The sequence below is a fragment of the Litoribacter ruber genome (assembly GCF_018500185.1).
In the GTDB taxonomy this organism is placed as follows: domain Bacteria; phylum Bacteroidota; class Bacteroidia; order Cytophagales; family Cyclobacteriaceae; genus Litoribacter; species Litoribacter ruber.
The window spans coordinates 230,687-288,357 of sequence record NZ_JAHBGI010000002.1; the positions used below are offsets into that span (position 1 = coordinate 230,687).

The 57,671-nt window shown below is 43.1% G+C and carries 47 protein-coding genes (2 of these 47 running past the window's edge); 26 read left to right on the forward strand and 21 right to left on the reverse strand.

Annotated elements, in window-relative coordinates:
• The 7 genes from KIH41_RS03295 to KIH41_RS03325 form a co-directional block, all read left to right on the forward strand.
• Positions 1-907, forward strand: partial view of a PAS domain S-box protein gene (locus KIH41_RS03295; RefSeq protein WP_214161493.1) — the 3' end only. The gene continues 3,356 nt to the left of window position 1, outside the view; the window shows 907 of its 4,263 coding nt (coding positions 3,357-4,263); its start codon lies beyond the left edge, outside the window; its stop codon occupies positions 905-907.
• Between the two features lie 495 nt (positions 908-1,402).
• Complete coding sequence (locus KIH41_RS03300) at positions 1,403-5,266, forward strand: PAS domain S-box protein (protein ID WP_214161494.1); 3,864 nt, start codon at positions 1,403-1,405, stop codon at positions 5,264-5,266.
• Positions 5,267-5,372: 106 nt separating this feature from the next.
• Positions 5,373-11,111, forward strand: a complete 5,739-nt coding sequence (locus tag KIH41_RS03305) for a PAS domain S-box protein (RefSeq protein WP_214161495.1) — start codon at positions 5,373-5,375, stop codon at positions 11,109-11,111.
• A gap of 70 nt (positions 11,112-11,181) precedes the next feature.
• Positions 11,182-11,613 (forward strand): response regulator, encoded by a 432-nt coding sequence (locus tag KIH41_RS03310; protein ID WP_213945394.1) that lies wholly within the window; start codon positions 11,182-11,184, stop codon positions 11,611-11,613.
• A gap of 3 nt (positions 11,614-11,616) precedes the next feature.
• Positions 11,617-12,618: a PAS domain S-box protein gene (locus KIH41_RS03315; RefSeq protein WP_317194915.1), complete on the forward strand. Its 1,002-nt coding sequence runs from the start codon at positions 11,617-11,619 to the stop codon at positions 12,616-12,618.
• A 248-nt stretch (positions 12,619-12,866) separates the two neighbouring features.
• Positions 12,867-13,073: a hypothetical protein gene (locus tag KIH41_RS03320; RefSeq protein WP_214161496.1), complete on the forward strand. Its 207-nt coding sequence runs from the start codon at positions 12,867-12,869 to the stop codon at positions 13,071-13,073.
• 306 nt (positions 13,074-13,379) lie between these two features.
• A complete protein-coding gene (locus KIH41_RS03325) occupies positions 13,380-13,817 on the forward strand; it encodes a nucleoside deaminase (RefSeq protein WP_214161497.1) in 438 nt (145 codons plus the stop codon).
• Between the two features lie 12 nt (positions 13,818-13,829).
• On the opposite strand, the gene KIH41_RS03330 is transcribed toward KIH41_RS03325, so the two are convergent.
• The 3 genes from KIH41_RS03330 to KIH41_RS03340 form a co-directional block, all read right to left on the reverse strand.
• The gene (locus KIH41_RS03330; RefSeq protein ID WP_214161498.1) at positions 13,830-14,123 is read right to left on the reverse strand and encodes a chaperone modulator CbpM; all 294 of its coding nucleotides are present in this window, start codon (positions 14,121-14,123) and stop codon (positions 13,830-13,832) included.
• Positions 14,113-15,033, reverse strand: coding sequence for a DnaJ C-terminal domain-containing protein (locus tag KIH41_RS03335; RefSeq protein ID WP_214161499.1), 921 nt, complete (start codon positions 15,031-15,033; stop codon positions 14,113-14,115). The genes KIH41_RS03330 and KIH41_RS03335 overlap by 11 nt, the downstream gene beginning before the upstream one ends.
• Before the next feature lie 833 nt (positions 15,034-15,866).
• Positions 15,867-16,616 (reverse strand): LOG family protein, encoded by a 750-nt coding sequence (locus KIH41_RS03340; RefSeq protein WP_246538929.1) that lies wholly within the window; start codon positions 16,614-16,616, stop codon positions 15,867-15,869.
• 77 nt (positions 16,617-16,693) lie between these two features.
• Here KIH41_RS03340 and KIH41_RS03345 point away from each other — a divergent pair, with 77 nt between their 5' ends.
• Entirely contained in the window at positions 16,694-17,464 is a 771-nt protein-coding gene (locus tag KIH41_RS03345) for a DUF3050 domain-containing protein (protein WP_214161501.1), read from the forward strand.
• Positions 17,465-18,367: an AEC family transporter gene (locus tag KIH41_RS03350; protein WP_214161502.1), complete on the forward strand. Its 903-nt coding sequence runs from the start codon at positions 17,465-17,467 to the stop codon at positions 18,365-18,367.
• An 84-nt stretch (positions 18,368-18,451) separates the two neighbouring features.
• Here KIH41_RS03350 and KIH41_RS03355 read toward each other — a convergent pair whose 3' ends face one another.
• The 4 genes from KIH41_RS03355 to KIH41_RS03370 all read right to left on the reverse strand — a co-directional run bounded on the left by KIH41_RS03355 (position 18,452) and on the right by KIH41_RS03370 (position 20,702).
• Positions 18,452-18,913 (reverse strand): hypothetical protein, encoded by a 462-nt coding sequence (locus KIH41_RS03355; RefSeq protein ID WP_214161503.1) that lies wholly within the window; start codon positions 18,911-18,913, stop codon positions 18,452-18,454.
• Between the two features lie 78 nt (positions 18,914-18,991).
• Positions 18,992-19,351, reverse strand: a complete 360-nt coding sequence (locus KIH41_RS03360; protein WP_213945385.1) for a response regulator — start codon at positions 19,349-19,351, stop codon at positions 18,992-18,994.
• Between the two features lie 8 nt (positions 19,352-19,359).
• Complete coding sequence (locus KIH41_RS03365) at positions 19,360-20,124, reverse strand: hypothetical protein (protein ID WP_214161504.1); 765 nt, start codon at positions 20,122-20,124, stop codon at positions 19,360-19,362.
• A complete protein-coding gene (locus tag KIH41_RS03370) occupies positions 20,121-20,702 on the reverse strand; it encodes a carboxymuconolactone decarboxylase family protein (RefSeq protein WP_213945383.1) in 582 nt (193 codons plus the stop codon). The genes KIH41_RS03365 and KIH41_RS03370 overlap by 4 nt, the downstream gene beginning before the upstream one ends.
• A 152-nt stretch (positions 20,703-20,854) precedes the next feature.
• On the opposite strand from KIH41_RS03370, the gene KIH41_RS03375 reads away from it, so the two are divergent.
• From KIH41_RS03375 to KIH41_RS03385, 3 genes are all read left to right on the forward strand, one after another.
• Positions 20,855-21,127, forward strand: a complete 273-nt coding sequence (locus tag KIH41_RS03375) for a hypothetical protein (RefSeq protein ID WP_213945382.1) — start codon at positions 20,855-20,857, stop codon at positions 21,125-21,127.
• Between the two features lie 178 nt (positions 21,128-21,305).
• Positions 21,306-22,946, forward strand: a complete 1,641-nt coding sequence (locus KIH41_RS03380; protein WP_214161505.1) for an acetolactate synthase large subunit — start codon at positions 21,306-21,308, stop codon at positions 22,944-22,946.
• Positions 22,943-24,328: an aldehyde dehydrogenase family protein gene (locus tag KIH41_RS03385; RefSeq protein ID WP_214161506.1), complete on the forward strand. Its 1,386-nt coding sequence runs from the start codon at positions 22,943-22,945 to the stop codon at positions 24,326-24,328. The genes KIH41_RS03380 and KIH41_RS03385 overlap by 4 nt, the downstream gene beginning before the upstream one ends.
• 86 nt (positions 24,329-24,414) lie before the next feature.
• Here the strand turns inward: KIH41_RS03385 and trhA are convergent, their stop codons facing one another.
• Entirely contained in the window at positions 24,415-25,059 is a 645-nt protein-coding gene (trhA, locus tag KIH41_RS03390; RefSeq protein WP_246535369.1) for a PAQR family membrane homeostasis protein TrhA, read from the reverse strand.
• A gap of 74 nt (positions 25,060-25,133) precedes the next feature.
• Here trhA and KIH41_RS03395 point away from each other — a divergent pair, with 74 nt between their 5' ends.
• On the forward strand, positions 25,134-25,838 hold the full coding sequence (locus KIH41_RS03395; protein ID WP_213945379.1) for a TVP38/TMEM64 family protein: 705 nt from the start codon (positions 25,134-25,136) through the stop codon (positions 25,836-25,838).
• 377 nt (positions 25,839-26,215) lie between these two features.
• Here KIH41_RS03395 and KIH41_RS03400 read toward each other — a convergent pair whose 3' ends face one another.
• Positions 26,216-26,569 (reverse strand): hypothetical protein, encoded by a 354-nt coding sequence (locus tag KIH41_RS03400; RefSeq protein ID WP_214161507.1) that lies wholly within the window; start codon positions 26,567-26,569, stop codon positions 26,216-26,218.
• A gap of 657 nt (positions 26,570-27,226) precedes the next feature.
• Here KIH41_RS03400 and KIH41_RS03405 point away from each other — a divergent pair.
• From KIH41_RS03405 to KIH41_RS03440, 8 genes are all read left to right on the forward strand, one after another.
• On the forward strand, positions 27,227-29,032 hold the full coding sequence (locus KIH41_RS03405; RefSeq protein ID WP_246538931.1) for a TrkH family potassium uptake protein: 1,806 nt from the start codon (positions 27,227-27,229) through the stop codon (positions 29,030-29,032).
• Between the two features lie 57 nt (positions 29,033-29,089).
• Positions 29,090-29,779 carry a potassium channel family protein gene (locus KIH41_RS03410; protein ID WP_214161508.1) on the forward strand — a complete coding sequence of 230 codons (690 nt, stop codon included), beginning with the start codon at positions 29,090-29,092 and terminating at the stop codon, positions 29,777-29,779.
• Between the two features lie 107 nt (positions 29,780-29,886).
• Positions 29,887-30,969: an ATP-binding protein gene (locus KIH41_RS03415; RefSeq protein ID WP_246538933.1), complete on the forward strand. Its 1,083-nt coding sequence runs from the start codon at positions 29,887-29,889 to the stop codon at positions 30,967-30,969.
• Entirely contained in the window at positions 30,962-31,639 is a 678-nt protein-coding gene (locus KIH41_RS03420) for a response regulator (protein ID WP_214161509.1), read from the forward strand. The genes KIH41_RS03415 and KIH41_RS03420 overlap by 8 nt, the downstream gene beginning before the upstream one ends.
• An 89-nt stretch (positions 31,640-31,728) precedes the next feature.
• Positions 31,729-31,875: a hypothetical protein gene (locus KIH41_RS03425; protein WP_214161510.1), complete on the forward strand. Its 147-nt coding sequence runs from the start codon at positions 31,729-31,731 to the stop codon at positions 31,873-31,875.
• 214 nt (positions 31,876-32,089) lie between these two features.
• Positions 32,090-33,247 (forward strand): cysteine desulfurase family protein, encoded by a 1,158-nt coding sequence (locus KIH41_RS03430; RefSeq protein WP_246538934.1) that lies wholly within the window; start codon positions 32,090-32,092, stop codon positions 33,245-33,247.
• A gap of 4 nt (positions 33,248-33,251) precedes the next feature.
• Positions 33,252-35,003 carry an XdhC family protein gene (locus tag KIH41_RS03435; protein ID WP_214161511.1) on the forward strand — a complete coding sequence of 584 codons (1,752 nt, stop codon included), beginning with the start codon at positions 33,252-33,254 and terminating at the stop codon, positions 35,001-35,003.
• A 210-nt stretch (positions 35,004-35,213) separates the two neighbouring features.
• Positions 35,214-35,675 (forward strand): hypothetical protein, encoded by a 462-nt coding sequence (locus KIH41_RS03440; RefSeq protein ID WP_213945362.1) that lies wholly within the window; start codon positions 35,214-35,216, stop codon positions 35,673-35,675.
• Between the two features lie 45 nt (positions 35,676-35,720).
• Here KIH41_RS03440 and KIH41_RS03445 read toward each other — a convergent pair whose 3' ends face one another.
• From KIH41_RS03445 to KIH41_RS03470, 6 genes are all read right to left on the reverse strand, one after another.
• Positions 35,721-37,169: a glycosyltransferase family 2 protein gene (locus tag KIH41_RS03445; RefSeq protein ID WP_246538935.1), complete on the reverse strand. Its 1,449-nt coding sequence runs from the start codon at positions 37,167-37,169 to the stop codon at positions 35,721-35,723.
• Positions 37,169-38,017: a HEAT repeat domain-containing protein gene (locus KIH41_RS03450; protein WP_214161512.1), complete on the reverse strand. Its 849-nt coding sequence runs from the start codon at positions 38,015-38,017 to the stop codon at positions 37,169-37,171. The genes KIH41_RS03445 and KIH41_RS03450 overlap by 1 nt, the downstream gene beginning before the upstream one ends.
• Positions 38,014-38,379 (reverse strand): response regulator transcription factor, encoded by a 366-nt coding sequence (locus KIH41_RS03455; protein WP_213945360.1) that lies wholly within the window; start codon positions 38,377-38,379, stop codon positions 38,014-38,016. Before KIH41_RS03455 ends, KIH41_RS03450 begins: the two co-directional genes overlap by 4 nt.
• Positions 38,380-39,149: 770 nt before the next feature.
• Complete coding sequence (locus KIH41_RS03460; RefSeq protein ID WP_214161513.1) at positions 39,150-42,071, reverse strand: response regulator; 2,922 nt, start codon at positions 42,069-42,071, stop codon at positions 39,150-39,152.
• Positions 42,072-42,095: 24 nt separating this feature from the next.
• Complete coding sequence (locus KIH41_RS03465; protein WP_214161514.1) at positions 42,096-42,563, reverse strand: hypothetical protein; 468 nt, start codon at positions 42,561-42,563, stop codon at positions 42,096-42,098.
• Between the two features lie 361 nt (positions 42,564-42,924).
• Positions 42,925-43,347 carry a hypothetical protein gene (locus KIH41_RS03470; RefSeq protein WP_213945357.1) on the reverse strand — a complete coding sequence of 141 codons (423 nt, stop codon included), beginning with the start codon at positions 43,345-43,347 and terminating at the stop codon, positions 42,925-42,927.
• Positions 43,348-43,559: 212 nt separating this feature from the next.
• Here KIH41_RS03470 and KIH41_RS03475 point away from each other — a divergent pair, with 212 nt between their 5' ends.
• Positions 43,560-44,003: a PEGA domain-containing protein gene (locus KIH41_RS03475; RefSeq protein ID WP_213945356.1), complete on the forward strand. Its 444-nt coding sequence runs from the start codon at positions 43,560-43,562 to the stop codon at positions 44,001-44,003.
• 152 nt (positions 44,004-44,155) lie between these two features.
• Here the strand turns inward: KIH41_RS03475 and KIH41_RS03480 are convergent, their stop codons facing one another.
• The 4 genes from KIH41_RS03480 to KIH41_RS03495 are packed head-to-tail and all read right to left on the reverse strand — an operon-like array spanning position 44,156 to position 51,326.
• Entirely contained in the window at positions 44,156-45,262 is a 1,107-nt protein-coding gene (locus KIH41_RS03480; RefSeq protein WP_246538936.1) for a family 16 glycosylhydrolase, read from the reverse strand.
• Positions 45,263-45,282: 20 nt separating this feature from the next.
• A complete protein-coding gene (locus tag KIH41_RS03485) occupies positions 45,283-46,755 on the reverse strand; it encodes a PKD domain-containing protein (RefSeq protein WP_214161516.1) in 1,473 nt (490 codons plus the stop codon).
• A 12-nt stretch (positions 46,756-46,767) separates the two neighbouring features.
• Positions 46,768-48,240 carry a RagB/SusD family nutrient uptake outer membrane protein gene (locus KIH41_RS03490; protein ID WP_214161517.1) on the reverse strand — a complete coding sequence of 491 codons (1,473 nt, stop codon included), beginning with the start codon at positions 48,238-48,240 and terminating at the stop codon, positions 46,768-46,770.
• A 5-nt stretch (positions 48,241-48,245) separates the two neighbouring features.
• Positions 48,246-51,326 carry a SusC/RagA family TonB-linked outer membrane protein gene (locus KIH41_RS03495; protein ID WP_214161518.1) on the reverse strand — a complete coding sequence of 1,027 codons (3,081 nt, stop codon included), beginning with the start codon at positions 51,324-51,326 and terminating at the stop codon, positions 48,246-48,248.
• 249 nt (positions 51,327-51,575) lie between these two features.
• Here KIH41_RS03495 and KIH41_RS03500 point away from each other — a divergent pair, with 249 nt between their 5' ends.
• Together KIH41_RS03500 and KIH41_RS03505 are read left to right on the forward strand one after the other, a co-directional pair.
• Positions 51,576-54,434: a ligand-binding sensor domain-containing protein gene (locus tag KIH41_RS03500; RefSeq protein ID WP_214161519.1), complete on the forward strand. Its 2,859-nt coding sequence runs from the start codon at positions 51,576-51,578 to the stop codon at positions 54,432-54,434.
• 39 nt (positions 54,435-54,473) lie between these two features.
• The gene (locus KIH41_RS03505; protein ID WP_213945350.1) at positions 54,474-54,932 is read left to right on the forward strand and encodes a YehS family protein; all 459 of its coding nucleotides are present in this window, start codon (positions 54,474-54,476) and stop codon (positions 54,930-54,932) included.
• A gap of 220 nt (positions 54,933-55,152) precedes the next feature.
• Here KIH41_RS03505 and KIH41_RS03510 read toward each other — a convergent pair whose 3' ends face one another.
• Together KIH41_RS03510 and KIH41_RS03515 are read right to left on the reverse strand one after the other, a co-directional pair.
• The gene (locus KIH41_RS03510) at positions 55,153-55,584 is read right to left on the reverse strand and encodes an RrF2 family transcriptional regulator (RefSeq protein ID WP_213945349.1); all 432 of its coding nucleotides are present in this window, start codon (positions 55,582-55,584) and stop codon (positions 55,153-55,155) included.
• A gap of 92 nt (positions 55,585-55,676) precedes the next feature.
• The gene (locus tag KIH41_RS03515; RefSeq protein ID WP_213945348.1) at positions 55,677-56,141 is read right to left on the reverse strand and encodes a hemerythrin domain-containing protein; all 465 of its coding nucleotides are present in this window, start codon (positions 56,139-56,141) and stop codon (positions 55,677-55,679) included.
• 195 nt (positions 56,142-56,336) lie between these two features.
• Between KIH41_RS03515 and nrfH the strand changes: the two genes are divergently transcribed.
• Positions 56,337-56,987, forward strand: a complete 651-nt coding sequence (nrfH, locus tag KIH41_RS03520) for a cytochrome c nitrite reductase small subunit (protein ID WP_214161520.1) — start codon at positions 56,337-56,339, stop codon at positions 56,985-56,987.
• A 16-nt stretch (positions 56,988-57,003) separates the two neighbouring features.
• Positions 57,004-57,671 carry the beginning of an ammonia-forming cytochrome c nitrite reductase gene (gene nrfA / locus KIH41_RS03525; protein ID WP_214161521.1) on the forward strand. The gene runs 826 nt beyond the window's last position, so 668 of the gene's 1,494 nt are visible here — the first part of the coding sequence; its start codon is at positions 57,004-57,006; its stop codon lies off the right edge, out of view.

Here is a 57,671-nt window from a genome sequence, read left to right on the forward strand (position 1 = left end):
AGCCATGGCCATCCGAAACCAAAACCAGGAAGCCATCAGGTTGGTGGGTGCTATGGAAGACATTACCCAGCAGAGCACTCATGAGGATATAGATAAATTAAGACTTACACTGGCTGATATCTTTTCTGAAAAAGATTCCCCGTGGAAATCCTTAAAACGTTCTTTGGAAGAGATTTTAGCTTATACAGAACTAGACTACGGTGAGATCTGGCTCCCTGAGTCACCTGGAAGTGCCAAACTGAAATTAGTAGGCTGGTCCGGCTCTATAGCAGAGGAAACCTCTTATTACATCTTGGATACTGCACAAAACGGATCTTTACCAGGAAAAATTTTCAATCAAAAGGAAATAGGGTATTTTAAAAATATCCAATCCACACCCTTATTTATCAGGAAAGATTTTGCCAAAGCCAATAGGCTGGAATGCGCCGTAGGGTACCCCATGATTTTCAATGGGGAAGTATTTGGAGTCATGTTACTTTTTTCCAAGCGAAAGGAATGTGTGGTCGAAAAAGTGGCTCCAATACAGCAAAATATTTTGGACCAAATGGCTAGGGATTACGTAAGGAAAAATGCAGAGCATACCCTCAACCTGTTCTTTGACCTCTCCGAGGACATTCTCATCATATCAGATTTCGATGGTAAGGTTAAAAAAATGAATTCAGCAGCAGAAACCATCCTTGGTTACTCCGCAAATGAGCTCAATAACATCATGATTAAAGAGGCCATTCACCCTGAAGATTTGGAGGTATCTCTAGCTAAAATGCAGGATTCCATCAAAGGGAAATCTATACACCAATTTGAAAATCGGATCCAAACCAAATCCGGTCAAATACTCCGCCTCTCTTGGACTACCAGTCCCTGGGTAGAAGAAAAATTGATGTTTTCAGTGGCTAGAGTGATCACCTAGAATGTCAATGGATGCGAAGAAAGAACCCTTAAAGTAATTTTATAAACAAAATTCATATGGTTATAAACGGTTAAATAATGTAAATTAATGTAAATTTAACAATCCCAATAAAATTACATATTATCAAGCTAAACACCTTGTTTGACATGTATATTTCAAAGACACCTATATGAAATTTTATATTATTGATTTATTAATGCAAATAATTTTTAATTAATTTTAATTAAACTTCAAGAATTTTATTCTGGAAATTGAATTACAGCAATAATAACAATTGTTATCCTTTTCTTAATGCATATTTTCTAGCACATTAACGTCAAAACCAAAACATACTTCTGTTTAACTGTCAAAATTTTATTTTTTCATTTTGGAATTTTTTAAACAGTTTACCTATTGTAAGAAGCAATTAATAGAATAAAAATAACTAAATTGCCCTAAAATTGAATCTCCGCCCAATATTCAGTTTTTTCGGTCATAAGTTTTAATGCACCCACTATGGATCCAATTTTTCAACAAATATTCAATTATACCGACACCCCCTCTATAGTGTTTGGTATAGATGAACCCGAATTCACCATTAAGAATGCAAATGAAGCTTTCCTCAAAATTGCCCTTGCACCAAAAGAATTGATCGTGGGCAAAACGCTGTTTGAAGCTTTTCCTGCCATGGAAGATCAGGAACAGGGAGCTGAAGACATGCTGGTAGCCCTTCGGCATTCTTTGCATAAGAAAGAGCCTTTTAAGCTTACGGTTTTAAAGTATGATGTCAAAAATCATTACACGGGAGAAAAGGAGGAGAAATACTGGGAAATCACCAGTCAACCAATATTGGACAGGAATGGTGAGGTCCTGTATATTTTGGTAAAAACCTATGACATCACAGAATCCATTTCAGATTTGCTGGCCCCAAAATTCCAAACTGCCCTATCGGCAGAAATGGATTTTAAATTCAAGAATATTTTTGAACTTTCCTCAGTGGCTATTGCCTTAATAAACCTTGACGGAGTCTTGGTGGAGGTAAATCCCAAAATGACCGATTATCTGGGTTACGGACGCTACGAATACTTAAATCAAAAGTATGAGAAATTTATCCACCCCGCAGATATAGACAGTTTTGGATATGGTTTGGGCCAACTGAATATCGATAGAAAATCGGTATTCAACACTGAGATTAGATTCTATCATCGCAATGGCAAAACTGTTTGGTTTTACGCCAGCGTGACCCTTATCAAAGATAAAAAAGATCGGCCATTGCATTATGTGGTCCATTTTATAGACATTACCGATCGAAAAGAGGTAGAGTTGGCCTTGCTGGAAAGTGAGCAAAGATACCAGTCTCTCTTCCACCACAACCCAGACCCCGTGTTTGCTTTTAGCCTGGACGGCAAATTCATCAGTGCCAATGATGCCACATGCAGACTTACCCAGCTGACCTGGGATCAACTTTTGGGTAACTTGTTTTTGCCTTTTATCCCCTTAGATGATAAAAGGAGGGTTTTTGATAATTTTCTTAAGGCCTCTGAGGGAAAGTCTTTGAGCTACAATACTGGGTTTCTTTCCAGTAAAGGAGAACTTAAGACACTTAACATTACCAACATGCCGATCATCTCCCACGGGAAGATTGTTGGTGTATATGGTATTGCTAAAGATATCACCGATAAACTGAATGCGGAAATCACCCTGCTTAAAGCCAAAGATCAATATGAACAGCTTATTTCTACCATTGATGGAATGGTGTGGGAATCAGATGAAAACCTGAAAACGCTTTACGTCAGCCCGCAAACCAAGGAAATATTGGGCTTTTCACCCGATGAGTGGTATAATCATGAGAATTTTTGGTTTGAACACGTGCTCCAAGAAGACCGAAATGCCCTTTGGGTGGCTTTCCTGGAGGGTATGGAAACGGGGAAGAATTTTACTTTTGAATCAAGGATGATTGCTGCCGATGGCCGGACAGTATGGCTACGAAACAACGTATCTATCATCAAACGGAAAGGCCGGGCCACCGTTTTGCGTGGGGTAATGACTGACATCACCAAAGCCAAAGATGCACAACATGCTTTGGAGGCCAACGAAGCCAAGTTAAAAAAGATACTTAACCAATCTCTTGATGTCATCTGTACCATAAGCCCTGAAGGCAATTTTATTGACGTCAGTGAAGCCAGTTTGAAGGTTTGGGGCTATAAGCCGGAAGAATTGTGCGGCACCCCATACGCTGATTATGTGTATGGGGAGGACCAATTAAAAACCTCCGTAGCAGCTAGTGAAATCCTTTCAGGAGTTGACCTCACTAATTTTGAAAATCGGTATATCCATAAAGATGGACATTTGGTAGACACGGCTTGGTCGGTACATTTTGATTTTGCCGAAAAAATCATGTTTTGTGTGGCCAAGGATATTACTGAAAGGAAAAAGTACGAAGCGGCTATTAATCAGAGTAACCAGCGTTACGAACTTGTCACACAAGCCACTTCAGACGCCGTTTGGGATTGGAATATAGAGACCGGACAGGTTTTTAGGGGAAGTGGGTTTCTCAAGATATTCGGCCACAATCCCTTTCTCCTGCCCCAAAATGTCAAGGCCTGGGATAACCTTAACCATCCCAAGGACAGGGAAAGGATAGCCGAAAGTATTAAGAGATTCATAGATAGCCAAGAATTACACTGGGAGGAAGAATATCGGTATAGAAAAGCAGATGGAGATTATGCCTATGTGCAGGATAGGGCAATAGCCGTAAGGGACAATTCTGGCAAAGCCCTAAGAATAGTGGGGGCACTGTCGGATATCACACAAGAGAAATTTTTGGAAAAAGAAGACAAACTTAGGATAGATCTCGGCGCTGTCTTTAGAAAAGAAAACAGTCCCGGCAAAGGTCTTCGTAAATCCCTTGATATCATTTTGGAATTTACTGAATTGACCTATGGAGAAGTGTGGTTCAAGCCTTCAGATAAAGAAGGGTTAGTTCTCTCCTCTTTTGGGGGAAATGTGATTCAGTCCCCTCGGGATTTTCCATTAAATTTCTCAAAAGGAGAGGGAATTCACGGAAAAGCTTGGGAGACCGGCGAAAAGCTGTTTTTCACCGATCTTCAGAATTGTGAAGAGTTTGTCCGCAAGGACTTCGCCATAGCCAATAAGCTTGAAAGTGCGGTAGTCTTTCCGATTTGCTGCAATGGAGAAACTATTGCGGTTTTTGCCTTGTATGCTCAAGACAAAAACACCATCATCAGATCTACTTCTCAGATCAGCCTCAGTATCTGTGAGCAATTGGCCACCGATTACGTATGTAAGAAATCAGAAAATGACCTTAATGCCTTTTTTGACATTTCAGGTGATATGCTTTTTATAGTGGGAATGGATGGTGCCTTCAAAAAAGTGAATAAAGCCGCCCAGCAGACATTGGGATACTCAGAATCAGAGATGTTTAACGCTTACTTTGTTGACTGGGTTCATGATGAGGATAAAGAGGAAACTGTACAGGTATTTTCTAGAATGGAGGAGCCCGGTCATGTGATGAAGAATGAAAACCGCCTTAGAACCAAGTCTGGAAAGTATAGGTGGATCGCCTGGACATCTACCTCCCTAGTAGATGAAGGGGTATTTATTTCCGTAGGCCGGGACATTACGGAGCGTAAAGACTATGAGGAAAAACTTAAAGCAAGCAAAGATGAAGTAACCAAAACGCTGGAAAGCATACAAGATGCGTTTTTTGCCTTAGATAAGAGTTTTAAGGTTACTTACTGGAATCGGGAGGCAGAAAGGCTCTTAGGAGTAAAAAGAGAAGAAGTTCTGGGTAAAGTTCTTTGGGATTCTTTCCCGGAGGCAGTATCATTGGCTTTCTTTGACAAATACAACAAAGTTATGTCGGAAAAAGTATCTCTTAATTTTGAGGAATTTTTCCCTCCGGTAAATACCTGGTTTGAAGTTACCGCTTACCCTTCTGAGGATGGTATCACCGTTTATTTTAAAAACATCAACGAACGCAAGCAACTTGAGCTCGAGCTGATGCAGTTTAAAAATGTGATTGAAAACTCCAAGGAAGGCATCGGAATTCTAAACTTTGAACAGAATACCCATTACCGCAACCCCGCACTACTGGCTAAACTTGGACAGCCAGATGACAGATTCAAAGGGGTAGAAAGGCCTGCCCAGTATTTTACCGATCCAAAGAAGGCCAAGGAGGTATTTGACACTTTAACGAACGGAAAGTATTATGATGGCATCATTACCCTGACAACCCAGAGTGGGGAACATGAGGACTTTCACCTGAGCGCAGGCCCAATATTTGATGAGAAGGATAAGGTAATCGCTGTCTTTGGTATCCATTCCGAGATCAAAAAAGAAGACCAGGTACTTCAATAGAAAAAATTCCCCATGAACCAAAATCATGGGGAATTTTTTATTCTGCCCCTTTTTTGCAAACTTAGTAAGACTGTAATTCTTCCTAACCTTACACCCGATCTTCAATATGGATCAAAGTCTTTTACAAGGCATCTTTGATGGTGCTCCCACTTCCTACCTGATTGTGGAGGCAAACAAACCGATTTTCACCATTCTAGATGTGAATAAGTCCTATCTCAGGGACACAAATAGGGACAAAGAGGATTTGATTGGCAAGGGGATTTTTGAGGCCTTTCCGAGTCTGGGTGACGACAATGGACCCAAAAACCTGGAAAACAGTTTGAACAAAATAATCCGGGAAAAAAAGGCCCATGAAATGCCGATCGTAAAGTACGATGTCTTTAACCATCGAACCGGCAAAATCGAGGAACACTATTGGGAACCCATTAATACACCCATTTTAAATGAGCAGGGGGAGGTAGAATGTATTATCCATCAAGTCAAGGAGGTAACGGATTATGTATTGCTTCAAATTAAAAACAATTCGGAGAAATCACAACTAGAAGAGACTAAGCTTAAATTTGAATCGGTATTCAACTTCAGTTCTGCAGGTATTGCTATGCTTGATCTAGACGGCAGGTGGATAGAAGTTAACCCCAAAATATGCGAGATCACGGGCTACAGCAGAAAGGAACTGTTTGAAATGACTTTTCAGGACCTCACCCACCCAGATGATCTGAAAAATGACCTTGAGCATGTCCAAATGCTACTTGAGGATAAAATCAAACACTATAAACTCGAAAAAAGATACCTTCATAAAGATGGTCATGTGATATGGGCTTGGCTCAGTGTGACCTTGGTCAGAAAAGGTAATGGCAAACCCTATCATTTCATTTCCCATGTGCTGGACATCACAGATAAAAAAGAAAACGAAAAAGCTTTATTGGTAAGCGAAAACCGATACGAATCACTTTTTCAACACCACCCAGACGCCGTTTTTGCCTTTGATCTGAACGGCAAATTTATTGAAGCCAATCAAAATGCTGTGGCAATAGCGGAGGGAAGTTTATCAAAACTTTTAGACTCAAACTTTTTGGTATTTCTTCCTGATGGGGAAAAACAGCGTGTATCCGACTATTTCCAAAGGGCCAAAAATGGTGAACAGCTCAATTACAATATAGATTTCACCTCTTTCAAAAACACAAAACTGCGCCTTAATATCACCAACCTCCCCATTTATCAAGGTGAGGAAATAACGGGCGTTTATGGCATTGCAAAAGATATTACGGCCTCAGAACAAGCCAAGACTGAATTAAAAGAATCCAGGGACCGGCTTGAAAAGGTCTATAGCAGGTCACTGGACGTAATCTGCACCATAGATCGGGAAGGCAACTTCCAGGAAGTGAGCCAGGCCAGTCATAAAATTTGGGGCTTTTCACCTGAAGAGCTTACCGGGAGGTTGTACATTGACTTGGTCCATCCTGATGATCGGGACATTACCCTTGCTGCAGCCCAGGCCATCATGCAAGGCCAGGATGTCACCGCCTTCCAAAACCGATACCTTCGAAAAGACGGCAAGGTTGTCCCCATTATCTGGTCAGCTCATTATGACCCTGAAGACCAGCTCATGTTTTGCGTTGCTAGAGACGGAAGGGAAAAGATAGAGGCGGAAATCATCTTGAGAAAGAATGAAGAAAGGTTCAGAAAACTTGTCCAAGACGGTAGCGACTTGATCGCCATTTTGGATGAAGAAGGAAATTACGCCTATGTGAGCCCCACCTCCTACTCCATACTTGAGATTAGCCCAGAGGAGCTTTTGGGCAAAAGCGCATTTGATTACATCCATCCGGAAGATGTGGATAATGTATATGAGCATTTTGGCAGACTGGAAAGGGAGAGACGGATTAGCCTTCCTCCATTTAGGTTTCAAAACAAGCACGGCCAATGGCGCTGGATGGAAACCCAAATAACCAACCTTTTGGAAGATTCTACCATCAAAGGAATTGTGGCCAATTCCAGGGATATTACTGAAAGAATCAAGGCTGAAATTGAACTTCAACAGACAGCCGAAAAATATTGGACGCTGTTCAACTCCAGCCCCCTACCCCAATGGATCTATGATCTGGAAACTTTACGCTTCCTAGATGTCAACCATGCCACGGTAGAATTTTATGGGTATGACCAGGAGGAATTTTTGAGAATGACCCTTGCGGATATCCGACCTGCGGAAGAAATTGACAAAATGATGATCGCCCACCAGAAAAATCTGGGAGAAAAATCTACACACAAATTCGGCATCTTTACCCACCAAAAATGTAACGGTGAACTGGCAAAGATGGAGATCTATGGTTATGCTCTTACCTATCAAGACCTTCCCGCCAAAATGATCATTGCCTTGGACGTTACGGAGCGAGAAGAAGCCTTGTCCAGGCTTTATGATAGGGAAAACAAACTCGTAGCCGCCCAAAAACTGGCCAAAATAGGATATTGGCAGAATAATCTAGAAAAGCAACAAATCGATTGGTCAGATGAGGTGTATGAAATGTTTGGGGTTCCTCTTGGGACTGTCATTACTGAACAACACCACTGGGCGCCGATTCCGGAGGAGGAAAGAACGACCTTCCGCAAAGTCATTCAGAATTGCATTGCAAACAAAGACAGTTACGAATTTGAACATAGCATAGTCCTTCCGGATGGATCAGTAAAATGGATTAAGGAATTTGGCTATTATCGGCCGAATCTCGATGGCGATTGGGTGCTTTCGGGCACTGTGCAGGACATCACCAAAGATCGCTTGGCCAAAGAACTCCTCATTGAAAGCGAATCCCGCTATCGGGCTATTATTGAATCACACACCAGCTTTGTGATCAGAACGGACCTGGAGGGCCAATACACCTTTTGTAATGAAAAGTATGAGGAAACCTTTGCCTGGATTTATTCCGATGGAAAAATCCTAGGCAAAAAAGCCGTGGACTCTATTATGCCTTATCATTTGGAAAAAATGGAAGAGACAATTGAAAAATGCCTTACATTCTCCAATGAAGCATTTAGAGTAGAAATTGACAAGAGAACACCAGATGGAAATCCTATGACCACCATATGGGAATTCATGGCCCTATCGGATTATGGCGGTAATATAACGGAAATCCAGTGTGTAGGTATTGATATTACCGACCGTAAAAAAGCGGAAATGGAGCTAAGGACAAGTAACCAGCGGTATGAACTAGTAACTAAAGCTACCTCTGATGCTGTGTGGGATTGGGATATTGAACAAAACTCGATCTTCAGGTCAGCCGGCTTTAGTGAGATGTTCGGGTTTTCCGAAGAACAAATTCAACTAGGCCATGATTTCTGGCAAAGTAAGGTTCACCCCAAAGATTTTCATTGGCTAAATGAATCCATTTACAATTTTATCCACCATTTCAAAGACCAAAATTGGATTACAGAATACCGTTTTTACAATGTCAAGGATGAGATTTTGTACGTAAGGGACAGAGCCATTGCTGTCAGGGATGAGAAGGGTAAGGCCATCCGACTGGTTGGAGCGATTCAGAATATCACTGCCCATAAAATCAAAGAAAAAGAGGATAAACTAAAGCTCTCCCTAAGTCAAGTCTTTGCCCAAAATGCATCTGTGGAGCAAATATTCCATGACTCTTTGGGCAAGCTGCTAGAGTTTACTGAACTCGATTATGGCGAAATATGGATTGCCAACCTGGATAATACCAGACTTAACATGGTCACCTATAAAGGGGACTTGAATACCTCCCCTACCAAGTACAAAATGTCCTTCAAGCGCGATGAGGGCTTTCCGGGGATGGTGTATGGTTCGGCAGAAGTAGTTTTGTTAGGTAACCTGGAAAAACAGAATTCATTTGTTCGACACGAGTTCATTCAACAAAACAAATTCAGCTGTGTCATTGGTTATCCCATAAAATTTGAAAAGGAAATTATTGGGGTTATCTGCTTATTCCGACATGAAAGCAATGACCCTCTTAACAACCATCCCAAGATATCGGAAAGCAGCCTTCAGCTTTTAGCCTTGGATTTTAAGCGCAAAAAGGCTGAACTGGATTTGAACCTATTCTTTGACCTCTCTCCAGATCTTTTGTGTATTGCCAATCTTCAGGGTTATTTCAAAAGGGTCAACGCTTCTTTTACAAAGTTGCTAGGTTACGATTTTGAAGAGATTCAAGATGTTAACTTTTTGGACATCATCCACCCCGAGGATGTGGAAAAAACCAAATCGGCTTTGGGTAACCTGGACATCGGAGAAACCATCTACAATTTCGAAAACCGCTATATCAAAAAAGATAAGACGGTCATTTGGCTTAGTTGGACTGCCACGCCTCTGGTGGGTGAGGAGCATGTTTTTGCCATCGCAAGAGATGTGACTGAGAGGAAGAAGTATGAGCTCGAGCTGGAAGCCTCCAAAAAGCAAGTGACCGATACCCTGGAAAGTATTCAGGATGGTTTTTTTGCCCTTAATGATGATTATATTGTGACCTTCTGGAATTCTGAAGCAGAAAAATTACTTCGAAGGAATAAAGAAAAAGTGATAGGCACCTTGCTTTGGGATCATTTTCCTGAGGCCTTGGAGTTGGCATTCTACAAATCCTATGAAGAGGTCAAAAGGACCAAAAAGCCAATTAGATTTGAGGAGCACTTCCCTCCCCTTCAAGCCTGGTTTGGCGTAAGTGTATTTCCAGCGGAGGAAGGGCTTACTGTCTATTTTAAGGATATTACCAAAGAAAAGCTAGCTGAGCTGGAATTGTTGAAGTTTAAGAAAGTAATCGAGAACAGCCAGGAAGCCATCAGTATTATTAATATCCAGCCAAAAAGCATTTACCTCAATCCTACCTTTGAGAAAAACCTTCAGCTAAACTCAAAGGAGCTTGAGGGTTTTGGGGAAATAAACCTGTATGAAAACAAACAGAAGGGGGCAGCGATATTTGAAAAGCTTTTCGACGGGGAGTTTGTCAAAGAAGAGGTTGATCTGTTAAACCAAGCGGGCGAAATCCTCCATTACTCCCTTAGTGCAGGGCCGATTTATGATGATAATGGAAAGCTTGTCGCCATTTATGGAATCCATGCCGATATTAGCGAACGGATCAAGAATGAAAACCGATTAAAGGAACTTAACCGCAAATTGGAAACCCACGCCAAGGAACTTGCACGATCAAACGCCGAATTGGAGCAGTTTGCCTATGTGGCCTCCCATGATCTACAGGAACCCTTGAGAATGGTTACTAGTTTCCTTAATTTGCTGGAGAAAAAATACAAGGAGCAATTAGACGATAAGGGAAGGAAATACATTTATTTCGCAGTGGATGGCGCCAAAAGGATGCGGCAGATTATCTTGGATCTATTGGAATACAGTCGTGTGGGCCGGATGGAAGACAAGTTCGAAAAGGTAGATATGAATGGCATTCTGGAAGAAATCCGATCGCTTCACAGACAGCAGATTGCTGAAACAAGCGCAAAGATCCTTGCGGATTCATTGCCCACCCTTACTATACCAAAGGCACCCATCAGGCAGGTTTTCCATAACCTGATCAACAATGGCCTGAAATACCAGGCACCTGGCAATAGGCCCGTAATAAAGATCCAATGGAAAGAGTTGGCAGATCATTTTGAATTTTCTATTGAAGACAATGGAATAGGTTTCAATCCTGAATACAGGGAAAAGGTATTTGTCATTTTCCAAAGACTGCACCAGCGCGAGGAGTATAGCGGCACCGGAATGGGGCTTGCCGTCACCAGAAAAATAATTGAAAACCTGAAAGGGAAAATATGGGTGGATTCAAAAGAAGGTATCGGGAGTACTTTTTACTTTACGATTCCCAAAAAAGCCCCTAAATCATAACTCTAAAATAAACCCGTGGTGAATCCAGTTATAATTGCTCATTATCACATTATTTTTTAACTTGTAGCATATGAATCCCATAAAAATTCTATTAATAGAAGATAATGAAGGAGATATCCTTTTGACTCTGGAGGCTTTTGAAGAAGGAAAGATTTTTAATACCATCCAAGTGATCCGGGATGGGGAGTCAGCCATAGATTATCTGGAAAAAAGAAATGACTTTGTCAGAGCCTCCCGTCCCGATTTGATTCTATTGGATGTAAATCTTCCCAAAAAAAACGGCCACGAGGTTTTAAAATATATCAAACAAACTGAACACTTAAAAAGTATTCCTGTCATTATGCTCACGACTTCTTCCTCACAAGTGGATATCGACAGCGCCTATAAGAATTATGCTAATTGCTATATTACCAAGCCAGTTGAAGTAAGTGATTTCATAGAGGCTGTGGGAAAAATAGAAGATTTTTGGATTAATATCGTACAACTACCAACCAACAGTTAAACTGTGTATAAAGACCACAAAAAATACAAGGTCCTGGTAATAGAAGATAACCCAGGCGATTTTGCATTGATTGAGGATTACCTGCAGGAATACATAGCCAATCCTGAAACCATTCAGGCCAAAAGCTTTAAAGAGGCTGAATATTTCCTATGCCAAACAGATGATTGCCCCTATGATGTGGTGCTGTTGGATTTATCCCTTCCTGATGGTAGCGGTGAGCAACTTATTTTTGACCTCAACGCCTTGGAACCCGGCTGCCCTGTCATAATTCTTTCAGGATATTCTGATTTTGAATTCAGTGTAAGATCACTTTCTTTGGGGGTTTCGGATTATTTGATTAAGGATGACTTGTCCCCTTCTGTTCTTTATAAGAGCCTGGTTTACAACATAGAGCGGAAAAGGATACTTCATGATTTGGAAGAGTCAAAAAGCCGCTACAGCCACCTTTTTCACCTGAGCCCCCAGCCGATGTGGGTCTTTGATCTGGAAAGTCTCAAATTCCTCGACGTTAACCAGGCGACCCTTAGCCACTATGGTTTTTCGAGGGAGGAATTTTTGTCCATGACTATCAAAGAAATTCGACCAGCGGAAGAAGTAGTCAAGCTGGAAAATCTTATCCAAAGCTCAAGGCTTACCCAAAAGCCATTTCATGGAATGGCCAAGCACCGTAAAAAAAATGGTGATATAATTCATGTGGAAGTCAAAACCAATTTTATAAAATTTAAAGATCAAGATGCAATATTGGTACTATCTTCTGATATCACGGAAAGATTAAAATACATCAAAACCATAGAAAAGCAAAACCAGCAGATGAGGGAAATTGCCTGGATCCAATCCCATGTAGTAAGAGCCCCCATAGCTCGGCTGATGGGCTTGGTAAATTTGATTGATTTGGAAAAAGCCACTGACAAAGACCATAAAGAATTGCTTACGCATATCATGGATTCAGCAGAGGAACTTGACAAAATTGTACGTGAAATCAACACCAAGACAAAAGAAATGTAAATCACTGTCAATGAAATGATTACAAGACCGGCACCCTCAGTGCTGGTCTTGCATTTTTAGACGGTTTATATACAAAATCGAAACGTTCAACAGCTGTTATAGACCATTTAAACACAAATAATAATTTGAACGTAAATAATGATTATTTAATTAAAATAAAAATAATTTATAACGTTTAGATTAAAATCTTGTAATAATTTGCTATATTTACATCATACCTTTATAAAAGCACTTAATATTGTTATTTAATGAGTAAGATTAACCCTTTAATTATCATAGGATTTTTTGGAATTGGAGTTACCTTATGTATGCAGCTTTTTTTATTGGCATTCTATGATATCCCGTCCACCCAAAAGTCTTTTATGGCAATCCACCCCATCTTTGCCACCATGGTAGTTATTGGCTACATCAAGGACATTTCCTCCAAGCCTAGGAAGAAATTGATGAGGAAGTGAGATGCTGTACTAAGTACGATGTACTATGTACTAAGTACACCGCAGGGCATTCCCTTCCTTTAATCCCTTACCTCTAATGACATTTGAAACAAACCGCAGTGAACCAGAGGCTCAGAGATAAAATGCCCACCGGATAACTTGTCCCCTGCCCGCTGTCGCAACCATGGAAAGCGTCTCAAGAATCACAGCCGCGCAAAGTGGCCTTTGTGAAACTTCGTGACCACTGGGTGGCCTTTGTGGCCCATTTACATTTTACCCCTACTTTCTACTTCTAACTTCTTACTTAATTTTTCCCTATCTTTGACTATGGATCAATTTTATAAAGCGGCCTTGGATGAGGCTAAAAAAGGACTTCATGAAGGTGGCATCCCAATAGGGAGCGTCCTTGTGCACGGCGGGAAAATTATTGGCCGTGGTCACAACAAGCGGGTGCAAAGCGGCAGCTGTGTGCTCCATGGTGAAATGGATGCCTTGGAAAATGCCGGTAGGCAACCAGCCAGCGTCTACCAAAACTCCGTAATTTACACCACCCTATCCCCCTGCCCCATGTGCACGGGGGCGATCTTACTTTACGGCATCCCTAAAGTGATCGTGGGCGAAAACAAAAACTTCCTTGGCGCGGAAGACCATCTCAGAAACAACGGCGTGGAAGTGGAAGTCATCCAAGATCAAGAAACCATCGACATGATGGCCAAATTTATTCAGGATAAACCGGAGCTTTGGAATGAAGACATTGGGGAATAAGATTTTCCCCTTTCAAATCTCATATTTCCTTAATCTGGTTTTCAATTTTTCATTTTCTTCATGAAGATGTTCAATTTTTTCAAGCAAATGAAAAATGGCACCAATACCCTCAGGGTTGATGTTCAATTCCTTGTAAAGTCGAACTATCTGTTCCAGCTTGTGTAGACTGTCCTCCGGAAGGTACGTATCTTCCTCGATATAGGAGATTTCCAACAGCCCTTCCTCCTGAACTTTGCTGATAAAAGATATCTCCAATCCGTGGTAGGTACAAAAGCTAGAAACCGTAATTAAATTCCTATTTTCCATGGCTTTGTAAATCTCGAAGTTGGGTAAACAATTCCTTTTCCTTTGCAGTCAAGTTTTCCGGTAGCTTTATATTAATATTAACATATAGGTCCCCGAATTGACCATCCTGCTTATAAACAGGGAAGCCCTTGCCTTTTAGGCGGATGGTGCTGCCCGACTGAGTACCAGCCTTAATTTTGATTTTCACCTTTCCATCAAAGGTAGGTACGACCACCTCACCGCCTAACACAGCGGTATACAGATCCAACTGCACTTTGCTATGCAGGTCATCCCCTTCTCTCTGAAAGGTGGTGTCATTAATAATATGAAAGGTTATATACAGATCGCCTTTTGGTCCACCGTTCATTCCTTCCCCTCCGTAACCCCTGATCTTGATGGTCTGCCCATCAGCTATACCAGCAGGAACGGTAATCCTAATTTGTTTTTCATTTACTGTCAAAGTATGCTTTTGTGTAGTATACACATCTGAGAGTCTAAGGTGCAGCTCCGCTTTATAATCTGGTCCTTTATACTTTACACCACCGCTCTTTTGGCCTTGCTGGTAGAATCTTTGCTCCCCTCCAAACATGGAACTGAAAAAATCAGAAAAGTCCTCCTCGGTGAAATGTCCGGAATAGGCTCTTCTGCCATCCTGTGAGGATTGAGCTTGGCGCCTTCCTCCTCCAGCCCGTTCAAATTCTTCGGCATGACGCCAGTCCTTCCCATACTGGTCATATTTCTTTCTTTTTACAGGGTCACTCAGAACTTCATTGGCCTCATTTACCTGCTTAAATTTTTCCTCTGCCGTCTTGTCATTGGGGTTGAGGTCGGGATGATATTTTCGTGCTAGCCTCCTATAGGCTTTCTTGATTTCACCCTCACTAGCCCCTCTTTCCAGCTCCAATACCTTGTAATAATCTATAAATTCCATATGGAAAAAATGAATCTATTTATGGTCTCCTTTTTACTTTTAACTTGACTTTTAAATCATACTCGCATTTATAACCTCGTATGTATGTTTTGGTACAAAGTACTAGGTACTAAGTACCAAGTACTCCTATCATCAGTGGTAGACTTTCAGTCATTTTGCCCAGCTGTGGTAATCCGTTGCCTTTATTTTCGTCGCCCTCCCTCAAAGCTTCGCTCTTCGGATGGGGTCTCCTTTGTGCGAATAAAAAACTTCATCATTCATCATTCATCATTCGACATTTTAGAAAACGTGGCTGAAACGACCTTTTGTCATATCCTGATTTTACTTGGCACTTTTTTCTCACGCTTTTAAATTTTCTCCACAAAGTGGCATTTCCCGATCCGCTTCGCTACTCGGAAAAAGTTGTGAAACTTCGTGGAAACTTGGTGTCCTTAGGGGCCCATTTTGTCACGTCCTAATTTTACTTGACAGGTTTTCTCTGAGCTCTCTGAGGCTCTGTGGTTACTTTTGTCACGTCCTAAATTTACTTGACGCTTTTTTCTCAAACTTTTAAATTTTTCTCCGCGAAGTGGCCTTTATGAAACTTCGTGAAATCTTGGTGGCCTTTGTGGCCCATTTTGTCACATCCTAATTGTACTTGACAGATTTTCTCTGAGCTCTCTGAGGCTCTGTGGTTACTTTTGTCACGTCCCAAATTTACTTGACGCTTTTTTCTCAAACTTTTATATTTTTCTCTGCGAAGTGGCCTTTGTGAAACTTCGTGAAAACTTGGTGGCCTTTGTGGCCCATTTACATCTGCTTTGTAATTCTAACCTTGTATTTCGTACTTCCTTTCACCTTTCCCCTAACCAAGCAAATGGCTTCGTTGCCGACCTAGGCTTGAGGTTATATCCCTTTACCGCATAATGATGAATATGATCCTCCATATCATCCACACTATCAGTCAGCAAAAACAGCTTTAAGTCTTCTTTGTCTATAGTCCCATAATCAGCCATATACTTGATATGCTCATAAATTTCCCTGTGAAAATCACTGCACATCAGCACTACGGGGAAGGACCTCATGACTCGCGTCTGAATCAAAGTCAAGGCTTCAAAAAATTCATCAAGAGTACCAAAACCGCCGGGTAACACCACAAAGCCGTAGCTGTACTTTGATAAGAGAACCTTCCTTACAAAGAAGAAATTAAAATTCATGTATCGATCTAGATAAGGATTTGGATGTTGTTCGTGGGGAAGCACAATGTTGCAGCCTACCGATCTGCCTCCAAATTCTTTGGCACCCCTGTTAGCTGCCTCCATGATGCCCGGGCCACCGCCTGTCATCACTGTGAAGCCTAATTTGCTAAGTCTTTTACCGACTTTCACTCCTAGCTGGTAATATTCGTCTTTTTCCTCAAACCTCGCAGATCCAAAAACCGTAATACAGGGGCCTACGAAGTGGAGAGTTCTAAATCCCTTAATAAACTCCCGCATCACCTTCATGGCAAATTTAAAATCCTTGAAGCGGGTTTGCGGTCCAGCCAAAAAGGCCCTTTCATCCGGATGGGCCAGTGGGGTAAATTCTTCCTTGCTCTTTTTCATCAAATTTCCTTTTGCTCTCTGAATTTAAGCATTCACTTACAATTAAAAAATTAACTTTGCAGACAAATTTAATTGCTATGAATTCTCATTTTGATCTGATAAATAATAGAATAGCTCCCTTAAGGGAACAAATCATCAATCACCCTGTTTACGCCAAAATAACTGATCTTGAGGACTTAAAGGTCTTTATGGAGCACCACGTGTTTGCAGTTTGGGACTTCATGTCCCTGCTCAAGTCACTTCAAATCAACTTAACCTGTACTTCCATTCCTTGGTTTCCAAAAGCTGATGCCAACACCACTCATTTGATCAATGAAATCGTCCTCGGTGAGGAATCGGATATAGATCAAGAGGGAAATAGAAAAAGCCACTATGTGCTTTACCTAGAAGCCATGAATCAATGTGGTGCAAAAACGGAATCAATAGAAAAGTTCTCCACCTCGCTACAGGAAAATCAAGATTTCCTCACCGCCTATGCTGTGGGTCAGGTTAGTCCTGCCATTCAGGAATTCATTGATTTTACATTCGATATCATCCATAACCACCCACTCCACACACAGGCTGCGGTATTTACTTTTGGTAGGGAAGATCTTATTCCGGATATGTTTATTTCAATCGTCAGGGATATACATGCAAGGTTTCCCGATCAAGTTTCAATTTTAAAATATTATCTAGAAAGACATATAGAAGTGGATGGCGACCACCATGGTAATCTTTCCTTAGAAATGACTGCGGCACTTTGCGGAGATGAGGAGTCCAATTGGATTGAGGCCGCTGATGCAGTTGAAAAAGCCTTGCAAATGAGGTTAAAATTATGGGATGCCGTACAGCATAAATTAACCTTATAAATGTCCCAGATTTTTCTTGTCTTTCTATATTTGGCTACAGGGATGCTGCTTAAATGGGCAGCTTTTCTTCCGGAGAAGACGCCTAAATATTTAAATGGGTATATAATCTATATCGTGCTGCCAGCTGTGGCTCTGCTTTACCTTCCGGGAATAGAATGGAAAGCAGAATTAATTCTACCTGCTTTTTCAGCCTGGTGGGTGTTTCTTATCAGTTGGGCTTTGTTTTCTATACTGGGAAAAAGTTTTCATTGGCAAAATTCAACCACCGGTTGTCTGATCATTACCGCAGGCTTATCCAACACGTCATTTTTGGGGTTCCCCATTATCGAGGCCCTATATGGCAGTGAGGGTTTGAAAATAGCATTCTTGATTGACCAACCTGGCTCTTTCCTAATTGTGAGCAGCTTGGCTGTGGTGGTGGCAGGGATATATGGGGACAGGCAACTGAGAAAAAGAGACATCGGACGCAAGATCCTCATGTTCCCCCCATTCATCTTCTTCTTCATTGGACTTTCCATGAGTTTGGCGGAAATAACCTTTACTGGCCATGCACAGGAGTTTCTTCAGCTTCTAGGCTGGACGCTGAGTCCTGTAGCGCTTTTGGCCGTGGGAATGCAGGTCAATTTGAATGTTGATGAGTTAAAGGAGAAAAAGCTATGGGCGGGACTTGCATTCTCCTTATTAGTGGCCCCACTGGCTGTAATGGGTATTATTGGGCCTCTTTTGGATTTCGATGGCTTGATCTACCAGGTAATGGTCATGGAAGCCGCCATGCCCTCCATGATCACCGCCTCCATCGTAGCCATCTCCTATCACCTCAACCCGCGCCTCGCCTCCCTGATGGTCAGCCTCGGCATCCTCATTTCAGCGGTAACTCTTACGATGTGGTATTGGATTTTGTAAATATGCGCCCCCCAGCGTCCTTCGGGGTAGTATTTTTTTCTCTGGTCCTCTGAGTCTCTGTGGTTTCACACTTCGTACTTCGTTTCAACCAGTTTTCTCCACTTTCAACGGCACCTTTTTCCCATTGGCCGTCAGACTCAAAACACGATAGAGATCATCCCACACGTACAAATCCCTAGGTATTTGGATTTGAAAGTTTTTCTCTTCCTCAGAGGCCTTAATTTGCAGCTCAAACTCATTTAAGTGAATAGCCTTCACCTCATCCCATGGGATATAGTTTTTGGCAAAAAACATGTTTCTTTTAATCAGTATCCCCTGTCGGCCAAAGCGGATCTTGGGCGTCAAAAAATTATTGGGGCGGGATAGTAACAATAGGATGAGAGCAACGAGTATACCTGTAATAATCATACCTGTGCCCGCCAAGGCCTTGAGGTCGGAAACACGCTCTCTGGAAAGTAGCCAAAACCCAGCGCTAAAACTCCCTATGGAGAATATTAGCATAATAAGTTTATAAATTCTGGGTGTCAACTGTATAATAGTCTTCATAATAAAAATGGCTTTTACTTTTTACAAATCCATTTAACCACAAAAACCATGAAAAAGTAAGTCTTAAACCTTTAAACTTTACAAAGCCTCCAATATTTCCTCAAATCCACTCCTATCTAAGGGTTTTTGAACAAACTTTTTTACCTGCTGATATTCCAGACTTTTTTCTTGATCCTGCAAACTGTTAGAAGAAGTCAAAATCACAACATTCAAATCCAATTGTCTCATTTTTACCTCATCCAAAAACTGCCAGCCATTCATCACAGGCATGTTCAAATCCAAAAATATCAGTTCTGGCAAATCCTTTTCCAAGGCTTCCAAAGCCTCACTACCATTGAGAAATGAATCAACTTTGAGTTCAGGATCCACCATATTGATAAATTTATGATGCACGAGGTTCATGACCCGCTGATCATCCACTAAGAAAACTTTCTTCATACGCTACTTTATACTTGCTCGTCTACCTTCTCCAGCACGGCTTTTAAGGAGTAGTCCAAATCACGGACGGCCGTCATCAGCTCCGGCCAAAATACTTCATCAAAGGTTCCTGAATCCACATCGCCTTTCACAACTGTCAAACTTAGTATCCGAGAAAGAGGCTCCCGAATCTCATGGCTGTTAAACTGAATCAGCTCTTTCAGTTTTTGATTGGACTGTTTCAAGGAACTGGTCCTCTGCCGAATCACCTCTTCCTGCTCCCTGTTTAATTTGGTGATTTCTCCATTCTTTTTTCCCAGCTCTGCTAACAGACCCAGATTTAAAAGTTTGGCAGAGATCAGCTCATGGACAAGCTTGACTAGAGGGATGGATTTGATGGAAAATGGGTTGGTTTCTACTGATTTAAGGGTGATCAGGCTTTTATTGGACCCGGTGTTGAATAACCATTTTCTTTCCTCAACAATGTTTCCACTTTCATCTAAAACTGAATTTAGGCTGGGGACTTCATATACTCCGTCCCCCATCATGGCCAATAAATCTTCAGATATTGGCCCAGTGGTATAGTTGTTTTCTTGATTTGAAATTGAGTATAAGTTGTACTCATTGCCATGAATAAACAAATATTCAAAACTGTAAAAATTGAACAGATACTTGAGCTGTTGACCTAAAACCTCTACAATTTTTATTTTCTCATTTATTGCTGCCAACTGCACTGAAAGGCGGTTGATGGCCTCAAACTGGACTTTGTAATAGATGAACTCATCTATTTTCATGCAAATGACTGGCTAAGTTCTACCAATTCATTATCCACCTTGATTCCGGAAATATTGGCAATTGTATTCAGCATGTTTACCAAATCAGCTTGTGCAAAGAGCTCCTGGATTTCATTACTGTTGTAGCCAGCATTTACCAATATATCGAAATGCTCTTGGTTGATTTGCCCGTTGTGGATGGCGGCATTGCTTACAATCGATACGGCCACCTTGTAGCTATGGGGAATTATATCACTTCTGAGGTTGTCAGAAATCAAAACATCTTCATTAGGGTAAAGCGATTTGCCTATCATGTTGGCAAAAATCTTATGAGCTTCAGCACAGTAAGCACATTTTCTTTCAGCTGACACACTGTAAATTATCAATTGCTTGATGATGTTGGGAACTGTTCCTTCACATAAAGTGGACTTCAATTTACCCCAATTCCCTCTAAGCAATGTGGCATTGCTCCCCTGGCATTTAAACCAATTCAATACAAATGGGATCCCAAGAGTGGCCATGGTGTCATCATAGATGGCTTTTACTTCTTCTGAGGCATCTTTATATTCTACAATTTGAAAAGTCTGAATAGAACTCATAAGTAAATATTAATAAATTTTTGTCGAAGATAACTTATTATATGTCATTAAACCAAAATCATTTTTATGATCGGTAAAAAATAATTGTTTGAAATTCTTGAATAAATCGATTAAAAAGTGGTAACTTTTATAGTTGTTTTACTTTCTGTTTTATGAAAAGGCATAACCTTAGAATCAAGATTATTTTCGCGGTTGCGATTATAATTTTAGCCATCCCACTTTTTGCCATGCAATTTACTGAGGAGGTTGTATGGACTATTTCAGACTTTGTGGCTGCGGCGGCCTTGTTGGCAATCACAGGGTTTGGTATTGAGGGGACCCTCAGAAAAATTCAAAACACCACCCAGCGTCTAACCATCTGTGGCCTTATCTTTCTAGCCTTTTTACTAGTTTGGGCAGAACTGGCTGTGGGGTTGATTAGCTAATAAAACCTGAAAGGTTTAATGAATTAAATCCAGGTTTGATCAAAATTTCCCCACTTTTTCAAATCATTTCCCCCTATAAATCTCTTATATACCTGAATCGTAATTCGGTCTTCCGTCTCCCGTTTTCGAATTCCGTCTTCGGTCTTCTATTAAAAAACTTTTAACTAACCCTCCTCCCATGAAAGCATCCGATCTCTTTGTAAAAGCCCTAGAAAACGAAGGTGTAGAATATATTTTTAGCGTCCCCGGGGAAGAAAATCTCGATTTTCTCGAATCCCTCAAAGACTCCAGCATCAAACTTATACTAACCCGCCACGAACAAGGGGCCGGGTTTATGGCCGCCACTTACGGGCGGCTGACAGGGAAGCCCGGAGTATGCATGTCCACTCTCGGCCCTGGAGCCACCAACCTGGTGACACCTGCCGCATACGCCCAGCTTGGCGGTATGCCCATAGTAATGATCACAGGTCAAAAACCCATCAAAAAAAGCAAGCAGGCCCGTTTTCAGATCATTGATGTGGTCGAAATGATGAAGCCTGTCACCAAATACACCAAGCAGATCGTTGACTCCAATGTCATCACATCCAACATCAGGGAGGCATTCCGCTTGGCAATTGAGGAAAAGCCCGGTGCCGTCCACTTGGAATTTCCCGAGGATATAGCCCAGGAAGAGTGTGAGGAGAATATTTTCGAAGTGGTAGGCCACATCATACCAAAACCGGATGATCAAGCCATTGCAAAAGCCGTAGAAATGATCCAAGCAGCCAAAAAACCTTTATTGCTCATCGGAGCCGGGGCAAACAGAAAGGTCACCTGCGAGGCGCTGAGGGAATTTGTGGATTATACGGGCATATACTTTTTCACCACGCAAATGGGAAAAGGAGTGATCGACGAAAGACATGAACAATACTTGGGAACGGCAGCCTTATCCAGTAACGATTTTCTTCATGCTGGGATCGAGGATGCCGACCTCATTATCAATGTAGGCCATGATGTAATCGAAAAGCCGCCATTCTTTATGAAAAAAGGGGGTAAGAAAGTGATTCATGTCAATTTTGACCCAGCCGAAGTGGACCCGGTTTATTTCCCCCAACTCAATGTGGTCGGAGATATTACCAATGCCGTCCGTAAATTGACTAAAGAGATAAAAAAACAGAAAGGCTGGGATTTTTCTTTTTTTAAGAAAGTCAAAAAGGAAGTAGATGAGCACTTGAGTAAATATGTGAATGATGAACGCTTCCCTATGCTTCCCCAACGACTGATCCATATTCTAAGAAACAAATTGGCACCAGAAGATGTGATTACCTTGGACAATGGTATATACAAAATCTGGTTTGCCCGTAATTATACCTGTCACAAGCCTAATACTCTTCTTTTGGACAATGCCCTGGCATCCATGGGCGCCGGACTACCATCAGCTATGGCTGTCAAAATGGTGTACCCCGATCGGAAAGTAGTGGCGGTATGTGGGGATGGCGGATTTATGATGAATTCGCAGGAAATAGAGACGGCAGTCAGGCTTGGGTTAAACCTTACCACCATCATACTCAATGACGAGGCATACGGAATGATCAAATGGAAACAGGAGGATATGGGGTTTACCGATTTTGGGCTGGATTACAAAAATCCTGACTTCATCAAATATGCCGAGAGCTATGGAGCAAAAGGGTTTCGCCCAAGCAGTGATCAGGAATTTAAAGATGTTCTTGAGGAATGTCTAACGACTGAAGGGGTGAAAATTATAGACCTTCCGGTAGATTACTCCCTGAATCACCCCATCTTAAATGTCAAACTCAAAGAAAAATCTAAAGAACTATGAGCCAAAAGCTGAAAGTTTACGCCCCTTTCGATCAAACTTTAATCAAAGAAATTCCCATGGTGGGAAATGAGGAAGCTGACAAAGCCCTTCAAATAGCCCACGATTTATTTTTGTCCCGCGACAAGTGGATCCCTGCCTATAAAAGAAAAACCATTCTGGAAAAAGTGGCTACCCTCATGCAGGACCGCCTAAAAGAACTAACCGAAACTGCCGCACAGGAAGGAGGTAAACCCTATAAAGACTCCAAGGTGGAAGTGCTGCGGGCCATAAATGGCGTCAAAATCGCCAGCGAGGAAATTTCGCAGCTCAAAGGAGAGCAAGTGCCTATGGGGTTGACAGAGGCATCGGTAGACCGGTTAGCCTTTACGATTCGGGAACCTATTGGAGTTGTCCTTTCCATTTCAGCCTTCAACCATCCCCTAAATCTTATAGTGCACCAGACTATTACTGCATTTGCTGCTGGTTGCCCGGTGATCATCAAACCTGCTGGAACTACCCCCCTCTCCTGCTTGGCATTTATGGATATTCTGAAAGAAGCTGGATTACCAGCCGGGTGGGTCCAAAGTATTATTTGCGACAACGAGGTGGCGGAATTCATGGTAAAGGATAAACGTGTAAATTACCTATCCTTCATTGGATCGGCCAAAGTGGGCTGGTACCTCAAATCCAAAGTTGCGCCCGGTACCCGGGTTGCCCTGGAGCACGGAGGTGTGGCACCTGTTATAGTAGAGAAGGATGCCGATCTTGATAAGGCACTTCCCTTGCTGGCAAAGGGTGGATTTTACCATGCCGGCCAGGTATGTGTATCCGTTCAGCGGATATTTGTCCATGAGGAAATTGCCGATAAGGTATCCAATAGATTGGCTGATTTAGCCGCAGAATTGGTGGTGGGCGATCCTTTGGATCCAGACACTGAAGTGGGCCCCCTTATTTCCACTGATGAGGTAGACCGCGTCCATGAATGGGTAAAAGATTCGGAAGGTAAAGGTGGAAAAATACTGGTCGGTGGCCAAAAGATATCTGATACTTGCTATGCTCCCACGGTCATGTTTGACCCGCCCCAGGGTGCAAAATTAAGCCAGGAGGAGGTTTTTGGACCGGTAGTCTGCATTTATCCCTACACCGATCTTCAGGAAGCTATCCGGCTTTCAAATGACATGGAATACCACTTCCAGGCCGCAGTATTCACCAAAAACCTAGACAAGGCCTTAGAATGCGTGGACAAGCTCAACGCCACTGCCGTCATGGTCAATGACCATACCGCCTTCCGCGTGGATTGGATGCCTTTCGGGGGAAGGGACGCATCAGGAGAAGGCCTGGGCGGCATCCCCTACTCCATGCACGAAATGACAAGGATAAAAATGATGGTATTCAAACGTTAACCCATTCATCATTCATCATTTATCATCAATAACCCTCAGTCTTTGAAAATCTTCGAAGTCTGAGGCTCTTTGATATTTCTACTTTTTCAAGTTATCAAAAACATAATGGCTATAAAATGCAGCACAGTCCCTGCAAGTACAAATAAATGCCAAATCGAATGTGAAAAGCGGAGGGTTTTGTTCGTATAAAAAATAACTCCCGAAGTGTAAGCCATCCCTCCCGCTGCAACAAGGCTCAATTCGGTTAGGCTTAGGTTAGAGACCAAAGGTTTAATAAAGAAAATAACCAGCCAACCCATGCTCAGATAGAGAATCAGCGATAGCTTTTCAAACCTGTGGGTGAAAAAAGCCTTGTAAACCACTCCTAGAACTGTCAGGCCCCAAATCACTCCAAAGTAAACCCAACCGGCCACACCTCCTAAACTTATTAATAAAAAGGGAGTGTATGTCCCCGCTATCAAGAAATAAATACTGATATGGTCAAAAGTCCTCAGCAATGGTTTTACCCTGGGAGACTGTACAGAATGGTAAAGGGTGGAAAAGGTATAAAGAAGCAAAATGGAAGCCCCGAACATACTGCAAGCGAAAACATGAACTGCCGAGCCATTAAGCACCGAAAAAGTGATCAAAAGAGAAATAGCAACTATGCTAAAAAGTATACCCAGGCCGTGGGTGATGCTATTCGCAAACTCCTCCTGAAGAGACTGTTTTCTTTCTATTTTTCCAGGCATAGGGCAAAGATGAATAATTCCTCCGCTTTTAGCATAAAAATTGAATCAATAAGTTTTTAATTTAACTTTTAAAAATGGTAGAAAAGGAAAATCGGAGCAAATCCAAATCGCCTATATACCTGTCTTTGATTTTGTTAATCGGTATAATTCTGCTTTATCTCACTGTTCCGGCTGTGGAGAATTTCGTCGCGGAAGCTTACGAAGTGCTTAGCAGTGGCGATGAGAAAAAGATATCGGACTGGGTAGACCAATTTGGATGGGCCGGCCCCCTTGTTTTGATTTTAGCCATGACAGCACAAATGGTGGTTCTAGTTGTCCCAACCCCTCTGCTAATGGTTATAGCTGTGTTGGCTTATGGACCGTTAATTGGCTCGGGAATTATTCTTATTGGTATATTCATCGCTTCGTCAATAGCCTATGTTTTAGGTTCTGCATTGGGTAATCCCGTGGTCGAAAAACTACTTGGGCATAAGTCTAAAAACAAAATGAAGGGATTCTTAAAAAACTATGGTTTTTGGGCGGTGATAATAGTTCGCTTTTCCCCATTTCTATCCAATGACGCGATAAGCCTTGTGGCTGGAATAATGAAGATGGGATTCTGGAAATTTATAGCAGCTACCATGCTGGGAATCCTACCCCTTACACTCCTCATTGCTTACTTTGAAGAATCTGAAAGTTTGCAGACTGGCTTAATATGGATTGGGGCTATCAGTTTTGTCGGATTCGTAGTGTATGTTTGGATTGACAAAAACCGAAAAACGAATAATTATCAGACTTAAAAGGTTAGCCATATCCCCATGCGAACGCCGCTTTACCCCAAGAGAAACCTGTACAATTTCTGATCTACACACTTTAGCTGCACCTAAAAATCTTCCACAAGCCCCTTCAATTTTTTCTCCCTCCTCCGCGCCTTTGAGGAAGTCCTTTCTTCGCGCCTTTGAGCCTTTGTGGCTAACTAATCATTGATTATATAACTATTCCAAGAAAATCTACGGAAGGCCCCATCGGAAATCACCCAATATCAAGCTTTCCAAGCTCCTACGGCCGATTTCCTAGTCAATTTTCGGAAATATCCGTAACTGATCCGTAAGTGATGCGTAAGTGATCCGTAAGTGATCCGTAACTGATACGGGGGAACCCCGAAGGAAAGCAGGTTTCAGAGTATACTGGATGCCAGCCCCCTGATCCAATCTCTCCAATTGCGCCCCTCATCTTTGGGCAATTCGGGCCTTTCGAGTTTGACCGCATCCAATATCTGTAAGGCAGCACCGGTTTTCAGTTCATAATAATCCCCATTGACGAGCTGGTAAAAATAAATCCCCACTACGGGGCAGCATAGCATTTTCAAATACTTCTGACTGAACTGGATAATACGGTTTTCCTCCCGTCCAAGGTTGTGTATTTCCTTAAAATTTTCTTGAAAAAATTCAGGATAAAAGTTTTGCCCCCTCCTTTTTCTGTTCTTCTCGAAATAGCCTACACACTTTCGCCGAGTCTCATAATCTTCCATAAGCCCCTTTCATTTTTTCACGCGCCTCCGCGCTTTTAAGGATCCTTTCTTCGCGCCTTTGAGCCTTTGTGGCTAACTAACAACCTGAAGTAGAGTACTTCCCTAATGCGTGTTTAACCCGTGTTCAACGCGTGTTTAACCCGCTATCAAGCATGCCCAACCCCCTAATTAACAACACTTTAATCTTCCTCCCAAATGCACCCGGAATATACGGATTCTTAGGTATAATTGGGAAAATACGGAATGTCCAAAAACCGTTGGGCCAAGTCGCCGTTGAGCCAAGTCTCCGACTTGCGCACCATGAGTCAGGAATCTCTGACTCCCACCTCTCTACCAAGAGTTCGACAACAATATCCCATATACAATCTATAGGTGTCTAAGGGATGTCCCATAGGTGTCCCATAGGTTCGTTAGTGTTTGGCTAAAATCCAAGAATTCATTGTACCTTTTCCTGTTGCGTTGAAGTAGGAGTCGCCAAATCAAAAAGTCCCCTGTCCCAGACAAGGAAATTTATGGAGCATCTTTATAAAATCTTTATATATCCTCAAAGTCTTTAATTTAATCTATATATTATTCCGCCGAAATTTGTGCCTTGTTTTGATTACCCAGCATATAACCAGGCAGCTAAACGGAAAGAAACAATTTAATATAAAGCGTATGTGGTATTTATTTGGAAAATCCGATCAGGCCATGCTTAAGACGCAAAATCTCGAACGGATTAATAAATTACTGTTGAGACTGTTAAGTTTTTTGACCTTCCTCTTTCTTATTCTTAATTTCGGTTTTGACCTTCGACCAGAATTACTCCCCATAGCACAATTAGCTTATTCCGTTTCAATTATTGCCTTGGCCCTGGGTTTTGCTTTTCACCTTTTGATCAGATATTCCAAACTGACCACAACCAGGATTTTGATGGAGGCCATAGTTATAACCCTGTTGATAATTGGAGCAGGACTACGCTTACAGATCTGGGATCTTGGTATTCAAAGGACGATTGTCAACATCGAACTGAAGCATTTCTTTATCAATTTACTCGTCAGCCTAATATTTCTGGTTGAAGTAAGCAAATGGAGTCTATCTGTAAGCAAACTAAGAGTAAATCCGCCACAGGTTTTCATCTTAAGTTTTGTCATTGCTATCCTAATCGGTACCGGGCTGCTGTCTTTACCAAATGCCACATACAATGGAATTTCAGTAGTTGATGCGTTATTTACAGCCACTAGTGCCGTTTGTGTCACAGGTTTAATTGTGCTGGACACTTCATCGGATTTTACCTTGATTGGTCAAATCATTATTATGATTCTTTTCCAAATAGGTGGCCTTGGAATGATGACCTTTGCCAGCTTCTTTGGTTTTTTCTTTAAAGGAAGTTATTCGCTACAAAACCAGCTATTTATTCAAGACTATATCAACGAGGAGAAAATCGGTGCCATCTATTTTACCTTAATTAAAATCATCTTTTTTACCCTAATTGTTGAATCCATAGCCGGAGTTCTGATATTTCATTTCACTGACCCTACCCTATTTGACTCAAATGCAGACCGGATCTTCTTTTCAATCTTCCATGCCATCTCCGCTTTTTGCAACGCTGGATTCTCCACCCTAAGCGATGGACTTTATGAAACTGGCTTCAGGACTGCCTATAACATGCACCTTGTCATTGCATTTACCATCATTCTGGGTGGCATAGGTTTTCCGGTGGTACTCAGCTACTATAATTACTTAAGGCATGTAGTCATCGGCACCAAAAAAATGATCACCGGTGAAGAGCCCTATAGGCACGCTCCAAGAGTGGTTAATATCAATACAAAAATCATCGTAAACACTACCATCATATTGTTGATTGTAGGTTTTATCAGTTTTCTGATATCGGAAAAAGATTCCACCTTGTTTGGGCTTAGCACATATGGGAAAATAGTGACTGCCTTTTTCGGGTCGGTCACACCACGAACAGCCGGTTTCAATACCGTAGATATGAGTGCCCTGGCATTACCCACCGTCCTGATTTACCTGATCCTCATGTGGATTGGGGCCTCCCCTGGGTCTACAGGAGGAGGGCTGAAGACTAGTACGTTTGCCGTAGCCGTGCTGAATGCCTTTAGTATAGCCAAGGGCAAAAGAAGAGTGGAAGTCTACAACCGCGTGTTGACCAATGTCACTGTGAGAAAAGCTTTTGCAGTTATCCTTCTATCCTTTTTGGTAATTGGTACAGGAGTGTTTTTGGTGACCCTGTTTAACCCACAACTTGCCCTGATTGATGTTGCCTTTGAGGTGTTCTCCGCCTTTTCAACTGTTGGCCTAAGCCTGGGTATCACTGCTGAACTTTCCATTTCAAGTAAGTTGGTGATCAGTGTAATCATGCTCTTGGGCCGGGTGGGCACATTGACATTTATGATGACATTGGTCACCAAACCCAAAACCCAAAGATACAAATACCCTGAGGAAAGCGTTTATATAACGTAATTCCTCGGTCTTCGGTCAGAAAAAACATAACTCAACATCATCAAACAAAAAAAAAACATGAAATACATCATTGTGGGAATGGGAAACTTTGGCGGCTATTTGGCCATCAGACTGACGGACTTGGGCCATGAGGTAATCGGAATTGATTCAGACAGCGCAAAAGTTGACTTGGTAAAAGATAAAATCACCCACGCCATTACCATGGACGCCACCGACTTGCAGGCTTCCAAAAACCTTCCCATCAAAGACACGGATGTAGTAATAATTGCCATTGGGGAGGATTTCGGGGCTTCTATTATGGCCACAGCCATCTTTAAACAGCTCAATGTAAAACGTCTCATTAGTAGGGCCATAAGCGTGTTGCATGAAACGGTCATTAAAGCAATCGGGGTAGACGAAATTATCCACCCAGAGGAAGAAACTGCTGAGCGCTTGGCTAAAAGACTACAAATGAAAGGTGTTTTGGATTCTCTGGACGTCTCGGATGATTACAACATTATAGAAGTAAAAGCCCCTGAAAGATATACTGGAATGACTATCTCTGAAACCAACATCCGAGAAGATTTTAATATTAATATTCTGACCATTATCAAAATGGAGGAAAAACCAAACATTTTCGGTATCATGTCCAAAAAAAGGAAAGTGAGCGGGGTGGTGGCCGGAAATACAAAAATTGAAAAAGGCGATATTTTGTTGCTTTTCGGAAACATTCGCGATATCAACAGGATTCTTAGTCTGGAAAATTAAGCGCAATATTAGTGTTAACAACCTCTCCAAGCATTATTCCCCGCCATTGTTGGCTTAAATTTAGTTAATGGATTAAATTTAGTTACTTCAAATTTTATTACCTAAACTTGGAATTTTTCAAAACCCAATCAAATAGCAAATTCTTCCAATACTCGATCAGCCTCTCAATGATCGCTGCCTCCTGTATTGCCTGCTATTATTCCGTGGATGTAATCGGCTACCAGGTAGTGGCCCTTATACTCTTGCTGGTTGTCTCTGTTTTAGCCATGCTTTTTGATATCTTACCGGTTTTGGTTACCGCTTTTCTAAGCGCGTTGAGCTGGAATTTCTTTTTTATCCCTCCTACCTTCACGTTTCATATCGGCACTACCGAAGATGCCCTGATTTTTTTCATGTATTTTGTAATAGCACTGATCAATGCAGTGCTGACCTTCAAAATCCGGGATGTGGAAAAAAAGGCCAGGGAAAAGGAGGAGAGGGAAAAATCCCTGAAGCTATACAACACCATGCTAAATTCTCTATCACACGAGTTAAAAACCCCTATTTCTACCATTATAGGCGCTATAGATACCATAAAGGAGAACGCCTCCAAACTCTCGGAATTCAATAAGTCGGAACTCTATACTGAAATTGAAATCGCGGGTTTTAGGCTCAACAGACAGGTCGAAAACCTCTTGAGCATGAGCAGGCTGGAGGCGGGGGTATTAAAGCCCAAAATGGACTGGTGCGACATCAATGAATTAATATTTTCTGTCATCAAGGACCATAAGGAAGATGCCAGGGACCACCAAATCTGCTTTGAGCCCTTTGAAAATCTACCTTTGATCAAAATTGACAGGGGACTGACAGAGCAGATAATCCATAACATCCTACTTAATGCAATTCAGCACACTGCTCCAGGCACTATTATAGAAATTCGTGCCCAACACCAAAACGGGGTATTCAGATTGGTGCTCTCCGACAATGGTAAGGGATTTCCTGAGCAAGAGATTCAGTCGGTTTTCCGCAAGTTTTATCGCCTGCCCAACTCCACCACAGGCGGCACTGGACTGGGACTGTCCATTGCAAAGGGGTTTGCGGAAGCTTTGAATGGAAGCATCCATTTGGAAAACCTGCCGACTGGCGGAGCAAAATTCACCATAGATATCCCATCCCAAGCCTCATCCATAAGCGATATTGAGAATGAATAAAGCCGAAGTATTAATTATCGACGACGAACCTCAGATCAGAAAGCTTCTGCAGATTAATCTGGAAAGCAATGACTATAAAGTGCTCCAGGCTGCTACAGCCAAAGAGGGGCTTATCATGGCAGCCAGTCATCCGCCCGACCTTATCCTCTTGGATATAGGACTTCCTGACAAAAGCGGGCATGAGCTACTTGTTGAACTTAGGGAGTGGTACAATAAGCCCATAATCATGCTATCCGTTCAAGATTATGAGGCGGATATCGTATCCGCTTTGGACAGTGGTGCCACGGATTACCTGACCAAACCTTTCCGAACCGGAGAACTCTTGGCAAGGATCCGGTCTGCACTCAGGAGAAGCCAAAACGTTAAAAATGTGAGCATAATTACCTCCGGAGATCTGGAAATTGACCTTACCGCCAGACTGGTACGCAAGAACGGCGAAATCCTCAAGCTTACCTCAACGGAATATAACCTTTTGGCCCTGTTTGCCAAAAATGAAGATAAGGTACTCACTCATCAGTTTATCTTAAAAGAGATCTGGGGGACAGGTTTTCAGACAGAAACCCAATATTTGAGGGTATTTGTGGGCACCCTGCGCAAAAAAATTGAAGAAAGCCCCAATCACCCCCAACACATCATTACTGAAAGCGGGGTGGGGTATCGGTTCCAATAGTTTATAAAATCTTTATGTCTGAAGAGGCAAAATTGATGTTTTGGTTATTCCCTACCACTTTACTTTGTAAAGTACCAAAACACCTTTCCATGAAATGGGATTTTTTCTATGACGAAGACAACAAACGGCCCTATCGTTCCCTTAAGGACTGGTACCGCAATATCCGCCACCTGATCCTACCCTTGATCATCATGCTGGCCATGATTCTATGGATCTACTTTCATCACTTCATTTAGAAAGCCAGTTAAGCCAAGTCTCCTCTTTTGCGCCCCCCGGAACCTGCGGTATTCAAAAGTTTTAATGCTAAATGCTTTTGGGTAGAAGTATAAAATCATCTTCCTTTACCCTTTTTTGGGTAAACTTAATCCTTCAATCCAAATCGAATCTCCTTTTCAATCTTGCTCCTTTAACGGAAATTGGCAATATTTGATAGATAAGCGGATTGACCCTATGATTAGCAAACCCATCTACCTCGACTACAACTCTACTACCCCATGCGACCCAAGAGTGGTGGAAGCTATGCTTCCCTATTTCAGCGGTGAATTTGGCAATCCGGCTAGCAGGGACCATCTGTATGGTTGGAATGCCAAGGACGCAGTGGATGAGGCCAGGGAGCAGGTGGCAGCCTTGGTAGGCGCCCATTCGGAAGAGATAATTTTTACCTCAGGAGCTACCGAGGCTATCAACATGGCCCTTAAAGGTTTGGCCGTTGCGGCCCCAATTGGCAAAAACCACATCATCACCTGCCATACAGAACACAATGCGGTGCTTGATACCTGTGCATATCTTGAAAAAAAAGGGCTTGCCGTCTCCTATCTTGGTGTGGATAGCGAAGGAAACATTTCTTTGGAGGAGCTTGAGGGATTGATTCGACCTGAAACCCTCTGCATTTCCCTGATGTGGGCCAACAATGAGACCGGGGTGATTCATCCCATAGAAAAAATTGGCCATTTGGCTCAAAAACACCATGTGGCCTTCTTTTGCGATGCAACGCAAGCAGTGGGTAAAATTCCTGTGAATGTACAAGAGGCAGGCATTACTTTGATGGCATTTTCTGCCCATAAAATGTATGGTCCTAAAGGGATTGGAGCCTTATATTTAAATAAAAAGTCCCATTTCTCAAAGATATCACCCCTTTTGAATGGAGGCAGCCATGAACATGGTTTAAGAAGTGGTACTTTAAACGTTCCAGGGATAGTGGGGTTTGGACAGGCTGCTAGGTTATGTGCCCAAGAAATGACCATGGAGCATATAAACCTTGGAAATTGGAGAAATAAGCTGGAAAAGTCTTTGATGGCTGCCATTCCCGAAGCTAAAAAAAACGGTTCCCAAAATCGTCTACCGCACGTTAGTAATATCAGCTTTCCCCAGATCAACGCCGAAAACCTCCTGCTGTCCCTTTCACAACACCTGGCCCTAAGCAGAGGTAGTGCCTGTACAAGCAACGTGCAAAGACCATCCCATGTGTTGAAAGCCATGGGTTTGGGCGACGCGGAAGCCTTTGGTTCGATTAGGATCAGTTTGGGCAGGTTTACTAAGGAAGTTGAAATAGAACTGGTCATTGAAAAATTGACGGCTGGGATTCTTTCTTTTTCACCTACACATTGATCTCATGAAGGAAATCAAACAAATTATCCAAGCCTATCACCAAGCTCTGTCTGACGGGAAAAAGGCCGTTTTGGCTACTGTGGTTCATATAGAAGGCTCATCCTACAGAGCACCCGGAGCCAGGATGTTGGTGAGGGATGACGGCATGCTTACCGGTGCGATCAGCGGGGGGTGCCTGGAAGGCGATATCCTACGTAAAGCCCTTATGGTGATGGCCACCAACAAGCCGTTGCTGGTCACCTACGACACCTCGGATGAAGGGAGCAACATCATCTCTGTCAACCTGGGTTGCAATGGCATCATCCGCGTACTACTGGAACCCATTCAGCAAAAGAATGATCATAACCCCATAAAGCTTTTGGAAAAAGCCATTTCCAAAAGGCAAAAGGCAATACTAGTGACCTATTTTTCACCTGATGAAAAGAAGCATGTCCTGCAGGGCACCAAACTTCTTTTTACCCCAAACGGGGTAACTTTAGATCAAGATCATCTTCCTTTCGGCTTTTCATTTATAGAAGCAGATATTCAAAATACTTGGAAACAGCAGCATTCGGGATTTATCAGATTTCCGGATTTAGCCAATAATACTGCATCATTTCACGCTTTTATGGAATATCTGGAGCCATCACCTGCCTTGGTGATCGCGGGAGCTGGCAATGACGTCTTTCCCTTAGTTGAAATAGCTAAAACCCTGGGCTGGGAAATCACCATAGTGGATGGCCGCCCCTTGTATGCCAATGAAAACAGATTCCCTACATGTCAGTTGCTGCTCACAGAGCCAGAAGATGCCATTGGGAAGATAAATATCGACGAGCGGACTGCCTTTGTGCTCATGTCCCACAACTACGATTATGACAAAGCTATACTAAAGACAATTCTCCACAGTCCAGTTAAATATATAGGCCTCTTGGGGCCCACCAAAAAAAGGGACAGGATACTTCAGGAATTGGGCGAGGAAGGAGTTGCTATTCCCGAGGACACAGGAATACCGCAAAATTTGTTTGCGCCCACCGGTCTGCAGATTGGGGCGGAAACCTCTGAGGAAATTGCCCTTTCCATCATTGCGGAGATACAAGGTATCTTTACCGGAAATACTGGAAGCTCATTGAGAAATCTTAATGGCCATATTCATCATAGAAAAATGGGATTGGTACCATCCAAGAAGTGTTATGGTATTATAGTGTTGGCAGCCGGTCAATCCAAAAGACTGGGTTTCCCAAAACAGGCCGTACCCTTCAAGGGGTCTACACTGCTGCAGCACGCCATCACCCAAGCCGCGGCTCTAAAAACCGCCGCAACCCTGACAGTAATATCAGCGGGAGACGAACAAAGGAACCTAGCCACCATAACCGAAACAGAAATGGTGGAAAACCCAGATTTTCAAGAAGGCATGGCAAGTTCCATCCGAACTGGAATTAACCATGTACTAAAGCATTACCCTTATCTGGAATACCTTATAATTATGCTCTGCGATCAGCCCTATGTAGAAAGCAGCCATTTACAAACGCTGATAGACACTCAGCAAAAAACCGGCAAAAAAGTAGTGGCCAGTCTATATGAAGGCAGAAAAGGGGTTCCAGCCCTTTTTCATCGCTCACTATTTCCAAAACTATTGGAACTCCGCGGGGATACCGGTGCCAAGAATCTCATTACAGAACTTGGTAATCAGGTGGTGAGTGTGCCTTTTCCCCTTGCTGCCTACGATGTGGATACGACAGCCGCTATCGAAAAGATTGCCGACAATAATAAACTTTAAAGCCTTCTATAAGGTCATTAGAAAATGAACGGCCTAAAAACAACCATGGACGGGTTTATTTGAGTAATTAATGTTTTTAAATTAACCATTCATCACACTTTTTGAGCTGTTCATCATTTCTATACTTTAAAAATAACTTAAGCATGATAAAATTGAATTTTATTTAAGCCATATTTGCAGATTGGTATTTAAAACACTGAATTCTGCCTTTTGAGTCTAAATAGATACTATAGATATAGCAACCGAAAAGATGAACCCAGGGATCGCTATAAAGACGCGGGGTTTTCCGGTAAGCAAGACTTTCTAAACTTCAGCAAGAGCTGTGAGGTGAATTTTCTTGAGGCTATAGATTCCCATCCAAATAAAGCTTTTACGAAGGCCTGCTTTAATCTGCTCGTTTTAAACCATACCTACAATGCCGTAACTCCCGATGCCGGACCTTTGTATTCTCTTTTGGATTACAATGCTGTTTTTTACTACGTGAAATTCGATGAAACAGGCTGCTTTCAAATCAAACGCCTCGACATCAACCTTGCCGAAGAAAGCCCAAAAGCCCAATCCTTCCTTCAATACTCTTATGCCAACAATTATGCGGTCGTATTGGACAACAGCATGTTGAAAGGTGATTATGATACCTTTGAGGATGTTTACGAAGCCTTGTTGTTTAAATAATATTGGTTCGTCCTTCGTATTCCGCACTTCGTTCGCCGAACTTCGTCAACTCCCTGGTTTCTTCTGAAAACCCTGCCTGGTCATTTCTCCCCAGGTCTTTTTGCCCATCAGCTTTTCCCAATAACCCACTAAAGCCGAATAAACGCCTAGAGGATGGAAGTATATTGGCTCTATCAAGGCAGCGCCCAAAAGCTTAAGGAAGTCTTTGATTTTGGGATACTTGTGGTAGGTCAACTCTTCACTCAGCAATCCCAGTACTGAAAACATCACTGCAAAAACATACACAAATAAAATGAGTAGAAGAAACAGCTTCCAGTTTAAAAGCCCAAAAGCTAAAAATACTAAGGTAATAAGTATTCCAACAAATTCGATGAGCGGGGCCAAAAACTCAAAAAATGTCCAATAAGGCACGGAAACCATGCCCAGTAATTTGTATTTGGGGTTCATGAACATCTTCTTATGGATAAAAAGAGTCTCAATAGTCCCGCGCATCCAGCGGCTACGTTGCTTTTTAAAGATGGTGGCATTCTCTGGGGCTTCAGTCCAGCAGAGGGGATCTGGTATATAGGATACTGTATAAGGCAATTTGTTTTCCAACATATATCTCCTCATTCTAACCACCAGCTCCATATCCTCCCCCACCGTCTTGGTGTCATATCCGCCGGCCTGGATGGCAATTTCTTTGTCAAAAGCACCAAATGCCCCACTGATCAGCAATAGCCCATCAAGCCTTTCCCAAGCCATTCTCCCTAACAAAAATGCACGCAAATATTCCAGAACCTGGATTCTGGGCAGCATGCGGTCAGGTACGTTCACCTCAATCAGGCGACCATCTTTGATCACGCATTGATTGGCTATCCTCACCACTCCCCCAGTAGCTATCACCCGCTTGCCGTCATTCTCCATAAAAGGCTTGGCCAATTTGAGCAAGGAATCCTTGTCCAAAATACAGTCCACATCAATGCATACTGCATAGGGATTTTGGGCAATATTAAGGCCTACATTTAAGGCATCGGCCTTACCACCATTATCCTTGTCCACCACCAGGAGCTTTTTATAAGCCTGGTTTTTGGATCTGTATATATTTCTTATCCGCTTGGTTATCAACTTAATATCGAGATTCATTTCAACTACTTCCAAATCATAGGTTTTGATCAGGATTTCCATGGAATTGTCCTTGCTCCCATCATTGACCACGATCACCTCATAGTTGTTATAGTTGAGGGAAAGCAGGGATTTGACATTTTCTTCTATAGTCAAACCCTCATTGTAGGCAGGGGCAATTAGGGAAAGTTTGGGTGAAAACTCGCTCGAAAGCAATACTTCATAATTTACAAAACTGTTTCGCGTAAGGTAATCTTTCAGTTCTTTCACCGACAGATACCCCAACACCAAGTAGGAGCCCATGATGGTAACCGCATAAAGCAGAATCAAAACTAGATAGATTTCTACTGCCATGCTCAGTTGGGATCCAAAATTTATCGCTTCCAGCATCAGTTAAAGTTTTCAAGTTTGGCCATCACCCTGCTTGCCTCACTTTTAATTAGGTCACTTTGGGTTTTGCTGTGCAATTGGATCACAGCCGGGAAATTATCGGAGAGTTTCAGGGCTTGGATTACCTTCAAACCCAGACTAACGACTGACTTATTTGAAGAGGTCAATAGTTTTTCTATCCCCTTCGTGGTTTCAATATCGCCTTTTTTCAAGGCATGAATGATGGAAAGCTGCGTCCAGGTATCAATGGGATCTTTATGTTTGACCAAATGCACCAGTCCCTGTGTACCGTTTAATTTGATACAGCCGCGAATAGCAGCTATTTTAAGTGGCCTTACGCTGGATTTGGAAAGCTCTACCAAGGTATCAAAGGCTTGGGTTACCTGCATTTCAGCAAGTTCTTCTATTCCCAAACACTTTTTGGCCCAATTAAGGCTTTTAATCTTCTTGAAGGAATCTCGGATCAGATGGGATTCGGCGTAGAATTTCTCCAGATTTTCGGCATACTGGCCTTCGTAATTGCGGTGCAGGTTGAGGGTTCCATCCATAAGCGTTTGCCGGAAAAGTGGGCTCTTGAAAAGCTTGGCCATTTTTTCGTCATTGACTATGGTGGCAAATATGCTGTCGGTAAACATCACCCCCATGAGGATTTCCTCAACGGTGGCCTGATATTCTTTCACCAGCTCCTGCCTTCTTATACGCCTATATCGGATGAAGACAAGTGCCATAAACATCATAATTGTGCCCAGTGCAAAAAAGGCAATGGCAAAAACCAAAAAAGGCTCTACCCAAGTCTTATCCGTATAAAAACCCCAAAGTCTTTCCATCAACAGTATCCAATTAATCAATTAAGCTGTTTAAGCAGTTTCTTCATCCTTACCAGCAATACTGCAGGGCTCACAGGCTTTGGGATAAATTCATTGGCCCCAATATCAAAGGAGTCCAGTTCGGTCTGCTCTACGTTAGATGATGTAAAAATAATGATTGGGGTATCAAGATTCAATTCGGTTCTCACATGCTGTGTCATTTCCATTCCACTGATGCCGGGCATGTTAATATCCGTGAGGATAATATCGTATTCCTTTACCTTAATAGCCTCCAGCGCCTCTTTGCCGTTTTCAAACTGATCCACCTCAAATCCCTTGGAAGTAAGAAAAAAAGAAAGAGATTTTCTCAATAAATCGTTGTCTTCAGCTAGAATTAGTCTCATTTAATTGGGGTGGTTTTGGTATATTAGGTACTATGTAAAATTAGTGTTTTGGTCATTAGGAGCCAATCATAAACATTCCGGTTATTTAATGCCTTCGTTCTTAGGCTCCCTACCAATTCGCTAGACTCATTGGGGACGGGGTGATTTAATATATATTTTCTTAGCGCCTCCGTGCCATGGTGGCCAATCTCAATTCCCTTACTTTTTCTTTCCGCCTCCGTGCCTTTGTGGCTAATCTCAATTTCTTTACTTTTTCTTTCCGCCTTCGGGCCGTTGTGGCTAATCTCAATTGCTTTACTTTTTCTTTCCGCCTTAGGTCCTTTGTGGCCAATCTCAATTTCTTTACATTTTCTTAGCGCCTCCGCGCCATTGTGGCCAATCTAAATTCCCTTACTTTTTCTTTCCGCCTACGTGCCTTTGTGGCTAATCTCAATTTCTTTACTTTTTCTTTCCGCCTTCGGGCCTTTGTGGCTAATCTCAATTTCTTTACTTTTTCTTTCCGCCTTCGGGCCTTTGTGGCTAATCTCAATTTCTTTACTTTTTCTTTCCGCCTTCGGGCCTTTGTGGCTAATCTCAATTTCTTTACTTTTTCTTTCCGCCTTAGGTCCTTTGTGGCCAATCTCAATTTCTTTACATTTTCTTAGCGCCTCCGCGCCATTGTGGCCAATCTTAATTCCCTTACTTTTTCTTTCCGCCTTCGAGCCTTTGTGGCCAATCTCAATTTCTTTACTTTTTCTTTGCGCCTTCGGGCCTTTGTGGCTAACTAACCCTCAATATTCCTTTTCAAGTAGGTCGTTTAACTCCTCCGTAGCCTCTCCCAGTAGCTGCTTCAACTCATTTATCCCCTCAAAGACTTCCTTTGAGAGCTCAGTGCCACCATTTTTCCAGAGTTCAGTGGCTTCTTTTTCGGTTTGGTTCAAAATATAAACACATTTTTCCAAAAGAAACAGGGATGCACTGGATTTCATGGCATGCGCAAATTCCTTTACCTCCTTGAAATCTTGCTCATGCATGGCCTTCTCCAAAACTTCAATCTCGTTTTCCACCTTTTGGCAAAACATGGCTATGATTTCTTTTTCAAACTCTTTATTGTTTTCTGAAAGCTCTCTCAGATAACTCAAATTGATCTTGGATCCCACACTGACCGCAGCCTCTGCTTCCTCAACTTTTCTTTCTTCCACTTTTTCCTTTAATCCGTGTCTTTCCAAAACCTCTAAGATCTTGGCATATAATTCCTCCTTCCGGAAGGGCTTACTTACATACGCATTCATACCCAAATCAAAGCATCGCTGCCTTTCACTTATGAATGAATGGGCCGTCATCGCGATGATAGGGATATCAGAATTTACCTCGGTTCTCAAATGCACCGTTGCCTGATAGCCATCCATTAAGGGCATCTGCAGATCCATCAACACCAAGTCATACACCTTGGAGGAAAACATTTCAATTCCCTCTTTGCCATTGTGGGCAATATCCAATTCAAACCCAAACCCCTCAATCACATTTCTAACCAACCTCTGGTTGATTACATTATCTTCACAGAGTAATATGGACACTTTCCTATTAATTTCAGGCAGTTCAACCTTATTATTAATATTAACATCTATATCATTGACCTTCTGATATATAAGGCTAAAATAGAACTCGGATCCTATGCCGACTCTACTCTTAACTTCCAACTTGCCATCCTGAAGTTCAATGAGCTGCTTACTGATATTCAGCCCCAAGCCCGTGCCCCCAAAATTACGGGAAGTGCTCTCCTCTCCTTGGGAAAAACGCTCAAATATGGTGGCCAGTTTACTCTCTGGAATACCAATTCCGGTATCCTTAATGCTAAACTTCAGTTCAATGCTTTCCTCATCCTCCCTTACTTTCTTAACCATGATATTCACCTCGCCATCAGTGGTAAATTTAATGGCATTGCCGGCCAAATTCATCATGATTTGATTAAGCCTCCCCTTGTCCCCGACCACCATATCAGGTAGTTCGGCATCTAGAAAAAGGTTGAAATCAATCAGTTTTTCATGGGCCCTGATTTTCAAAAGCTCATAATTGTGCTTGAGTGAGGCCTTTATATTAAAGGGCTGTGGATCAATCACCAATTTACCCGCTTCAATTTTGGAAAGGTCCAAGATGTCGTTGACCAATAATAGGAGATTCTCTCCGGCCATCTTCACATGTCCCACATATTCGGTTTGGGTATCATCCAACTTGGTCTCCGATATCAGATCGGTAAAACCAATAATGGCGTTCATAGGGGTCCTGATCTCATGGCTCATATTGGCCAAAAAGTTTGCCTTCATGGCTACAGCCTGCTCGGCAAGTTGTTTGGCCTCGATCAGCTTGGCTTCCACTTTCTTTTTGGAACTGTAATCCTCCGCTACGCTCAAATATCCCTGTACCTGCCCTTCATCATCGTAAATGCAGGTAATAGTCTGCCACACCGGGATCCTTTTGCCGGATTTGGTGATGTAGGTCCATTCCCTCGAATCCGCTGTATTTTTGGTACGGGCACAATCTACCAAGACATCCAGGTCTTTGGCAAAAGTCTTGGAATACTCCTTCTCAAGCTCTTTCTTGACCTTTTCCAACTCCTGCTCATCAAGAAAAATCAGCGGGGTTTTGACATTGACCACCTCACTTTCTTTAAAACCCAAAAGCTGAAGTCCCGATTTATTGATCTTACGGATGATACCCCTGGTATCCATGAACACAATACTGTAGCTGGCCCCATCAATGATGGAGCTTTGGGTTTTCAGCAGGTTCGTAATTCTCTGCTTCCTGTGTTTTTCTTCGGTGATGTCCCTCTTGATGGACACAAACTTATATGGCTTGCCGTGTGGATTTAAAAAGGGCACCACCACCATGTCTTCCCAATAGTAAGACCCGTCCTTTGCTTTGTTTTTGATTTCGTTTTTCCAAACTTTCCCAGCTAGCAGGGTTTTCCACAGGCTTTCAAAAAAAGCCTTACTATGAAAACCGGAATCAATGATCTTGTGGGTCTGACCCAACAATTCGTCACGCCGAAATTGGGAAATAGCGCAAAACTTATCATTGACATAGGTGATGACCCCGGATTCATCAGTGATGGATACGATGGAGGTTTCGTCAATGGCCATTTTGTAGTAATCCAGCTCCTTGGCAATTCCGTCAAGGGCTTTTTCGGCCAGCTTACTCACCTCATTTTTAAGCTTTTTGTTTCTTTTTTTAAGCTCTAGATGGGCCATTACATGGTTGGCTAGCGTCTCCAGAGCTGCTTTTTGGTCCTCATTCAGCTCTTTGGGCTTACTGTCCACCACGCAAAGGGTGCCGATGTGAAAACCGCTTGGAGTTGTCAGCGGGGTGCCTGCATAGAATCTCACTTTTCCTTCCCTCACAGATGGGTTGTCCTTTAGCACAGAATGTTCTTCCGCATCGGGCACATAGGTAAGCTTGTCGTCCAATATGGCATATTGGCAAAAAGTCAAAGGACGGGATATCTCTTGGACATCCATGCCCACTTTGGCCTTGTACCACTGCCTGTCTTCGTCTATAAAGGAAATCAGAGCGATGGGAACCTCGCAGATGTAAGAGGCAAGTTTGGCTATGCTATCAAAGGTCTCCTCGGGAGAAGTATCCATGATCTCATATTCTCGAAGAGCCTGAAGTCTTTCCTGCTCATTGAGCGGAATGGGTGGGTTGGAAGCAGACATGTAAATGTTAAGTAAAAAAATCCATTAGGACTTCTTCGAGTATTTCTCGTAATTTTCTTTAGATTCAAAATAAAGTACTCCCCCATACGGATGACCTGGCTCAGGAGCAATGAAGGCCTGGGATTTGTCAACTTCCTTGCCCGTCAGGGGATCTTTGGCATATCTGACATCCCTGTCGTTCTGTATAGTGTTTACACACATCTCGCAGCAACCATAATACATCTTGTCTCCAAACTCCACCGGAAACTGCTTTTTACCCATAAAGGCGTTGTTTACCATACAAACCAATTCTTTCTCTAGGCCATCTTCGTGCATTTCTGCTTCAAAAGTCTCTTGGTTGGCAGCCATGGGAGCATTTTGAGCATCATGGTGCTTAAATACTTCCTCAGTTTCCGCACTTGAAACAGCGTCAGCTTCCTGGGAAGAGTTTTGGGAACATGAAAATTGAAACGCAATACAAAGGGTGGATAAAGCAAATGTGAATCTTCTCATTATAAAGGGATTTTATCGGTTAGTTTTGAATCTTTGTAACATCTGGGATTATAGCCACTTAAGCTTCAAACTAGTTCCAAGGGAATCAAATTTTTTCTGCTACGAAAATATAACAGCAGGGTGATATTTGAAAGAAAACTGTAATTATTAGGGATATATTTTCTGGGTACGAAGTACGAAGTACTAGGTACTAAGTATCCTAGGACAGAGCTCGTTTTATACCTTTTGATCATCTAAGAATATTTTCGCCGCGAAGAGGCCTTTCCCGATCCACTTTGCTACTCGGGACAAGTAGCGCAACTTCGTGTAAGCTTTGTGCCCTTAGTGACCAATTTCTCCCGTATTGACCAATTGCTTTCACCTAGACCACCGGCACCTGGGTACGGTTCAACGCGCCGGCCAGGTACGCCATTGGAAGGTAGGCCAAAAACAGGTCTGCCAAGATAAACCACATGGGCGCTGGGATCAATACCGCACTGATAATCCCACCAAGGAGGAAAAATACCCCTACAAACATGGCCATCTTCTGCTTGTGGCTCACAGCCATATAAGCTGCCACAAAGGCGCCCACGAAGGTTCCAAGGGCATGAGCCAAGAATGGCATAAAAAAGTGGCGGGCCTCAAAAAGGTGAATGGAGTTTTGAAGACCCTCCCTAGTGGTAACATCCGCACCCTCAGGTGGTGGAATTATATATCCACTGATCATTATTATCCCCATATTGACCAAACTGCCAATTACTATACCTGCAATAATTCCAATGACATTTCTCAATGTAATGCTCATTATGTAAATGTTTTATGTAAAAATGATTTCAGGAAATAATATAATACTTTTCGCCATAATTTACTTCTCTTTTTCAAAAGTAAAAATACCCTAATTGCGGTATTGTTTGATATAATTATAAATTATAGGTTTGTGCCGTTATGAATTAAGTCCAGAATAGCCTCCCAAGACATTAAAAGGTTTGAGGTATTTTATATCCTAATTACTTAATAATGAAAAGATTATTACTACTCACCTTGGTGACAGCAATGCTTTCTAGCTGCGCAACCATTTTTACCGGGACGAAAGACACCATCCATTTCAACTCTAATCCTGAAGGAGCCACGGTTTACAAAGATGGACTTGAAATTTGCAAAACACCTTGCCGGGTCCCTGTAAAGAGAAGCCTTAATGATACCGATATCGAGTATAGACTTGATGGGTATGAAGCAAGGGTGTTCAGCTTGGATAAAGAATTTAATGTGGTTAGCATTATTAATCTTGGAAACTTACTGGGTTGGGGTATTGATGCCGCGAGTGGGGCCTTGATGAAGTACGACCGTAAAAATTACGAGCTGGATTTGAAAAGAGATGAAAGAACTTCCAATCTAAATCCCAAGGAAATCCATATCAACAGCGAAAAAAATACAGTTGATATTTATGTGATAGCTGATTGATTAAAGAATCGCTTAACTAAAAAAGCCCGAGGTCATCATCCTCGGGCTTTTCGGTTTAATAGGTTTTATAGGTTATTTATTTATTCGTTCTCCGGTCTTCCGTCTCCGGGCCTAATTTTCTTATTTTGTGTCCTTTGGCCATTTTAAATGCTTCAGTCTTTTTGAAACACCCTCACATAATCCACTACCAATTGTTGAGGGAAGATGGTAGAGTCATCCGGATTGCCTGGCCAGTTGCCACCAACAGCTAAGTTGATCAGGATAAACTGCGGATCCCTGAATTCATCCATATGCGCCGGGGTGATGTCAATGGTATGGTATTCTTCACCATCCAATAACCAGATGATCTTTTCCTCATCCCAAATGATGGAAAACACGTGAAACTCATCGTTGAAAATGCCCTCAGCAAGACTAGTTTTTCCACCAGTAGTGGCATAAGTGCCGTTATTAGACCAGTGGAGAGTACCATGAGTGGTATTGTCCCTGCCGCTGGCATTTCCGCCCACCATCTCCATGATGTCGATCTCACCACATGCCGGCCAGCCAACTTCGGTGATGCTTTCGCCAAGCATCCAGAAGGCAGGCCATATACCCTGGCCTTTGGGCAATACGGCTCTGAAGTCAATCCTGCCAAAGGTAAAAGACTGCTTGCCCTGAGTCTTCATTCTGGTGGACGTGTAATTCTTTCCACCGAAGTTTTCTTCCTTGGCGGTGATTACCAACATGCCGTCTTTAACCTCCGCATTCTCTCTTCGGTAAAACTGCAGTTCATTGTTTCCCCAGCCACAAAGATTGGGACAGCCATCCCCGATTTCATACACCCAATCAGGGGAAATTCCCTCCTCAAACTCATCTCTCCAAACCAAGGTATAGCCATCATAGCTCTCTGGGCTTTCATATCCTTCGGTAGGAATACCAAGACCAAGTGCCTGTTCGGTGATTTCAACTTGTGTCTCCTCACTTATGAAAGCATCCTCCGTAGTATGGGCCTGCACCGTAATGGTGTAGTTTCCGGGAGTCCTGTAGCTGTGGGTGGCCTCTTGGCCTTCCACCCGCTGCATGTTGGACTTGGCTTCACCAAAATCAATCCTATAGAAGTTGACATCCCTGGCAGAGAAAATTGCTTTCACTCTTCCATTGCCCAGTTCCTCTATTTGAACCGTCAGGTCAGTGGGAAGTGTAACCACTTCCCCTGACTGTTCCTGCTGACAGCTATTTGCCCCCGTAAGGAGGATAAACATTATTAATATAAACTTCATCCGTTTTTTCATTCTCTAATTTACTCAGCTGGAACCAACACAAATGTCCAGAACACCCCACCATCACCGGAGATATCAATTGTAATTGTCATCTCCTGCGAAGCCTCATCAAAATTAATAACAGTGTAAGTTACTGATTTATTTGCAGTTGGAGGGCCTGTTTCGTACTCTCCACCATTGAAGGCTTTAGGTAAGGCGATAAATGCGCCCGTACCTGTCACCGTGATGGTTGGAAGGCTATCAGGAGTTCCCTGCTGGAAAGCAAACTCATGCACACCTGGTCCCCAAGCTTCACCAATTGTACCGGCAAGATTATCAACGCTTTGACATCCTTCGTCCACGCCCATATAGCCTTCTCCAAAAAAGTCACCTTGGGGATCATACTCGTAATAACCACCCTCACCAAAAATGAAAAGGTCATTAAACAAACATGGTCTATCACCAGAAATATCATTTCCGCCAGGGTACCACTCATCACTGCCTGGCACAGGACCTACTCCGAATGCACCAGCACTTTCCTTAAGTTTCCATGCCTTCTGGCCATTTCCGATCAAATCACCCAAAGTGATAGCCACTTCGCCCAAGTCCGGCTCCGGCTCCGGCTCAGTGCCGCTATCAAACCCTTCAGGCACTAATCTAATGTACCAAGCCAAGCCATCGTTAGCCTGATCTACAAATCTTAAGAATAGCTCATTCTCTTCGATTCTAACGATCTGATAAGTTCTTCCACCAGCAAAATAGCCGATGAAACCACCGTTAGAAATTGTCAATTCTGGGTAAGAACCTTCAGGCTCTGCCATCGACCAAGTCAAACCATCAGGAGCAGTGTATGGTGCAGTGAAGTCACCCACTTCAGACTCAAATGAACCTGGGAAGTTACCTGCCTGAGCGGCATTGATATACACATTGCCATTGGTTTCCATTACATATCTGAAATCTGCAAGGTAGAAAGTGTATCTATCGTCGTACATTCCCCCGCCTTCTTTTTCAAATGGACCTGCTTGATACCACTCTGGTAAGTCACCGGCACCAGAAGATGGGTTTGGCCCCACACCAAAATGTCCAGACCTAGCTGCATCAATCACCCAAGTCTTACCTTCTGTAGCGTCCACACCACCTGTTAACATGTTATAAAGCGGCTTGTCTAGCAGAAGTGGATCAGTGTTTTCGATTACTACTTCTTGGCTGTAGGTCGCACTACCGCCTTTATTGAATACGGTAAGGGTGACTGTGTAAGTACCCGCCATTGGATAGGTTGCCGTCACCGTTCTTCCTGAGGACTGGGCACCATTGCCAAAGTCCCAGTTCATCATGAAAAACTCCTGCGATGCAGTGAATCTGATGATGTTGTCATTTTCCTCTGTGGATTGAAAGGTGAAATTTGCGTCCTGCTCCGTAGGAGGATTCTCCTCAAGGGAATAGTCTTCCACACAGGCTGCCATAAATGCAAATGGCAGCAGCAGGAATAAGTACTTATAATATTTCTTTAACATCTTTTCTGAAAATTAATAGTTAGGATTTTGCTGCCAGTTGCCGCCCGCAAGGTCAATTTCTACCTGAGGGATTGGGAATAGCTCATGCTTGCCCGGTACAAAGCCTTGGATCACATCCGCCGCTCTTCCGGTTCTTACCAAATCAAAGAACCTGTATCCTTCACCTGAAAGCTCCAGTCTTCTTTCTCTGTAGATATCCTGCAACAATTGGGTTCCAGAGCTGTTGATAGCCGGCATGCCTACGCGCTGTCTCACCTTGTTCAGCTCAGTTCTAGCCCTATCATCATTCCCGCTTTGCTGGAAGGCCTCAGCTGCCATTAGCAACACGTCCGCATAACGGATCACTCTGTAATTAAGTGGGCTGGTCAAATCATCATCTGGGAGGCCTCTCTCGTCCAGCCTTTTGATGTATTTGTTGTTGTAATACCCCGTGTGTCCACCCGCACCAACAGCATAGGAAATATCTCCTGAATTAGGCTGGGCAGCGATAAAGGCATCGATATCCAACAACGTAGCTTCTCTCCTAGGATCATTGCCATCAAAATAATCATAAAGATCCTGGGTAGGTAGGTTGTAGCTATTGCCATCACCGTATAGCGGACCATTGTATTGTCTGACACCATGGAAACCAACTGCTGGGTTACCCTGAAGGCACACAAAACAGCCGTAGTCACCACCTTGCTGGCCAGAGTACTGAATGGTGAATACATCCTCACTGTTGTTTTCATTCACCACATAGAAAAGCGTGGAGAAATCAGGAAACAGGTCATATCCAGCTACATTTTGGCTGATAATGCGGTCCAAGGTCTGTGCAGCGTCACCAAACTTGTTTTGGTACAACTGTACCTTTCCCAAAAGTGCAATAGCAGCTCCTTTGGTGATTCTTCCCGTTTCGGCCTGTTGGTCAGGAAGCACGTTGATAGCATCTATCAGGTCTTGCTCGATCTGGGCATATACCTGTACGCGCGGAGTTCTTTCACTAGAGGAAACTTCGCTAAGAGAAAGTCGTCTGTCCACTACCAATGGCACATCACCAAAATAGGTAGTCAATACAAAATGATAATACGCCCTAAGGAATTTGGCTTCGGCTAGAATCTGGTCCTTACCCTCAAAATCGATCTTATCCTTATGCTCAAAGATATAATTGGCCCTGGCAATACCGGCATAGTTCCATCTCATGATGTCCCTCAACTCGGTATTTACGCCCCCATGGGTCATGTTGTCGATTTCGTGGAGACCTCGGGTATCGTTCACACTTTCTCCCCCCGCAATGGAATTGTCGGAAGCAATCTCCCCAATCCAAATATGGAGGTAGCTGGTCTGAAGCAGATCATAAACCCCTACCAAAGCCCTTTCGTAATCCTCGGGCGTATCAAAGAAGTTTTCGGCATCTTGGGTGTATTCAGGCTCAATGTCCAAAAGGTAATCACAGGAAGTGATCATCAACCCCATTGCCAATATTATGGTTAAATATATTTTTCTCATCTCAATTAGAATTTAATGTTTAGACCTCCCATTACGGTTCTCGCTTGTGGGTAAATACCGTTGTCAACACCAGCAAAAAGCGGGTTTCCAGCTCCCACATCCGGGTCAAAGCCCATATAGCGAGTCAGCGTAAACAGGTTGTTGGCTGCTACATAAAACCTTACGGATGAGATTTTAAGGTTTTCAGTCAATGTTCTAGGAAGGGTATAGCCTAGGGTCACATTTCTCAACCTTACGAATGATCCATCTTCCACATAAAAATCAGAGAATACCGTGTTTCTGGTCTGGCCAGTAGTCAATCTAGGGAAAACATCGGTTGTTCCTGGACCCGTCCATCTTTCCAAGTTGTAAGAAAGCATATTGGCGTAAGGCTGCTGACGCTCATAGTTTCTGATGATGTCCTGACCAAGTGCGGCATATACGTTGGCAGAAAAGTCAAAGCCTTTGAAATCCATACCCAAGTTGAAGCCCATGATCACATCTGGAATTGGGGAACCGATCATTGTTCTGTCAGAATCATCACCGAAGTTGATCACCCCGTCACCATTCTGGTCAACGAATCTCAGGTCCCCTGGACGTGCGCCAGGCTGAGAAACCGGGCTTGAGGCAATTTCTTCTTCAGATTGCCAGATACCGTTGGTCTGGTAACCTACAAAGTAACCGATTGGGTAACCTACTTCAAATCTGGTAGCCACGCTTCCCCCTACCCCAAATGGAGCACCTGGAATGAAATCAAGTCCAGTGGGTACACTGGTCACCCTGTTATGAAGGAATGTCACGTTGTAATCCAATCTGATATTCAATCCTGATGCTCTTCTTAGGTCATAGCCCAATTCAAGTTCAAGACCTCTGTTCAGCACGTTACCCGCATTGATCACTGGAGGGAATCCACCAGCCCCATAAGAACCCAACAATGCAGAAACTTCCGGCTGGAACAATAGGTCTCTGGTGTTTTTGATGAAATAGTTGGCCGTGAAATCTATCCCGCCAAAAAAAGTCGCATCGACACCAATGTTGGTCTGCTCTGTAGTCTCCCACTTCAAATCAGGGTTACTGGTTGTTCCGATGGCCGCACCGTTTACAATCAGGTCGTTAAATACATATCTTGCCGTACCATTCAAAAGTCCTCTATATCTGAAAAGGCCGATTTGATCATTGCCGGAAACCCCGTAACTGGCTCTTAATTTCAAGAAGTCAACGGCACTCGTGCCGAAGAAATCCTCCTCAGAGATAATCCAAGCAGTTGAAATGGATGGGAAATAACCGATTCTGTTGTTGGCCCCAAAGTTGGAAGAACCGTCTCTTCTCACAATTCCGGAGATAAAGTAACGCTGCTTATAGTCATATTCAGCCCTTGCAAATACGGAAGTCAAACGCTGTCTGTTCTGGAATGAACCCACATTGTTCAAAAATCCACCGGCAGCCTGGTTGGCAGAAATATCAGCCAAAGCAGGGTCGTTGTTAGGAATATTAAAACCAACACCGCTCAAACCCATGCTTCTGTTTCCAATGTAAGAAACACCCGCTGTTCCTCTTACTCTGTGATCTTCGTCAAAGGTCTCGCTGTAGTTTAAGAAGGCTTCAAGGTTGTAGTCAAAGAATGTATTTCTCGCTTCGGCCACATTTGCACCTCTTTCGATTTCAAGGTCACCAATATTTACAATCACTGGATCCAAGTTGGCATTCCTTGCTGTATTTGGCGCCTTACCGGTACCGTACCATACAAGTGGGTTGAAGTTTTTGGTATCTACCAAACTGTAGTTATAACCAGCTCTACCTACTGCTGTAAATCTGTTGTTGATTTCGTAGGAGATTTCTTCTTTACCCACAATCTTATTTACCCAAGCATCATTATAAGTATTGGCCATCTGAGCCAATGGGTTGATGATGTCGTTTACATTATCCAAGTAGGAATATCTCCCATCCACCATAAGTGGCTCAGTTGGATAAGCATTCACGGTATTATAAAGCACCGATCCAATGCCTCCCTGGGGAATTGTTGAACTTTGCTCGTGCGTATAAAGCAATACATTGGTAAGTCTGACTCTTGGCGCCAGTTCAGTAGTGAAGTTGATTCTGGCATTGTATCGCTCAAAATTGGCTTTAGGTCCGCCAACGATACCCTCCTGTGCAAAATAAGAACCTCCGATGGAGTAGCTGGATTTGGCTGTTCCTCCGGTCACGGACATGTTGTATTCCTGGATAGGCGCTTCGGTAAATACCGCATTTTGCCAGTCAGTACCCAATCCCAAATTGGTATTGTTGAAAGGCATTGCCTGTCCACCTGCAGCAAAAGCCTCGTTTTTCAAGATGGCATACTCTCTGGCGTTAAGCAGGTCCAGCTGACGGGCAGTAGATTGAACACCATAATAAGCGCCAACATTAAATGAAGGCTTGGCATTCACAGCTCCTTTTTTGGTTTCGATCAAGATCACACCATTGGCCGCTCTCACCCCGTAGATACCTGCAGTACCATCCTTCAGGACGTTTACAGACTCAATATCATTTGGGTTCAATGCGTTCAAACCCTCAGCATCATAAATCACCCCATCAACCAAAATCAAGGGGTTGTTTTGGCCTGAAGTACTGATACCACGGATACGTATGTTGGAAGTTCCCCCTGGAGCACCAGAGTTAGTAGAAATGTTCACCCCTGCGATCTTACCCTGTAGGGCCTGATCCACACGCGGCATGTTCATCTTCTCAATGCTTTCCCCTCTTACCTGGGAAGTTGCTCCGGTCAATTCCTTCTTCTTGGCCGTGCCGTAACCTACGACTACCACCTCATCAAGAGAAGAAACATCGGATTCCATTTCCACATTAATTGTCGTGGAAGTACCTACCGTTCTGGTAAGGGTGGTAAAGCCTATAAAGCTATACCTTAACTGGTCACCTTGATCGGCATTGATGGAATACCTTCCATCCAGATCCGTGACCGTACCCACGGTACTGTTTACTTTTAAGACACTGACGCCGGGGAGCGGTTCCCCGGTTTCGTCCGTGACTGTGCCAGAGATTGCAATCGTTTGCGCCCAAAGGCTACAATTGATACACATGGCAAGACAAAACCATAAAATTTTTTTCATGCGATAAATTTTGGATTTAGAAATTAATCCCCGAAATCAAATCATTTACCGCTCTACTGCAAAAAAACAGGCTACTACAATACTACATCACCTTCGATTTTTACTTTTCACAAAAACACATCATTTAAGCCAAAAAACTGTCTATAGGCTAAATGGGAGTGCTTTTTTTATTTTTCACCATCCTAACTTTTATCCACACACCACTACATCATCAAAAAATTACTACTTTAGTCCTCTCAATTCCAGAAAATGAAGTACACGTTAATCTTTTTCCTTTTCTTAACCCTTGGTTTACCTGCGGCCTCACAGAATTTGGGCCTCCCTTTTTCCAAATTCTATTCGAGTGAGGAATATCAAGGGGGCATTCAGAATTTCTCCATTGCGCAGAGTGAAAAAGGATTGATCTACGTGGCCAATAATTTTGGGCTGCTGGAATATGACGGAACCAGCTGGAGGAAGTACTCCCTGCCCAACTCCACAAAAGTAAGGGATGTGGTCATTGATGACTCAGGTAGAATCCTGACAAGTGGTCAGGCTGATTTTGGATACTTTGCCTCTGACAAAAAAGGAAGTCTAGAATTTTTCTCTCTTATTGATAAATTACCCAGTGAGCTGCGCAACATCAATGAGGTTTGGAAGATTTATAAAGCCCACGACCGCATTTATTTCTGCACAGTGGATTACATTTTCATCTTCAATAATGCTTTTGAGTATGTGGGAAATATTAAAAGTTATAGTTCATTTGAAAGCTATCATTTAGCTGGTAATCAAATTTATATAAACGACTGGGAGAAAGGCCTTCATATTATTTCAAAGGACAGCTTGTTGCCATTGGCAAGCGGTAATGATCTTGCGGGAAAAGTGCTATCTGGAGTCATTTCCCTCTCTCAAGATCAGCGCTTGGTGTTCACGAGGGATGAAGGAATCTACCTGCACACTGTCTCTGGATTGAAAAAATGGAGATACCAGTTGGAGGGCGGTTCCAAAATCAACAAAGCATTTCGGCTCAAGGAAGGAAGCATCGCCGTGGGCACTCAGAATGATGGCATGTACCTGATCAATGAGCTGGAGGGTGTCACCCAACACCTTCACAAAGGTAACGGGATCCAAAACAACACCATCCTATCCTTTTTTGAAGACATAGGGGGAAATCTCTGGATGGGGCACAACAATGGAATCACGCTGTTGGAATTGAACCTTCCCTTCAGAAAAATTGACCAATATTCCGGTTTGGAAGGTACAGGATATGATGCCCATTTGCTGCAAGGGAGGCTTTATTATGGTACCAATGATGGCGTTTATTCCCAAAACCTCAACACCCCCAGCAGGAATGTATCTCCCCTTTCCCAAACTGAGGGACAGGTTTATTGGATCTCCGACTATCAGGGGGATTTGCTTGTTGGCCATAATGACGGTGCCATTGTGTATGATGGGGACCGCTTGGACAAGACCCAGGAAACTAGTGGAATCTGGAACTTTCAGCCCTTGAAAAACCACCCAAACCTAGTTCTCAGTGGTGGGTATAACGGTTTGTTTCTTTTTGAAAACCAAAATGGCAAGCTGAGATTCAAGCGTAAACTACAAGGATTCAATGAAAGCTCCCGTATAGTGGAGCAGGATGAGGATGGCACCATATGGATGGCTCACGGTTATAAGGGTGTCTATAAATTACTGCTGGATGATAAACTGGAAAATGTGACTGTTCAGCATTACGGCAAAGATCAGGGACTACCCTCCAACCTGCTCAACAGCGTCTGGAAAATCAACAACCGCATTCTTTTTACAACAGAGATTGGGGTGTATTCCTACAATCAGTTCTCTGACAGCTTTGAGAAAGATGGCATGTTCAGCGCATATTTTGACGAAGGCACCATTATCACCAGCATGGCAGAGGATCCCTTGGGCAACATCTTTTACATAGCCAGCCAGGAAGTTGGCGTTTTGGAAAAACAGATCAACGGTGGTTACCTCAAAAACCATCAAGTCTTCAACAAGATCAAACCCTTGCTCAACGATGATCTCCAAAATTTGGCGCTGATCCAGTCCAATGAGGTGCTCTTTGCCGCCAAGGAGGGATTTATCTGGTACAGACTTGATCAGAACAAACCCGTGACTCCGGCCTACCCTACCCTCATCCGATCAATTTACCTGACCAATCCATCGGATTCCTTGATTTATAGCGGGAATTATAATAGTTCTGATAACGACGAGAGCATTTCCTACCCTTATGAAAATGGCAACATCAGGTTTGAGTTCAGCAACCCCGTACCCAACCAGGAAAACTCAACCCAGTTTCAGGTTTGGCTGGAAGGACTGGAGAGCGAGTATGGAGAATGGTCCAACAGGCGGGACCGCGCCTATACCAACCTGCGGGAAGGAGATTATGTGTTTCATGTGAGGAGCAAAAACCTCTATGGGGAACTGGGAGAAGAGGCCAGGTTTGCCTTTACCATCCTTCCTCCTTGGTACAGATCCACGTGGGCTTATATCATTTATGGGCTGATGGTGATTTCGGGGATATATTCTTCCTATCAGTGGATTGAAAAACGGAACAAGCTCAAGACAGCAAAGATTACCTCTGCTCAAAGGCAGGCCTTGAAGCAAAAGGAAATGGCCTTGCAGGATTCCCAGGCGGAGATCGAAAGGCTCCAAACCGAGAAGCTGGAAAATCAAATACAGAGCAAGAATAAGGAACTGGCCTCAGCAACCATGCACCTGATAAATAAAAATGGATTTATTAATCATGTTAAAACAGGTGTGACTTCCGTGATCAAGAAGACCAAAAACCAAGAGGTTAAGCATGAACTGGAAAAGGTGGTGCAGAGCATAGAGAAAAACATAGCTGCCGATGCGGATTGGGAGCAGTTTGAGATTCATTTTGACCAGGTTCACGGGGATTTTCTATATAGGTTTAAGAAAAGATATGATAACCTCAGTCCGCAGGAAATCAAACTCAGCGCCTACCTTAGGATGAACCTTTCCTCCAAGGAAATAGCCAACCTGATGAATATCTCTACCCGGGGCATTGAGATCGCGCGATATAGACTGAGGAAAAAGCTGCAGCTGGAGCGCTCGGAAAACCTTCAGGAGTTTATCCTCAAGTTCTAAAGGGTAATTTCTTATCTTGCGTGCTGAAACCTAGCTTTTATGAACAACAACGATATATTGCGATCATTGCGCTACACTTTTGATTTCAATGATGACTCCATGATGGCGCTTTTTGCCCAGGGAGGCTATGAGGCCACAAGGTCTGAGGTAAGTGACTGGATGAAAAAAGAGGACGATGAATCTTTCCTACCTTTATATGACAAGGAACTGGCTGCTTTTCTCAACGGATTCATCATCGAAAAACGGGGCAAGAAAGACGGTGAGCAGCCCGCTCCAGAAAAAAGCCTGAACAACAATCAGATCTTCCGCAAGCTTAAGATTGCCCTTGAACTCAAAGATGAGGATATCTTGGTGATATTGGGCTTGGCTGATTTCCGCTTCAGCAAGCACGAGCTCTCGGCCCTTTTCCGCAAGCCTTCACAATCTCAATACAGAGTATGCAAAGACCAAGTCCTGCGCAATTTCCTGAGAGGTCTACAAATTAAGATGAGAGGGTAAAAATGTGGTTAGAAGTTTAGTCGGCCTGCGGCCTAGTTTAGAAGTTTAGAAACGCAAAGAGAAGACAGGGGTGATGCGTTGGTTTCACGCGAAGAAAACTAAGTAAAGCAAAGCTGCTCCAGTAGATCTCATTTCTAAACTCCTAAACTTCCCGATCCGCAAAGCGGTTATCGGGAAATAACCTTCTAAACTGATACATGGCTTTTCGGTGAGTTTATTTTTACCTCACTAAAGTAGCTAGACCTTTATCTACATCCTGGGCGAGTTCCCTGATGGTTCGGGTTTGGAGGAGGTGGGTGAGATCGTCGCGGATGGCTTTGAAGTCCTTGTGAATCGGGCAAGGATTTGTTTCGGAGCACTGCTTGAGTCCCAGGGCACATCCTCGGAAGATCCCGTCCCCATCAATGGCCACTACCAGGTCGATCAGTTTTATTTCCTCCTGTTCCTCATCGATATAAAAGCCCCCGTTGGGTCCTTTTGCCGAACTGATGATATTCAGTCTAGCAAGGGACTGCAATACTTTTGCGGTAAAAAACTCAGGTGCGTCAATTTCCTTACAGATGTCTTTGACACCCATTTTCAGGCCTTTGTTGCTTTGGCCCCATACGTAAATCACGGCTCTGATGCCGTATTCTGCTGCTTTTGAAAACATTTTTATTGTGTTATGTCGGGTGTCCGATGTCGGATGTCGGATGACCGATGTTAGATTTAGATGTCGGGTGTCTGTTCCTGCCTGCGCTCCCTTTATTCCCAGAATCGGTCCGTCCAGGTGTCGTCTACTTTGCGGTGGATGTAGGCAAGTTTATCCTCCAATTCCTCCATTTTATCTTCTGGGGTCACTTGCTGGATATGTTCAAACAACTCCCTTTCCTCAAATCTAATATGCTGCTCAAGCTTTTCGGCGAAAGTTTCCAGCTCCTCCCCCTTTCCTTTAGGAAAGTCGTTGATTTCTTCCACCAAAGCCCGAAGCTCCCTGTGTTGCTTTTCAGCAAGGGTCCGCATGGGATGGTTTTCATCGAGAAATGGAAATATATGCCTTTCCTCAAGCTCAAAATGGGTTGACAGATGTTCCCCAAAGTAATACTCCACATAGCGGACAATCCTTTCCTTTTCAAAGCCTACTTTTAGCCCCTTCCTGATTTTCCAGGAAAGCAGCAAACCAAAATGGTGGTCCTGGCTTAACGGAACCAGCGCAGTGTGTCTTTTCAAGGGTTTGCCCATTTTCTTCTTGGATTGATAAACATGTCAAATATACTCATAATTCGGATAATCTTATCCCAATTAAGGGTTGAAGAACTCACATTTTTGTGTAACCTATAATATTTTTATATTTATACTAAATTATGACTTATGTCATAGTTTGGATTTTTCAGTCAACCTACTTTTGAATCAAATCTTTTCCTTATGGGCAGACTACCCAAATTCAAGCGGTTTATGTTCCGCTACTCCCTGATCCCCCCGCGAAAATGGCGGCCTGCCGCTACCGTATTGGTTGCCTCAATCATTGGTCTGGGTCTGTACATGGTGAAATTGAGCAATGCAGCCTCCTATCTTTCGGACGATCCCCAAGCCTGTGTCAACTGCCACGTGATGACACCCCAGTATATCACCTGGAACCACAGTGCCCACCGCGAGGTAGCCCACTGCAATGACTGCCACGTCCCCCACGATAATGTCTTCAATAAGTATTACTTCAAAGCCATGGATGGGCTTTACCATTCTGCCATCTTCACGTTGAGAGCGGAGCCGGAGGTAATCAAGGCCCGCGAGCCCTCTGTAGAGGTGATTCAAAACAACTGCATCCGGTGCCACACCCCGCAGGTGACAGATGCCAAGCTTTCGGGGTTCGTAGAGGACCACCATGCTAAGCGCACCGACCGCCTCTGCTGGGAATGCCACAGGGAAGTGCCCCATGGCAGGGTAAAAAGTCTCTCATCTGTGGGCCATCAAATTGAGCCCATCCGGGCCCATGCCCCTTCTGATCTTCAAATTGTACCCAAATGGTTGAGAGATACCATAAAAGATAAAAAAAAGCAACACACCGTCCACAACTAATAAATAACCATTTACCATGAGAAATTGGATTCTTTTCATTGGCACCATCATAGTCGTCTTTTTATTGGCAATGCTGGCCTATACAATTATGGACAGAAAAGCTGAGGCAAGATTTGCCTATCAGCCCAAGGTCCAAATTGATGGTATCGAACCGCGCGATTCCATTTGGGGCCTTAATTACCCCCGACAGTATCAATCCTATCAAAGAACTGCCGACACCACCTTTACCAGTAAATACAACACCAGCGCCCTACGGGATGCCTTGGAAGACCAGCCGGAAATGGTGATCCTTTGGGCAGGCTATGCATTCAGCAAGGGCTACAACGAGCCAAGGGGGCATGCCTACGCGGTGCACGACGTGCTGCACTCCGTCAGGATCGGTGCGCCTATGGAGGCTGGTGAGGGCGTGATGCCAAGCACCTGCTGGACCTGTAAAAGCCCCGACGTGCCCCGCTTGATGAGCGAAATGGGTGTGACGGAGTATTACAGCAAAAAGCTTTCTGACCTGGGTCCTGAAGTGATCAACCCAATAGGATGCGCGGATTGCCACAATCCCGAAACCATGAATCTGACCATTACCAGACCGGCACTGATCGAGGCATTTGAAGCCATGGGCAAGGATATTAACAACGCCACCCATCAGGAAATGCGCTCGCTGGTATGCGCGCAGTGTCACGTGGAGTA

Excerpts from the sequence above, each read along its gene's own strand:
- KIH41_RS03300 (WP_214161494.1), top strand. The coding sequence starts at position 1,403 with ATGGATCCAATTTTTCAACAAATATTCAATTATACCGACACCCCCTCT.
- KIH41_RS03305 (WP_214161495.1), top strand. The coding sequence starts at position 5,373 with ATGGATCAAAGTCTTTTACAAGGCATCTTTGATGGTGCTCCCACTTCC.
- KIH41_RS03310 (WP_213945394.1), top strand. The coding sequence starts at position 11,182 with ATGAATCCCATAAAAATTCTATTAATAGAAGATAATGAAGGAGATATC.
- KIH41_RS03320 (WP_214161496.1), top strand. The coding sequence starts at position 12,867 with ATGAGTAAGATTAACCCTTTAATTATCATAGGATTTTTTGGAATTGGA.
- KIH41_RS03325 (WP_214161497.1), top strand. The coding sequence starts at position 13,380 with ATGGATCAATTTTATAAAGCGGCCTTGGATGAGGCTAAAAAAGGACTT.
- KIH41_RS03330 (WP_214161498.1), bottom strand. The coding sequence starts at position 14,123 with ATGGAAAATAGGAATTTAATTACGGTTTCTAGCTTTTGTACCTACCAC.
- KIH41_RS03335 (WP_214161499.1), bottom strand. The coding sequence starts at position 15,033 with ATGGAATTTATAGATTATTACAAGGTATTGGAGCTGGAAAGAGGGGCT.
- KIH41_RS03340 (WP_246538929.1), bottom strand. The coding sequence starts at position 16,616 with ATGAAAAAGAGCAAGGAAGAATTTACCCCACTGGCCCATCCGGATGAA.
- KIH41_RS03345 (WP_214161501.1), top strand. The coding sequence starts at position 16,694 with ATGAATTCTCATTTTGATCTGATAAATAATAGAATAGCTCCCTTAAGG.
- KIH41_RS03350 (WP_214161502.1), top strand. The coding sequence starts at position 17,465 with ATGTCCCAGATTTTTCTTGTCTTTCTATATTTGGCTACAGGGATGCTG.
- KIH41_RS03355 (WP_214161503.1), bottom strand. The coding sequence starts at position 18,913 with ATGAAGACTATTATACAGTTGACACCCAGAATTTATAAACTTATTATG.
- KIH41_RS03360 (WP_213945385.1), bottom strand. The coding sequence starts at position 19,351 with ATGAAGAAAGTTTTCTTAGTGGATGATCAGCGGGTCATGAACCTCGTG.
- KIH41_RS03365 (WP_214161504.1), bottom strand. The coding sequence starts at position 20,124 with ATGAAAATAGATGAGTTCATCTATTACAAAGTCCAGTTTGAGGCCATC.
- KIH41_RS03370 (WP_213945383.1), bottom strand. The coding sequence starts at position 20,702 with ATGAGTTCTATTCAGACTTTTCAAATTGTAGAATATAAAGATGCCTCA.
- KIH41_RS03375 (WP_213945382.1), top strand. The coding sequence starts at position 20,855 with ATGAAAAGGCATAACCTTAGAATCAAGATTATTTTCGCGGTTGCGATT.
- KIH41_RS03380 (WP_214161505.1), top strand. The coding sequence starts at position 21,306 with ATGAAAGCATCCGATCTCTTTGTAAAAGCCCTAGAAAACGAAGGTGTA.
- KIH41_RS03385 (WP_214161506.1), top strand. The coding sequence starts at position 22,943 with ATGAGCCAAAAGCTGAAAGTTTACGCCCCTTTCGATCAAACTTTAATC.
- trhA (WP_246535369.1), bottom strand. The coding sequence starts at position 25,059 with ATGCCTGGAAAAATAGAAAGAAAACAGTCTCTTCAGGAGGAGTTTGCG.
- KIH41_RS03395 (WP_213945379.1), top strand. The coding sequence starts at position 25,134 with ATGGTAGAAAAGGAAAATCGGAGCAAATCCAAATCGCCTATATACCTG.
- KIH41_RS03400 (WP_214161507.1), bottom strand. The coding sequence starts at position 26,569 with ATGGAAGATTATGAGACTCGGCGAAAGTGTGTAGGCTATTTCGAGAAG.
- KIH41_RS03405 (WP_246538931.1), top strand. The coding sequence starts at position 27,227 with ATGTGGTATTTATTTGGAAAATCCGATCAGGCCATGCTTAAGACGCAA.
- KIH41_RS03410 (WP_214161508.1), top strand. The coding sequence starts at position 29,090 with ATGAAATACATCATTGTGGGAATGGGAAACTTTGGCGGCTATTTGGCC.
- KIH41_RS03420 (WP_214161509.1), top strand. The coding sequence starts at position 30,962 with ATGAATAAAGCCGAAGTATTAATTATCGACGACGAACCTCAGATCAGA.
- KIH41_RS03425 (WP_214161510.1), top strand. The coding sequence starts at position 31,729 with ATGAAATGGGATTTTTTCTATGACGAAGACAACAAACGGCCCTATCGT.
- KIH41_RS03430 (WP_246538934.1), top strand. The coding sequence starts at position 32,090 with ATGATTAGCAAACCCATCTACCTCGACTACAACTCTACTACCCCATGC.
- KIH41_RS03435 (WP_214161511.1), top strand. The coding sequence starts at position 33,252 with ATGAAGGAAATCAAACAAATTATCCAAGCCTATCACCAAGCTCTGTCT.
- KIH41_RS03445 (WP_246538935.1), bottom strand. The coding sequence starts at position 37,169 with ATGCTGGAAGCGATAAATTTTGGATCCCAACTGAGCATGGCAGTAGAA.
- KIH41_RS03455 (WP_213945360.1), bottom strand. The coding sequence starts at position 38,379 with ATGAGACTAATTCTAGCTGAAGACAACGATTTATTGAGAAAATCTCTT.
- KIH41_RS03460 (WP_214161513.1), bottom strand. The coding sequence starts at position 42,071 with ATGTCTGCTTCCAACCCACCCATTCCGCTCAATGAGCAGGAAAGACTT.
- KIH41_RS03465 (WP_214161514.1), bottom strand. The coding sequence starts at position 42,563 with ATGAGAAGATTCACATTTGCTTTATCCACCCTTTGTATTGCGTTTCAA.
- KIH41_RS03470 (WP_213945357.1), bottom strand. The coding sequence starts at position 43,347 with ATGAGCATTACATTGAGAAATGTCATTGGAATTATTGCAGGTATAGTA.
- KIH41_RS03475 (WP_213945356.1), top strand. The coding sequence starts at position 43,560 with ATGAAAAGATTATTACTACTCACCTTGGTGACAGCAATGCTTTCTAGC.
- KIH41_RS03480 (WP_246538936.1), bottom strand. The coding sequence starts at position 45,262 with ATGAAGTTTATATTAATAATGTTTATCCTCCTTACGGGGGCAAATAGC.
- KIH41_RS03485 (WP_214161516.1), bottom strand. The coding sequence starts at position 46,755 with ATGTTAAAGAAATATTATAAGTACTTATTCCTGCTGCTGCCATTTGCA.
- KIH41_RS03490 (WP_214161517.1), bottom strand. The coding sequence starts at position 48,240 with ATGAGAAAAATATATTTAACCATAATATTGGCAATGGGGTTGATGATC.
- KIH41_RS03495 (WP_214161518.1), bottom strand. The coding sequence starts at position 51,326 with ATGAAAAAAATTTTATGGTTTTGTCTTGCCATGTGTATCAATTGTAGC.
- KIH41_RS03500 (WP_214161519.1), top strand. The coding sequence starts at position 51,576 with ATGAAGTACACGTTAATCTTTTTCCTTTTCTTAACCCTTGGTTTACCT.
- KIH41_RS03505 (WP_213945350.1), top strand. The coding sequence starts at position 54,474 with ATGAACAACAACGATATATTGCGATCATTGCGCTACACTTTTGATTTC.
- KIH41_RS03510 (WP_213945349.1), bottom strand. The coding sequence starts at position 55,584 with ATGTTTTCAAAAGCAGCAGAATACGGCATCAGAGCCGTGATTTACGTA.
- nrfH (WP_214161520.1), top strand. The coding sequence starts at position 56,337 with ATGGGCAGACTACCCAAATTCAAGCGGTTTATGTTCCGCTACTCCCTG.